The sequence below is a fragment of the Dactylosporangium sucinum genome (assembly GCF_014647515.1).
Taxonomy (GTDB): Bacteria; Actinomycetota; Actinomycetes; order Mycobacteriales; family Micromonosporaceae; genus Dactylosporangium; species Dactylosporangium sucinum.
On the sequence record NZ_BMPI01000024.1, the window covers coordinates 54335 to 109137 of the forward strand.

General features: G+C 72.6%; 55 protein-coding genes (2 of these 55 running past the window's edge). 20 read left to right on the forward strand and 35 right to left on the reverse strand.

Annotated features, from left to right (window positions below; genetic code table 11):
* The 11 genes from IEZ31_RS24210 to IEZ31_RS24260 form a co-directional block, all read right to left on the reverse strand.
* Positions 1-1099, reverse strand: partial view of a ricin-type beta-trefoil lectin domain protein gene (locus IEZ31_RS24210; protein WP_190252242.1) — the 5' portion only. Its footprint begins 374 nt before the window's first position; 1099 of the gene's 1473 nt are visible here — the first part of the coding sequence; it begins with the start codon at positions 1097-1099; the stop codon falls past the left edge of the window.
* Positions 1096-1704, reverse strand: a complete 609-nt coding sequence (locus IEZ31_RS24215; protein ID WP_190252243.1) for a pilus assembly FimT family protein — start codon at positions 1702-1704, stop codon at positions 1096-1098. The genes IEZ31_RS24210 and IEZ31_RS24215 overlap by 4 nt, the downstream gene beginning before the upstream one ends.
* Entirely contained in the window at positions 1701-3443 is a 1743-nt protein-coding gene (locus IEZ31_RS24220; protein ID WP_190252244.1) for a putative Ig domain-containing protein, read from the reverse strand. Before IEZ31_RS24220 ends, IEZ31_RS24215 begins: the two co-directional genes overlap by 4 nt.
* 2 nt (positions 3444-3445) lie before the next feature.
* On the reverse strand, positions 3446-3994 hold the full coding sequence (locus IEZ31_RS24225; protein WP_190252245.1) for a type 4a pilus biogenesis protein PilO: 549 nt from the start codon (positions 3992-3994) through the stop codon (positions 3446-3448).
* A complete protein-coding gene (locus IEZ31_RS24230) occupies positions 3994-5355 on the reverse strand; it encodes a PilN domain-containing protein (protein WP_190252246.1) in 1362 nt (453 codons plus the stop codon). The genes IEZ31_RS24225 and IEZ31_RS24230 overlap by 1 nt, the downstream gene beginning before the upstream one ends.
* Positions 5352-6377 carry a type IV pilus assembly protein PilM gene (gene pilM / locus IEZ31_RS24235; protein ID WP_190252247.1) on the reverse strand — a complete coding sequence of 342 codons (1026 nt, stop codon included), beginning with the start codon at positions 6375-6377 and terminating at the stop codon, positions 5352-5354. The genes IEZ31_RS24230 and pilM overlap by 4 nt, the downstream gene beginning before the upstream one ends.
* Positions 6378-6404: 27 nt before the next feature.
* Positions 6405-7187 (reverse strand): prepilin peptidase, encoded by a 783-nt coding sequence (locus tag IEZ31_RS24240; protein ID WP_190252248.1) that lies wholly within the window; start codon positions 7185-7187, stop codon positions 6405-6407.
* A 76-nt stretch (positions 7188-7263) separates the two neighbouring features.
* Positions 7264-7782, reverse strand: coding sequence for a prepilin-type N-terminal cleavage/methylation domain-containing protein (locus IEZ31_RS24245; protein WP_229835797.1), 519 nt, complete (start codon positions 7780-7782; stop codon positions 7264-7266).
* Positions 7783-7944: 162 nt separating this feature from the next.
* Entirely contained in the window at positions 7945-9177 is a 1233-nt protein-coding gene (locus IEZ31_RS24250) for a type II secretion system F family protein (protein ID WP_190252250.1), read from the reverse strand.
* Positions 9178-9193: 16 nt separating this feature from the next.
* Entirely contained in the window at positions 9194-10282 is a 1089-nt protein-coding gene (locus IEZ31_RS24255; protein ID WP_229835798.1) for a type IV pilus twitching motility protein PilT, read from the reverse strand.
* Between the two features lie 38 nt (positions 10283-10320).
* Entirely contained in the window at positions 10321-11991 is a 1671-nt protein-coding gene (locus IEZ31_RS24260; protein ID WP_190252251.1) for a GspE/PulE family protein, read from the reverse strand.
* 199 nt (positions 11992-12190) lie between these two features.
* On the opposite strand from IEZ31_RS24260, the gene IEZ31_RS24265 reads away from it, so the two are divergent.
* A complete protein-coding gene (locus IEZ31_RS24265; protein ID WP_190252252.1) occupies positions 12191-13375 on the forward strand; it encodes a M48 family metalloprotease in 1185 nt (394 codons plus the stop codon).
* Here IEZ31_RS24265 and IEZ31_RS24270 read toward each other — a convergent pair.
* The 6 genes from IEZ31_RS24270 to IEZ31_RS24290 all read right to left on the reverse strand — a co-directional run bounded on the left by IEZ31_RS24270 (position 13368) and on the right by IEZ31_RS24290 (position 18170).
* Positions 13368-14225 carry an NAD-dependent epimerase/dehydratase family protein gene (locus tag IEZ31_RS24270; RefSeq protein WP_190252253.1) on the reverse strand — a complete coding sequence of 286 codons (858 nt, stop codon included), beginning with the start codon at positions 14223-14225 and terminating at the stop codon, positions 13368-13370. The two genes, IEZ31_RS24265 and IEZ31_RS24270, sit on opposite strands and share 8 nt — an antisense overlap.
* Positions 14226-14339: 114 nt before the next feature.
* Entirely contained in the window at positions 14340-15500 is a 1161-nt protein-coding gene (locus IEZ31_RS24275) for an LCP family protein (RefSeq protein ID WP_190252254.1), read from the reverse strand.
* A 52-nt stretch (positions 15501-15552) separates the two neighbouring features.
* Complete coding sequence (locus tag IEZ31_RS58225) at positions 15553-15681, reverse strand: hypothetical protein (RefSeq protein ID WP_268241687.1); 129 nt, start codon at positions 15679-15681, stop codon at positions 15553-15555.
* 208 nt (positions 15682-15889) lie between these two features.
* Complete coding sequence (locus IEZ31_RS24280; protein WP_190252255.1) at positions 15890-16873, reverse strand: isopenicillin N synthase family dioxygenase; 984 nt, start codon at positions 16871-16873, stop codon at positions 15890-15892.
* The gene (locus IEZ31_RS24285) at positions 16873-17559 is read right to left on the reverse strand and encodes a hypothetical protein (RefSeq protein ID WP_190252256.1); all 687 of its coding nucleotides are present in this window, start codon (positions 17557-17559) and stop codon (positions 16873-16875) included. Before IEZ31_RS24285 ends, IEZ31_RS24280 begins: the two co-directional genes overlap by 1 nt.
* Positions 17556-18170 carry an ATP-binding cassette domain-containing protein gene (locus IEZ31_RS24290; RefSeq protein WP_190252257.1) on the reverse strand — a complete coding sequence of 205 codons (615 nt, stop codon included), beginning with the start codon at positions 18168-18170 and terminating at the stop codon, positions 17556-17558. The genes IEZ31_RS24285 and IEZ31_RS24290 overlap by 4 nt, the downstream gene beginning before the upstream one ends.
* A gap of 82 nt (positions 18171-18252) precedes the next feature.
* On the opposite strand from IEZ31_RS24290, the gene IEZ31_RS24295 reads away from it, so the two are divergent.
* The 3 genes from IEZ31_RS24295 to IEZ31_RS24305 are packed head-to-tail and all read left to right on the forward strand — an operon-like array spanning position 18253 to position 20083.
* Positions 18253-18486, forward strand: a complete 234-nt coding sequence (locus IEZ31_RS24295; RefSeq protein WP_190252258.1) for a helix-turn-helix domain-containing protein — start codon at positions 18253-18255, stop codon at positions 18484-18486.
* Positions 18486-19037, forward strand: coding sequence for a Clp protease N-terminal domain-containing protein (locus IEZ31_RS24300; protein WP_190252259.1), 552 nt, complete (start codon positions 18486-18488; stop codon positions 19035-19037). The genes IEZ31_RS24295 and IEZ31_RS24300 overlap by 1 nt, the downstream gene beginning before the upstream one ends.
* A gap of 14 nt (positions 19038-19051) precedes the next feature.
* Positions 19052-20083: a winged helix DNA-binding domain-containing protein gene (locus tag IEZ31_RS24305; protein WP_190252260.1), complete on the forward strand. Its 1032-nt coding sequence runs from the start codon at positions 19052-19054 to the stop codon at positions 20081-20083.
* On the opposite strand, the gene IEZ31_RS24310 is transcribed toward IEZ31_RS24305, so the two are convergent.
* Positions 20074-21174, reverse strand: a complete 1101-nt coding sequence (locus IEZ31_RS24310; RefSeq protein WP_190252261.1) for an FAD-dependent oxidoreductase — start codon at positions 21172-21174, stop codon at positions 20074-20076. The two genes, IEZ31_RS24305 and IEZ31_RS24310, sit on opposite strands and share 10 nt — an antisense overlap.
* A 96-nt stretch (positions 21175-21270) precedes the next feature.
* Between IEZ31_RS24310 and IEZ31_RS24315 the strand changes: the two genes are divergently transcribed.
* Complete coding sequence (locus tag IEZ31_RS24315; RefSeq protein WP_190252262.1) at positions 21271-21864, forward strand: TetR/AcrR family transcriptional regulator; 594 nt, start codon at positions 21271-21273, stop codon at positions 21862-21864.
* 112 nt (positions 21865-21976) lie between these two features.
* Here IEZ31_RS24315 and IEZ31_RS24320 read toward each other — a convergent pair whose 3' ends face one another.
* On the reverse strand, positions 21977-22618 hold the full coding sequence (locus IEZ31_RS24320; RefSeq protein ID WP_190252263.1) for a hypothetical protein: 642 nt from the start codon (positions 22616-22618) through the stop codon (positions 21977-21979).
* 60 nt (positions 22619-22678) lie between these two features.
* Here IEZ31_RS24320 and IEZ31_RS24325 point away from each other — a divergent pair, with 60 nt between their 5' ends.
* From IEZ31_RS24325 to IEZ31_RS24335, 3 genes are all read left to right on the forward strand, one after another.
* A complete protein-coding gene (locus tag IEZ31_RS24325; RefSeq protein ID WP_190252264.1) occupies positions 22679-23476 on the forward strand; it encodes a phosphatase in 798 nt (265 codons plus the stop codon).
* Between the two features lie 112 nt (positions 23477-23588).
* Positions 23589-24629 (forward strand): S1 family peptidase, encoded by a 1041-nt coding sequence (locus IEZ31_RS24330; RefSeq protein WP_190252265.1) that lies wholly within the window; start codon positions 23589-23591, stop codon positions 24627-24629.
* Positions 24630-24714: 85 nt separating this feature from the next.
* Positions 24715-27807, forward strand: coding sequence for an AfsR/SARP family transcriptional regulator (locus IEZ31_RS24335; protein ID WP_190252266.1), 3093 nt, complete (start codon positions 24715-24717; stop codon positions 27805-27807).
* Between the two features lie 58 nt (positions 27808-27865).
* On the opposite strand, the gene IEZ31_RS24340 is transcribed toward IEZ31_RS24335, so the two are convergent.
* Positions 27866-28663 (reverse strand): ABC transporter permease, encoded by a 798-nt coding sequence (locus IEZ31_RS24340; RefSeq protein WP_190252267.1) that lies wholly within the window; start codon positions 28661-28663, stop codon positions 27866-27868.
* Positions 28660-29619 (reverse strand): ATP-binding cassette domain-containing protein, encoded by a 960-nt coding sequence (locus IEZ31_RS24345; protein WP_190252268.1) that lies wholly within the window; start codon positions 29617-29619, stop codon positions 28660-28662. The genes IEZ31_RS24340 and IEZ31_RS24345 overlap by 4 nt, the downstream gene beginning before the upstream one ends.
* 271 nt (positions 29620-29890) lie before the next feature.
* Here IEZ31_RS24345 and IEZ31_RS24350 point away from each other — a divergent pair, with 271 nt between their 5' ends.
* The 3 genes from IEZ31_RS24350 to IEZ31_RS24360 are packed head-to-tail and all read left to right on the forward strand — an operon-like array spanning position 29891 to position 31010.
* The gene (locus IEZ31_RS24350; protein WP_190252269.1) at positions 29891-30346 is read left to right on the forward strand and encodes a cysteine dioxygenase; all 456 of its coding nucleotides are present in this window, start codon (positions 29891-29893) and stop codon (positions 30344-30346) included.
* Positions 30343-30735: a rhodanese-like domain-containing protein gene (locus IEZ31_RS24355; protein WP_229835799.1), complete on the forward strand. Its 393-nt coding sequence runs from the start codon at positions 30343-30345 to the stop codon at positions 30733-30735. The genes IEZ31_RS24350 and IEZ31_RS24355 overlap by 4 nt, the downstream gene beginning before the upstream one ends.
* A complete protein-coding gene (locus tag IEZ31_RS24360) occupies positions 30732-31010 on the forward strand; it encodes a Smr/MutS family protein (protein ID WP_190252270.1) in 279 nt (92 codons plus the stop codon). The genes IEZ31_RS24355 and IEZ31_RS24360 overlap by 4 nt, the downstream gene beginning before the upstream one ends.
* Here IEZ31_RS24360 and IEZ31_RS24365 read toward each other — a convergent pair.
* Together IEZ31_RS24365 and IEZ31_RS24370 are read right to left on the reverse strand one after the other, a co-directional pair.
* Positions 31007-31663: an AMIN-like domain-containing (lipo)protein gene (locus tag IEZ31_RS24365; protein ID WP_190252271.1), complete on the reverse strand. Its 657-nt coding sequence runs from the start codon at positions 31661-31663 to the stop codon at positions 31007-31009. The two genes, IEZ31_RS24360 and IEZ31_RS24365, sit on opposite strands and share 4 nt — an antisense overlap.
* A gap of 65 nt (positions 31664-31728) precedes the next feature.
* Positions 31729-32109, reverse strand: a complete 381-nt coding sequence (locus IEZ31_RS24370; protein ID WP_229835800.1) for a DUF6401 family natural product biosynthesis protein — start codon at positions 32107-32109, stop codon at positions 31729-31731.
* A gap of 142 nt (positions 32110-32251) precedes the next feature.
* On the opposite strand from IEZ31_RS24370, the gene IEZ31_RS24375 reads away from it, so the two are divergent.
* The 3 genes from IEZ31_RS24375 to IEZ31_RS24385 all read left to right on the forward strand — a co-directional run bounded on the left by IEZ31_RS24375 (position 32252) and on the right by IEZ31_RS24385 (position 36092).
* Positions 32252-34591 carry a M28 family peptidase gene (locus tag IEZ31_RS24375; RefSeq protein WP_190252272.1) on the forward strand — a complete coding sequence of 780 codons (2340 nt, stop codon included), beginning with the start codon at positions 32252-32254 and terminating at the stop codon, positions 34589-34591.
* Between the two features lie 538 nt (positions 34592-35129).
* The gene (locus IEZ31_RS24380; RefSeq protein WP_190252273.1) at positions 35130-35438 is read left to right on the forward strand and encodes a hypothetical protein; all 309 of its coding nucleotides are present in this window, start codon (positions 35130-35132) and stop codon (positions 35436-35438) included.
* A 45-nt stretch (positions 35439-35483) separates the two neighbouring features.
* Positions 35484-36092 carry a hypothetical protein gene (locus IEZ31_RS24385; protein WP_190252274.1) on the forward strand — a complete coding sequence of 203 codons (609 nt, stop codon included), beginning with the start codon at positions 35484-35486 and terminating at the stop codon, positions 36090-36092.
* On the opposite strand, the gene IEZ31_RS24390 is transcribed toward IEZ31_RS24385, so the two are convergent.
* Complete coding sequence (locus tag IEZ31_RS24390) at positions 36089-38545, reverse strand: SpoIIE family protein phosphatase (protein WP_190252275.1); 2457 nt, start codon at positions 38543-38545, stop codon at positions 36089-36091. The two genes, IEZ31_RS24385 and IEZ31_RS24390, sit on opposite strands and share 4 nt — an antisense overlap.
* 146 nt (positions 38546-38691) lie before the next feature.
* Here IEZ31_RS24390 and IEZ31_RS24395 point away from each other — a divergent pair, with 146 nt between their 5' ends.
* Positions 38692-39945, forward strand: coding sequence for a glycosyltransferase (locus tag IEZ31_RS24395; protein WP_190252276.1), 1254 nt, complete (start codon positions 38692-38694; stop codon positions 39943-39945).
* A 66-nt stretch (positions 39946-40011) separates the two neighbouring features.
* Here the strand turns inward: IEZ31_RS24395 and IEZ31_RS24400 are convergent, their stop codons facing one another.
* Complete coding sequence (locus tag IEZ31_RS24400; RefSeq protein WP_190252277.1) at positions 40012-40164, reverse strand: hypothetical protein; 153 nt, start codon at positions 40162-40164, stop codon at positions 40012-40014.
* Between IEZ31_RS24400 and IEZ31_RS24405 the strand changes: the two genes are divergently transcribed.
* The gene (locus tag IEZ31_RS24405) at positions 40163-41017 is read left to right on the forward strand and encodes an RNA polymerase sigma factor SigF (protein ID WP_190252278.1); all 855 of its coding nucleotides are present in this window, start codon (positions 40163-40165) and stop codon (positions 41015-41017) included. The two genes, IEZ31_RS24400 and IEZ31_RS24405, sit on opposite strands and share 2 nt — an antisense overlap.
* A 180-nt stretch (positions 41018-41197) precedes the next feature.
* Here IEZ31_RS24405 and IEZ31_RS24410 read toward each other — a convergent pair whose 3' ends face one another.
* Genes IEZ31_RS24410 through IEZ31_RS24425 form a run of 4 tightly spaced genes read right to left on the reverse strand, consistent with a single transcriptional unit; the run spans position 41198 to position 43196 of the window.
* The gene (locus tag IEZ31_RS24410; RefSeq protein WP_190252279.1) at positions 41198-41938 is read right to left on the reverse strand and encodes a metallophosphoesterase family protein; all 741 of its coding nucleotides are present in this window, start codon (positions 41936-41938) and stop codon (positions 41198-41200) included.
* Positions 41935-42183 carry a hypothetical protein gene (locus tag IEZ31_RS24415; RefSeq protein WP_190252280.1) on the reverse strand — a complete coding sequence of 83 codons (249 nt, stop codon included), beginning with the start codon at positions 42181-42183 and terminating at the stop codon, positions 41935-41937. The genes IEZ31_RS24410 and IEZ31_RS24415 overlap by 4 nt, the downstream gene beginning before the upstream one ends.
* An 11-nt stretch (positions 42184-42194) precedes the next feature.
* Positions 42195-42794 carry a nucleotidyltransferase family protein gene (locus IEZ31_RS24420; protein ID WP_190252281.1) on the reverse strand — a complete coding sequence of 200 codons (600 nt, stop codon included), beginning with the start codon at positions 42792-42794 and terminating at the stop codon, positions 42195-42197.
* Between the two features lie 45 nt (positions 42795-42839).
* Complete coding sequence (locus IEZ31_RS24425) at positions 42840-43196, reverse strand: hemerythrin domain-containing protein (protein ID WP_190252282.1); 357 nt, start codon at positions 43194-43196, stop codon at positions 42840-42842.
* Between the two features lie 126 nt (positions 43197-43322).
* On the opposite strand from IEZ31_RS24425, the gene IEZ31_RS24430 reads away from it, so the two are divergent.
* The 3 genes from IEZ31_RS24430 (at position 43323) to rocD (ending at position 45739) form a co-directional block, all read left to right on the forward strand.
* Positions 43323-43538: a hypothetical protein gene (locus IEZ31_RS24430; protein ID WP_190252283.1), complete on the forward strand. Its 216-nt coding sequence runs from the start codon at positions 43323-43325 to the stop codon at positions 43536-43538.
* Between the two features lie 102 nt (positions 43539-43640).
* Positions 43641-44432 carry a dimethylargininase gene (ddaH, locus tag IEZ31_RS24435; RefSeq protein WP_190252284.1) on the forward strand — a complete coding sequence of 264 codons (792 nt, stop codon included), beginning with the start codon at positions 43641-43643 and terminating at the stop codon, positions 44430-44432.
* Positions 44433-44512: 80 nt separating this feature from the next.
* Positions 44513-45739, forward strand: coding sequence for an ornithine--oxo-acid transaminase (rocD, locus tag IEZ31_RS24440; RefSeq protein ID WP_190252285.1), 1227 nt, complete (start codon positions 44513-44515; stop codon positions 45737-45739).
* Here rocD and IEZ31_RS24445 read toward each other — a convergent pair.
* The 5 genes from IEZ31_RS24445 to IEZ31_RS24465 all read right to left on the reverse strand — a co-directional run bounded on the left by IEZ31_RS24445 (position 45720) and on the right by IEZ31_RS24465 (position 52098).
* Positions 45720-46976: a nitric oxide synthase oxygenase gene (locus tag IEZ31_RS24445; RefSeq protein ID WP_229835801.1), complete on the reverse strand. Its 1257-nt coding sequence runs from the start codon at positions 46974-46976 to the stop codon at positions 45720-45722. The two genes, rocD and IEZ31_RS24445, sit on opposite strands and share 20 nt — an antisense overlap.
* Before the next feature lie 487 nt (positions 46977-47463).
* Positions 47464-48471, reverse strand: a complete 1008-nt coding sequence (locus IEZ31_RS24450) for an ABC transporter permease (RefSeq protein WP_190252287.1) — start codon at positions 48469-48471, stop codon at positions 47464-47466.
* Entirely contained in the window at positions 48468-49427 is a 960-nt protein-coding gene (locus IEZ31_RS24455; protein WP_190252288.1) for an ABC transporter permease, read from the reverse strand. Before IEZ31_RS24455 ends, IEZ31_RS24450 begins: the two co-directional genes overlap by 4 nt.
* The gene (locus IEZ31_RS24460; RefSeq protein WP_190252289.1) at positions 49424-50944 is read right to left on the reverse strand and encodes a sugar ABC transporter ATP-binding protein; all 1521 of its coding nucleotides are present in this window, start codon (positions 50942-50944) and stop codon (positions 49424-49426) included. The genes IEZ31_RS24455 and IEZ31_RS24460 overlap by 4 nt, the downstream gene beginning before the upstream one ends.
* 68 nt (positions 50945-51012) lie before the next feature.
* Positions 51013-52098, reverse strand: a complete 1086-nt coding sequence (locus IEZ31_RS24465; RefSeq protein ID WP_229835802.1) for an ABC transporter substrate-binding protein — start codon at positions 52096-52098, stop codon at positions 51013-51015.
* 243 nt (positions 52099-52341) lie between these two features.
* Here IEZ31_RS24465 and IEZ31_RS24470 point away from each other — a divergent pair, with 243 nt between their 5' ends.
* Positions 52342-54438, forward strand: a complete 2097-nt coding sequence (locus IEZ31_RS24470) for an NPCBM/NEW2 domain-containing protein (RefSeq protein ID WP_190252290.1) — start codon at positions 52342-52344, stop codon at positions 54436-54438.
* On the opposite strand, the gene galK is transcribed toward IEZ31_RS24470, so the two are convergent.
* Positions 54428-54803, reverse strand: partial view of a galactokinase gene (galK, locus tag IEZ31_RS24475; protein ID WP_190252291.1) — the 3' end only. It continues 749 nt past the right edge of the window; only the last 376 of its 1125 coding nucleotides appear in the window; its start codon lies beyond the right edge, outside the window; it ends in the stop codon at positions 54428-54430. The genes IEZ31_RS24470 and galK overlap by 11 nt on opposite strands.

Sequence of the window (54803 nt, forward strand, 5' to 3'; positions counted from 1 at the left end):
CGGTCTTCCCGTCGGCCGTCGCCGGGATCGTGAAGCGTTGGTTCCAGCCGACGTTGGCCTGGTTCGGCGCCTGCTTGCACGGCCACACGATGAGGAAGTTCAGCGTGACGTCGAAGTTCGTCACGTCGACGCACCGGCCGAACTGCTTGAAGTTCACCAACTGGGCCGGCGGTCCGGCCGCCCCGGCGCCCACCGACGCCTCTGGGGCGAACGTGCGGGTGTTGTCCGAGCCGCCGCAGTTGACCAGCTCGACGAACGCGCCGCTGGTGCTGGCCTGCTTGGCGTGGAAGCACAGCGAGCCGAGCTTCAGCCCGCTGCTGTCGGTGCTCTGGAAGCTGGAGCCGTCGTTGAGGTTCCACTGCTGGTGGTACGGCACGGTCGGGGAGCCGCACGGGCGGAACTGGATGAGCGTGCCCGCGACCGGGCCGGCGCCGGAGTCGAGGCACATGGGCGTCTTCGACGAGACCAGTTGCAGGGTGAGGTACTTCGTGTAGGTGAACGTCTGCCGCGAGCTGCCCGTGCTGCACGGTTGGGTGGTGACGTTGGTGCCGACGGCGGGCGAGCTGGAGCCCGCGTCGAGGCAGTAGGCGCCCCCAAGGAACTTCACCAGCCCGCCCTCGACGTTCGCGTTGGTGAACCGGAACTTGTAGGTCGCCCTCAGCTTGCGCGCCAGCGGGTCGGGGACGTCCATGACCCGCTCGCCAGGCAGGACGTTGGTTCCCTTCGACTTGATCAGCGCGGACGTCGGGGCTTTGGATCGGCAGTCGGCGACCGGAGCGCCCTCGTTGAGCAACTCGACCGTTACCCAATATCGGCCTATCCCGTCGGCGACCGCGCCCTCGAAGTCGAGCGGAATGTCGCACAGCTTGTTCCGGTTGCCGTCGGTGCTGCGGATGATGCCGACAACTACGTCGATCCCGGCCTGCGCGGCGTGCAGGGCCTGGGCCCGCCGAACCGTCGAGGCGGTGTCCCGCACCTGCTGGATGACCACCGGCACCATGAGCGTGCTCAGCGAGGTGCCGACCAGGGTCAGCAGCATGGCCAGCGGCAGCGAACCGTCGTCGCGCCGGCGCAGCCGCCCGAGGATGTCCTGGATCACGGCGTCGACCTCGCTTCCTTGCAGACGTCGTCGGGATCGGTACCGCTCGTGGTGTTGAGCGCGGTGAAGGTGATGCTCGACGTCGCCGTGCGCTGGCCGCTGCCCGGCGCGGTCTTCACCACCAGCTTGATCTGCAGCCGCTGGAAGCCGGCCGCCTCGCCGGGCTCCAGCAGCTTGAACCAGCTGTCGTCGACGTTGATCTCGTTCGCCAGCACTGCCCAGCGGCCGGTAGGACCGTCGTCCTGCCACACCTGGCGGCGCAGGGTCCGGGTGGCCGCGTTGAGGTTCAACTGGGCGCACTCGTCGTCGCCGCTGCTTGTCTCGGTGCTGACGAACTCGACGTACCAGTCCTTGCCCGACGGCCGGGGGCTGCTGATCCCGCGGGCGTAGCGCAGCTCCCGGTCGAGCCGGATGAATGCGGTGTTCAGCTGGGACTGCGTGACCGCCACCGTCGTGTTCTCGTTGCTGGCCCGGTACAGCTGCACGATCGCGGTGGTGAAGATCGTCATGACCACCGACAGGATGCCGGTCGTGACGACCATCTCGGCGAGCGTGACGCCCCGGTCGTCCCCGGCCCGGCGCCGGATGCGCTGGATGAGGCTCATGTGATTGTCCACTGGAACGAGAACTCCGACTTGGTCTTCGCGGCGTCGGTCACCGTGAGCTTCACGGTGAAGGTTCCGGTCGCCGACGGCGTGCCTTTGAACGTGGCCTTCTCCGCGTTGAACGTGACCGAGACGCCGTTCGGCAGACCGGACGGCGTCCACGTGTACGTGCCGGTGCCGCCGGCCGCCGTCGCCGTCCACTCGGTCAGCTGCGTGCCCTTGGGATTGGCCCGCTCCGCGGGGCCCGTCGGCAGCGTGATCCGCAGGTCGGCCCCCGACGCCGCCACGTTGACCCACACGGCCTTCGAGTTGGTGACGCCGTTGCTGTCCCGCACGGTGATCGTCGCGAGGAACCGCGAGGTCGCCGTGGCCGTCCCGCTGATCGTGCCGTCGCTGGCGATGCTGAGGCCGGCCGGAAGGTTGCTCGCCGTGTACGTGTTGACGCCGGTGCCGCCGCCCGCTTCGATCCGGGCCGAGTACGCCGCGCCCTTCGTCGGGGTCAGCACCGCCGGGCCGACCACCTGAACCTTGGTGTTCCACACGAACGACGCCGTCGACGCCTGGTTGTAGGAGTCGACCACCCGCACATTCACGGTCGCCCCCGCGGCGGCGCCGCTCACCATGGAGGCCCCGCTCACCACGCCCGTGTTCGGGTCGAGTGACAGGCCCGCCGGGAGCCCGGTCGCCGACCAGGTGAACGGTGGCGCGCCCCCGGTCACCGGCAACGTATATGACACCGCTGCGCCAGCGTCCCAGGTCTGGTTCTTCGGCACCGCGGCCGGCAGCTCGTTCACCGTCCAGTTGAACGATGCGTCGTTGCTGCTGCTCTGGTCCTGCACGATTACCCGCACGACGTAGACGCCCTTCTGACTCGGGGTGCCGCGGATGACGCCGTCGCTGGTCAGTCCCAGGCCGGGCGGGAGGTTGTCGGCGGTCCAGCCGTAGGGTGGGGAGGACGACGACGCCGTGAGCCGGACCTCGCGGATCGGGATCCCGACGTCGCTGAACTGGTTGCCGGGGTTGTCGGGCAGCGGCGGGATCACCGTGACGCTGGGGTTGAACACCGGATCGCTCGTCGCCTGCGTCACCAGGGTCTGCGTCGAGTACGTGCAGACTGCGTTGGTGCAGGCTCGGGAATCCTGCCAGACGACCACAACGACGACTTTCCAGAACTTCAGCGGATCGTTCTGTCCCTTCACGCACGGGGTCTCGTGGGGCTTCTTTTCGTCCTCGCGGCGCAGCTTCGGCATCGGCATCGAGCAGGCACCGACGAACCAGTACCGCTGCAGCGCGACGTTGTTGGTGGGCGCCTCCGGTGTCTCCGGCACGGTGGCCAGCGTGTTGTTGTCGACGTTGTCCTCGTCCTCGGGGACCGTGGTGTCGATGGCGGCGGAGATGTCCATCGTCTCGATGACGCCTTGCAGCTCACGCTGCAGTGCCTTCGCTACGCGGTCGTTCTCGTCCGTCGGCTGCAGCAGCGCCTTCTGCTTCTCCACCTCGCGCCTGCTGCGGCCGGCGATGATGCTGCCCGGCGGCAGCGCGCGGACCATCTCGACGCCGTCGTGGGCGTAGCGCACCGCCATCTGCAGGCCGCGCTCCTTGTTCAGCGTGTTGTTCGCCGACACGAAGAACGTGGTCAGCGCCGTCATCACCACGCCCATGACGGCGATCGCGGTGAGCGTCTCGACCAGGCTGAACCCGGCGTCGCCGGGCGGTGCCTCGCGGCAGCGGCGGGGCACGGCTACTCCGGCACGGCGTAGAACGCCTGGAGGTTGATCGTCACGTTCGTCTTGTCGCCGGCCGCCGTGGCCACGTTGACGCTCGTGATGAGCACGGCGCGCGGCTGTACCTTCTGGAGCTGGTCGAGGAACGGGTTGATCTTGGCGGTCGGGCCCACGACGGTGAGCCCGACCGGCAGTGACTGGACCGTCCCCTTGCCGGTCGCCACGTCCACGGCGGTGCCCACGCTCACGCCGCTGACCGACACCCCGGTCAGCTCGCCGGCGGTCTGCAGCTCCCGCAGCAGCGCCGACACCGAGTCGCTCTCCGGCAGCGCCGCCCGGTTCGCCTCCAGCGTCGCCTTGAACTCGGCCAGCCGCTCGTCGTCCTTGCGCATCTGGTTGAGCCGCTGCCGCTGCACGACGACCTGCTGGCCGACCGAGTCGGCGCTGTCGCGCAGGCTCTCGCTCTCGTCGTACCGGTCGCTGATGACGAAGAACCAGCCGACGGCCAGGATCGCGGCCGACAGCGCGATCCCGCCGACCAGCCAGAGACGGTCGGCCCGCAGCATCACTTGCCTCCGGACGCGCTCGGGGTCGCCGACGGCGGGCTGAACCGCCCGCCCAGCGCGGCCTTGGTGATGTCCATGCGGATCGTGAACGTCACGCCCTCGTCGTCCTGGTTGGCGTCGGTGAGGAACGGGTCGGCGATGCCGCCGACGGCGCCGAGAGTGTCCACATAGGTGGCGATGACCGCCTTGCTCGGCGCGACGCCCGTGAGCGTGATGAGGCCGATCCGGTCGGGGCTCGCGCCCGCCCCGGCCGGCGCGTCGGCGTCCAGCGACCCGGTGACGCCGGTGAGCCGCACGCCCTTCGGCGCGGCCGACTGCAACGAGGTGAGCAGCGCCGACCACGAGAGGTCCTGGGCCATCACGGCGCGCAGCTGGGCGGAGATCTCGTCGGCGCGGCGGCGCACGTCGCGCTGCTCCTTGTAGTCGTTCTGCTGGCTGTTCACCTTGCGCAGCGCGAGCTGGGCGTCGGCGAGCCCGTCCTGGGCCTGCCGGACGTCGCCGGCCGCCATCACGTACCACCCGACGACCAGCGCCACGACCGCCGCGACCCCGATGACGACCAGGCGGCGCACGCGGCGCACGTGCCTGGTCGCGGAGATCTCGGTGGGGAGGAGGTCGGCGGCGATCGGCAGGATGCGGAACGTGCGCGCGGTCGCCTCGGGGAAGGCCGGGTGCGGCGCGCTCTGCCACGGCCCGCCCCGCCGCGGCCCGTCTGCGGGGGCCGGGGACGGGGTCCGGTCCGCGACCGGTTCGCCGGCCGGCGCTTCGGTGCCGGGTGCGTCGGCCGGCCGCGGCGCCCACGTTGCAGCGACCGGGACCGCGGGCCGGCCCGCGGTCGGCACGTCGGGGAGTGCCACGTGCGGTGCCTGGGCCGACGGTGGTGTGGCCCGTGCCGGCGCGGCCGGCGGTCGCGGGATCGGGGGTGGCGCGGACGGCAGTGATGCGGGCCGGGGTGGTGTGGCCGGTGGCGGCGCGGCCGGCAGGTCCAGGGTCGCGGCCGGCAGGTCCAGCGTCGGGGTCCGGTCGGCGACCGCGGTCGGCAGCGCGGACGGCGCCTCCGTGAACGGCTCCGGCGGTGCGGCGGGTGCCGTCGCTGCGGGCAGGACGAGCTCGCCGTGGATGAACCGGGGGAACTCCCGCTTGACCGGCGCGGCCGCCGCCGGCTCCTGGGGCTCGGGCGGCGGCCAGGCCGGCGGCGGCCCGGACGGGACCACGCGCACCGGGCGGGCGTCCGCCTCCGCCTCCGCCGGGGGCTCGTCGTCGAACGAGGGCAGCACGATGCCCGTCAGGCGCCCGTCCACCGGGGGCGGCGGCTCCGGGCCGTCGTGCGGGTCGCCGGGCGGATCGAGCGGGGAGGTCATGCGGTCGCTCCCAGGGTCAGGCCGACCGACACGGCGGCCGACGCCCGGACGTGTTCGAGGCTGCCGTGCCGCACGCGGCGCAGGCCGCGCAGGCGCATCACCGGGTCCACCGCGAGCACCTCGACGCCGAGCTGCTGGTGCAGCGCGTCGAGCAGGCCGGGCAGCAGGGAGCCGCCGCCGGACAGGGCCAGGCGGCTGACGCGGGCCTGGCGGCCGGCGGCGGTGAGGTACGCGAACGAGTTGCCGATCTCGTTGACGAGCGGCCGCACGGCGTCCTTGAGCGCGGCCACGCTGGCGGGGTCGGCGTCGGTACGCAGGCCGAGCCGGCACTTGAGCTCCTCCGCCTGGTCGAGGGGGATGTCCAGCCGGTCGGCGACGGTCTTGGTGATCTCGTTGCCGCCGCGGGGGATGGTGCGCACGATGAGCGGCTCCCCGTCGTGGTGCACGACGACGCTCGTCGCGTGGGCGCCGATGTCGATGATCGCCTCGACCTGCTCGTCGAGCCGGGACGCGGCCCGCAGCAGCGCGAACGACGCCAGGTCGACGCGCACGACGCTGAGCTTGGCGGCCTCGATGGCCCGGATCGCGGCCAGCACCGGCTCCTTCGGCGCGGCGATGAGCAGCCCGCGGACCGTCCCGGCCGAGCCGGGGTCCTCGAGCGGGTAGAAGTCGATGAGCGACCGCTCGGGCGGCAGCGGCAGCGCGTCGCGGACCTGGAACGGCAGGGCCTGGCGCATCTCCTTGGCCGGCAGGTTGGCGACCGTGCTCTCGCGGACCACGACCTGCTGGTGGGTGACGCCGAGCGCCACCTTGCGGGTGCGGAACCTGAACGTGCGCCACAGCTGCCTGAGCGCGACGGTGACGGCGCGCTCGTCCTGCACGGCGCCGTTCTGGACGACCCCCGGGGGCAGCAGCACGTGCCCGAAGTTGCTGATGATCGGCCCGTCCTTGCTGGACCTGGTCTCCGCGGCGCGGATGGACACCGTGCCGATGTCGAGACCGATCGGGTTGACGGCGGCCATCGTGCTCCTTCCGGGCGGGAAATGGTGTTACGCGGGCAGCAGCAGGGACGTGTACCAGCTGGTGATCGGGGCGGCGGCGAAGAGCGCGACGAGCGCGCCGGCGAGCATCGCGGGGCCGAAGGGCAGCGCCGTGCGGCGGCCGGCGCGGCCGGTGACCAGCAGCGCCAGCCCGGCGACGCCGCCGATGGCGAAGGCGACGAGGGTGCCGACGGCGACCGAGGACCAGCCGAGCCAGCCGAGGTAGAGGCCGAGGACGCCGGCCAGCTTGACGTCGCCGAAGCCCATGCCCCCGGGGTACACGAGGGACAACACGAGGTAGAACGTCCACAGCACGGCCATCGCGAGCAGCCCGCGCAGGCCCGCGCCCCAGTCCCGCTCGACGACGACGGCGGGCAGCAGCAGGAGCGGTGCCACGAGGTACGACGGGAGGACGATCGCGTTGGGCAGGCGCAGCGCGTCGAGGTCGATGAGGGCGAGGGCCACGGCGATGGCGGCCAGGTAAAGCCAGGCGGGCAGGCTCGCGGAGAGGCCGAAGCGGGCGGCGACGGCGACGAAGAGCGCGGCGGTGCCGAGCTCGACGAGGGGGTAGCGGGCGCTGATCGGGGCCGCGCAGTCGGCGCAGCGGCCGCGCAGCAGGAGCCAGCCGAGCACGGGCACGTTGTGCCAGGGGCGGATCGGGGAGGTGCACTGTGGACAGTGCGACGGCGGGCGCAGCAGCGACTCGCCGCGGGGGACGCGGTGGATGACGACGTTGAGGAACGACCCGACGGCGAGCCCGAGCACGCCGACGACGACGAGTGCGAACGTCATGTCGTTGCTCTCCCTGGCAACTCAGGCGGGTGCGGCGGCCCGCAGTCGCGAGCCGCCACGTCCGCCGTGCGAAGCGTCACTTGCCGTCGGTGACGCACTTCGTGATGTCCTTGCCATCGGCGGCCTTCTTGACCGAGCCGCCCTGGGCACTGTTGTAGACGTAGACCTGGCCACCGTCGGCGTTGACGCCGCAGATCCAGTACGAGTCCTTGGTGTCGCCCTTCATCTTGTACTGCAGCTGGTTGCCCGGGGACAGAGTGGCCTTCTGGATGGAGCCGCCGGAGGCCGCCGAGGTCGAGGCGCTGCCGCCGCCGGTGGCGGTCGTGCCGAAGTCGAGGCTGGTGATCGGGGTGGTGCCGTCGGAGTAGGTCGCCCCGCCGTCCTTCGGGTAGGTGTTGCTGTTCTCGGTGTAGAACTGCTCGACGGCGCTGACCGCGGCGCGCACGTCGGACTCGGCCGACTTGTTGGCGGCGCCCTTGCGGTAGTTGAGGTACATCGGCACCGCGATCGCGACCAGCACGCCGATGATCACGACGACGACGAGCAGCTCGACGAGCGTGAAGCCGCTGTCTCCGGCGGCACGCTTCTTCGGCATCCTGCGCAGCGTTTCCTGCATGGGTGAGCCTCCTGCTCCTGCCTGGGGTGGTGTGGCGGCGAGGCTCCGCTGCCTGGCGCCAGACTGTGGGGGTGGGTGTTCGGTGCTGTACATCAGTAACGGCGGTGTTCGGTGCGGCCCCGGTGGGCGGCCCGGTGCGGTTCAGTTGCTCTGGATGTTCTGGTAGATCGAGAACATCGGCAGGTAGAGGCAGACGATCATCCCGCCGACCACGCCGCCCATGACGAGCACCATGATCGGTTCGATGGACGCCGTGAGCGCCTCGGCCGCGCTGTCGACCTCCCGGTCGTAGAAATCGGCAACCTTTTCGAGCATCTGACTGATTTGGCCGCTTTCTTCGCCGACCTCGATCATCTGCACGACCATCGACGGGAAGATCTTGTGCTGGCTCAGCTGCGAGGACATGGGCCGTCCCTCGCGCACGGCCTGCTGCAGGTCGGTCATGGCCGCCGTGATGACGCTGTTGCCGGTGGTGGCGCCGACGACGTCGAGCGCCTGCAGTACCGGAACGCCGACCCCCAGCAGCGTGCCCAGGTTGCGGGAGAACCGGCTCAGCGCGATCTTCGTGAACAGCGGGCCGAACACGGGCAGCTTCAGCTTCACCTTGTCGAGCCACAGGCGGGCCGCCGGATTGCTCGCCTTGAGCTGCCGGACGGCGATCGAGCCGACGACGACCAGCCCGACGATGAGCGGCCCCAGCCAGAAGAGCGTGTGGCTGGCGTTGACGATGATCCGGGTCGGCAGCGGCAGCTCGCCACCGAGCTGCTGGAACATCTTCTCGAAGATCGGCACGATGAAGATGAGCACCGCGCTGATCATCACGACCGTGAAGACGAGCACGATGACCGGATACGTGAGCGCGCTCTTGATCTTCCCGCGGAGGGTCGCGTCCTTCTCGAAGTTCGTGGCGATGCGGTCCAGCGCGCTGTCGAGGAAACCGCCGGTCTCGCCGGCCCGGATCATCGCCACCATGAGGGCCGGGAACACCTTGGGGTGCTTGCCGAGCGCGCCCGACAGCGACATGCCGCCCTCGATGTCCGCCCGGACCTCGGCGAGCGCCTTCTTGAGCGACGGCTTCGGCGCCTGCTCCTCCAGCACGGCGAGGGACCGCAGCAGCGACATGCCCGACTGGGTCATCGTCGCGAACTGCCGGGCGAAGACGGCGAGGTCCCTGAGCGTGGTGCGGTCGCCGAGCCCCGGGATGTGCAGTTCCCGCCGCATGAGCGTGCCGGCGTCGGTGATCGCGAGCGGGGTCAGGCCCTGCTGGCGCAGCAGCTGCGCGGCGGCCAGCTCGTTGGCCGCCTCGATCTGGCCCTTGACGCGCTTCCCGTCGTGGTCGAGCGTCTGGTAGTCGAAGGTCTTCGTGGCAGGCATGTCGTCACATCACAGGTCAGGTACGGCCGGCGAGGCGGCGGAACTCCTCGGCGGAGTGGCACAGCTCGAGCGCGGCCTCGTAGGAGATGAGCTGCTGGCGCACGCGCTCGGCCAGGTGCTGGTCGAACGAGAGCATCCCGTCGTTGCCGCTGGACTGCATGAACGACGGGATCTGGTGGTTCTTGCCCTCCCGGATGAGGTTCCGGATGGCCGGCGTGGCGAACATGATCTCGGAGACGATCGTGCGGCCCTGGCCGTCGGCACGGGGCGCCAGCGCCTGGGTCACCACGCCCTGCAGCGCGTTCGACAGCTGCGCGCGGATCTGCTGCTGCTGGTGCGGCGGGAAGATGTCGATGACCCGGTCGACGGTCTGCGCCGCGCTCTGCGTGTGCAGCGTGGCCAGGACCAGGTGCCCCGTCTCGGCGGCGGTCAGCGCGGTCGACGTCGTCTCCAGGTCGCGCAGCTCGCCGACCAGGATGATGTCCGGGTCCTGGCGCAGCGCGTGCTTGAGGGCCATGGCGAACGACGTCGTGTCGGCGCCGACCTCGCGCTGGTTCACGAGGCACCGCTTGTGCTCGTGGAGGAACTCGATCGGGTCCTCGATGGTGACGATGTGGGACGAGCGGGTCCGGTTCGCCAGGTCGAGGATCGCCGCCAGGGTCGTGGTCTTGCCGGAGCCGGTCGGCCCGGTGACCAGCACCAGGCCCCGGTGCAGGTGGGCGAAGCGGGCCACCTGGTCGGGCACGCCGAGCTGTTCGAGCGGCTTGATGTTGTGCGGGATGGCCCGGAAGGCGGCGCCGTACGAGCCCCGCTGCGAGTAGAGGTTGACCCGGAAGCGCGACACGCCCTCGATCGCGTAGGCGAAGTCGAGCTCCTGGACCTGCTCGAACTGCTTCCAATGGCCCTCGTTGAGCACCGCCGCCCGCACCAGCATCCCGGTGTCCTCGGGCGTGAGGTCGTCGTAGCCGGGCAGGTACCGCAGCCCGCCGTTGATCCGGACCGTGGGCGGCGCGCCGACGGTGATGTGCAGGTCGGAGCCGCCGGCCCGGACGAGGGACACCAGCATGGCGTCGAGCGACGCGCGCTCGTCGGAGGTGACCGTCACATCGGTGCCATCGGCACGACCGGCGGCGATGTGAGGGTTTACACGGCGACGCGCACGACCTCCGCGATCGAGGTCTGCCCCTCCGCGGCCTTGGCGAGGCCGTCGATGCGCAGGTCGCGCAGGCCCTCGCGGTAGGCGACCGCCTGGATCTCGTGCGCGGACGCCCGGTTGACCGCGAGCTTCTCGATCTCGGGCGACACCGGCATGACCTCGTGCAGCGCGATCCGGCCGCGGTACCCGGTGTTCGCGCACGACCGGCAGCCGACCGGCCGCCACAGCGTCGCCGGCACGCCGAAGTCCTCGAACGGCCAGCGGGCGCCGACGAGCTCGGCCTCCGTCGGCGCGTACTCGGTGCGGCACCAGTCGCACAGCCGCCGCGCGAGCCGCTGGGCGAGCACGCAGTCGACCGACGAGCCGACCAGGAACGGCTCGATGCCCATCTCGACCAGCCGCGTGACGGCGCTCGGGGCGTCGTTGGTGTGCAGCGTCGAGAGCACCAGGTGGCCGGTGAGCGCGGCCTCGACGGCGAGCTGCGCGGTGGTCCGGTCGCGGATCTCGCCGATGAGCACCACGTCGGGGTCGGAGCGCAGGATGGCCGGCAGCACGGCCGCGAACGTCAGGCCGGCCTTGTGGTCGACCTGCACCTGGTTGACGCCCGGCAGGCGGTACTCCACCGGGTCCTCGACGGTGATGATGTTGACGGTGGGCTTGCTGATCTCGGCGAGCGTCGCGTACAGCGTGGTCGACTTGCCCGAGCCCGTCGGCCCGGTGACCAGCAGCATCCCGTGCGGCTTGCTGAAGCTCGTCGCGAAGCGGTCGTAGTTGCCCTGGCTGAAGCCGAGCTTGCCCAGCTTGAGGTCCATGCCGCTGGTGTCGAGCACGCGCAGCACGATCTTCTCGCCCCAGACCGTCGGCAGCGTGGCGGTGCGCAGGTCGACCACCCGCTGGTTGATCTCGACGGTGATGCGGCCGTTCTGCGGCACCCGCCGCTCCGTGATGTCGACGTTCGACATGATCTTCAGCCGGGAGATGAGCGCCGACTGGACGTGCTTCGGCACCGTGTCGACCTCGTGCAGGACGCCGTCGATGCGGTACCGCACGCGCATGCTGTGCTCGCCCGGCTCCAGGTGCAGGTCCGAGGCGCGGTTCACGATCGCCTGCTCGAGCAGCGAGTTCACGTAGCGGACGATCGGCGCGTCCTCGTTGACCGCGGACAGGCTCGACACGGCGGGCGCCGCCTCGGCGCGCAGGCTCTCGGCGACCTCGCCGAGGTCGTTCTCCTCGCGCTTGAGCCGGTCGATGATCTTGCGCAGCTCCGACCGGGCGACCACCACCGGGCGCACGGTGAGGCCGGTCGCCGCCCGCACGTCGTCGAGCGCGAGCACGTCGCCGGGGTCGGTGATCCCGACGGTGATCTCGGTGTCGTTGAGCGCGATGCCGAGCACGCGGTGCTTGAGGACCAGCGCCATCGGGATCTTGGTGACCGCCGCGGGGTCGATCGGGTAGCCGACCAGGTCGAGCGTCGCGATGCCGAACGCGTCGGCCGACGCCTCGGTGAGCTGCTCCTCGGTGACGACGTGGTCGTTGATCAGGACGGCCCGGATCGACCGGCCGGTCCGCTCGGCCTCTTCCGCGGCCCGGTCCACGGCCTCCGGGTCGGCGCCGCGTTGCTTCAGTGCGTCCAGCAGTGGCCTGAACGTCTGGTACATCTCACCCCCGTGTCCCCGCCTGCACAGATCGGCGGCTGTCCGGGTGACTTTCGGGTTTCACCCCGGGCACGTGGACCGTGTTCGTTGACCTTGCGCCGTGTCGTCGTGAGGATCCTTCGCTGTGTCGGTTGCCGTAGTGGACGAACCCAGAAACGGATTGCCCGGCAATATCAGCGTCTGGCGGGCGCGGTGGCTCTTGATGCGGTACGGGAAGCCACCGGGGCCCCCGCCGCCCGGCGTCGAGGCGACCACCCAGGTCGAGCTGCTGACGCTGATCACCGAGGTCGCGGCGCGGGTCGGCGTGGCGCCGCCGGACGTGGTGCTGCTCAGCGGGCACGGCGTCGTGCGGGGCTGGGCCAGCCGGCGCCGGCGCATCCTGCTGGTCGGGGTTCCCGTGCTGTACTGCCTCGCCGTCGACGAGGTACGCGCGCTCGTCGCCCACGAGCTCGCCGTCATCGACCACCGCCGCGCGCACCTCGTGGTGCGGCTGCGCGAACTGCACGACGACGCCGTCGAGCCGGGCCTGGCGCGGGGGCGCTCGCTGACCGTGCTGCGCGCGACCCAGCACTTCGCCGACGCCCTGGAGCGCCGGGCCGACCAGGCCGCGAGCAGCGCCTCCGGGCTGCACACCGCCGCGCGGGCGGTGGTGAAGGCCGACATCGCCGAGTTCGAGTTCGCGGACCTGGCCTTCGACGTCGAGGAGCAGGTCTGGCAGCGCACCGGCGCCGCCGTCCAGGACCTGCACGCCGGCTGGCAGGCCGCGGCCCGGGCCGGCGCGGTCGTCTCCGAGCTCGACGAGGACACCCGCGCGACCCTGATGGGCCGCCACCCCGGCCTGGCCGGGGCGATCGGCTCGCTCACCGACCCGCACGTCTCGCTGCGCGCGTGCGACGTGGTACCGCTGGCGCCCCTCGCCCCGTCCACCGAGCGTGCCCTGGCCGGGCACGTGCTCAGGCGGCAGGGCTCCGAGTGGGTGACGTTCGCGTCGCTCCCCGAGGCCGAGTGGCCCGGCTGGCTGACCCGTCAGGCCCGCTCGGTGACCGAGCAGGTGGCGACGCTGCTGCGCCGGCCGCCCATCGGCCCGGCCGAGGTCGTCGAGGTGCTGCTCACCCGGCTCGACGAGCTGGTGGCCGCGAACTGGCCGGCCGCCCAGCCCGAGCCGCCGGCCGAGCCGGCCGAGCTGGACGGCACCCCGTCGGTGGTGGTGGTCGCGGAGGCGGCGCTCACCGAGCGCGGCTGGCGGCGCGTCCACCCGGCCGCCGCGGGGGTGCTGGTCGGCCCGGACGGCGAGCAGCACAACCTGACGCTGCTCGCGCGCGCGGCGCACGACTCGCCGGCCGCGCTGGCGGTCCTGCTGGAGCTGCTGTCCCGGCCGGTTACCTGACGTGGTCGCGCCACGAGTACTGCGGCTCGTAGCCCAGGACGTCGCGGGCGCGGTCGATCGACAGCAGGGTCTCGAACTCGCCGATCTCCCTGTTCAGCGGTACCGCTGGGAAAACCTCGGCGAGCAGGTCCTTCGACGGCCGGTTCATGATGGTGTCGGCGGCGGCGACGATGAACTCGTTCGCCCCGCGCAGCGCCGATCCCTCGGCGGCCTGCACCGCGAGCCGGCAGGCGGCGGCGACGTCGCGGGCGTCGACGTATCCCCAGAGGTTCCACTTGCGCGCGTGCGCGTCCGCCCAGTAGCCCGGGACGTTGGCGTAGTCCTCCGGCGTGTGCACGTTGGACAGCCGCAGCGCGACGAACGGGATGCCGCTCCACCCCGCGATCTCCCGGGCGAGCGTCTCCCCGAGCACCTTGGACAGCGCATACGTGGTCGTCGGGAAGGGGAAGTGTCCCTCGTCGACGGGCGCATACCTCGGCGGCGTGTCGAACGGCAGCCCGAGCGTGGTCTCGCTCGACGCCCACACCACGCCGCGCAGCCCGTGCGCCTGCGCGGCGAGGAACACGTTGGCGTTCATCGCGCAGTTACGGTTGAGCGTCACGGCGGGCGGGTACATCCCCGGCGCCGGGATGTTGGCGAGGTGCACGACGCTGTCGGCGCCCTGGAGCACCTCGACCGCCTGCCCGTAGTCGGTGAGGTCGGCGATCAGCAGCGGCGTGCCGAGGTCGCTGAGGTGCCCTGGCCGGCCGACCGCATCGGTGGCGACGACGTGGTGGCCGTGCGCGAGCAGATCGGCGACGACGACCCGCCCGGTCTTCCCGCTCGCTCCGGTGACGACGATGCGCGACATGGCCCGATCTTCGCACGCCCGCCCCGGACGCTCCCCGCCCGTCGGCCGGGTCCGCCGTGCGCACGGGCCAGGACAGCCTCCCTCCGACCGGCGACCCGGTCGACGCCGGTGGGCCTAGCTGTTGCTCACCAGGCCGACGTTCGACGTCATGAAGGACTCGACCTCGTTCGTGCGGACGGCCTCCAGCAGCGCGAGCGTCGTGGCGTCGAGCGACTCCGCGCCCGGCTGCTCCGGCGAGGCGTGGAAGGTGCCGTTGTTCGTCTTCACCGTCAGCAGGTTGTCGCCGCTGACGCCCTTCATCGAGAAGATCCAGTCATCGAGGCCGATGCCGCCCGTGTCGATCGTCATCGACTCCCCGACGACGTCGAGGATCTTCTTGAGCTTGGCCGGGTCGGTGAGCACCTCGCGGCTGGCGATCTTGCGGAACAGGGCCTTGATGAACTGCTGCTGGTGCCGCTGCCGGTCGTAGTCGCTGCGGGGCAGCGTGTCGCGCTGGCGGACGTAGTCGAGCGCCTGCCAGGGGGCCAGGTGCTGGTAGCCGACGTGGTAGGTCTGTGGCGTCACGCCCGGCACGGGGATCAGGTCGGTGCCGCCGGCCTCGTTGAACCGCTGGATGTAGGGCACCTTCGTGTTGCCCTTGGCGTCGTGGCCGATGTGGACCGACCGCGTCTCCTGGTCGACGTACATGTCGACGCCGCCCAGGACGGTCACCACGCGCGTGAAGCCGGCGAAGTCGACGATCGCGGCCGCGTCGAAGGTGATGCCCCAGTTCTCCTCGATCGTGTCGGCCAGCAGCGTCATCCCGTACCGCCGCTGGTCCTTCCCCGTCGTGCGCAGCCCGCCCTCGGCGAAGGCCGCGTTGATCTTGTCGTGACCGCCGTGGTAGCGGGCCTTGCCGTTGTTGAACGGCGGGATCTCGACCCAGGTGTCCCGCGGGATCGAGATCAGGTACGCCGAGTCGTGGCTCGCGGGGATGTGCACGATGATGATCGAGTCGGAGCGGATCGCCTCCGACGGGTCCTGGTCGGGCCGGGGATCGATGCCGACCAGGAGGATGTTCTTCGCGCCGCTGATGCTGACGTGCCGGCCCTGCTGCTCCGCGGCCGGGACGATGAGCTCCTCCTGCCGCACGCTGCTCGTGGCGTAGCCGACGACGACGTCCTTGGCGACGAACGCGCTGCCCGCCAGCATCATCATGAGTGCGCCCGTCACGACCAGCGTGCGGGCCCATTTCGGGTCGCGGCGCGACCTGCGCAGCTTTCCGAGTTGCGACACGTCTCAGGCTCCCTGTCCGGGGCGGCGTCGCGCCCCGGGGGAGCCCGGAACATCACCCGCCGACGACGATCACGCCGATCACGCTGATCAGGACGATCACCGCCAGGAGCACGAGCATGCCCTGCTCGCTGTCGAGGTTGGTGAGCTTGCGAGTGGTCGTGGGGGTCGTGGGGGTGGACATCGTAGCCTCCGGTCGCGGTGTGGTGACTCAAACGTTAGGTACACCGCGAACTGGTTTGCTCCCGTCATCGTGCCACGAGCCCGACCTGCGTGAACGGCTCTGCGAACCCTTTCGTGGGTTCTACGAGCCGCACCGCCGGCCGGTGACGGGGATGTCGCCGTTCGTTGCGATTTCGGCCGATTCCGGCACCCACCGCCCGAACCTCGTGTCAGGCTGCCCCGACGTCCGCGCTGAGACCTGGAAAGACCTTGCCCACCTTGGCGACAAGATAATCACCATAGGTACCGTTAAATACGCGAAGGTCCTGTCCGTCCCAGCGGCGCTCGCCGCCGGCTCCCGTGGCCGCCCGGCCCGGCAGCGGCGGGACCTCCGCGGCGAAGTCCGGGTCGAAGAAGAAGGGGAACGACAGGCGCTCGTTGCCGCTGCGGTTGCGCACCCGGTGCGGGGTCGAGCGATACCACCCGCCGGTCATCCGGTCGAGCATGTCCCCGATGTTGCACACGAACGTGCCGGGCACCGGCGGCGCGTCGATCCACCCGGACGGGGTGCGCACCTGCAGGCCGCCGTTGCCGTCCTGCAGCAGCAGGGTCAGCAGGCCGTAGTCGGTGTGCTCGCCGACGCCCCACGCGTCGGTGTCCGGCTCGGCCGGCGGGTAGTGGAAGATGCGGAAGAGCACGGTCGGGTCGGCCGTGTACCCCGCGGCGAAGTAGTCCGGGGCGAGCCCGAGGCTCTGCGCCACCCCGCGCAGCACGGCCTGCGCCGTCGCGGTCAGCGCGGCGAGATACTCCAGCACCGCCGCGCGCAGCTCGGGGACCTGGCGGGGGAAGAGGTTCGCGCCGTGCAGCGGCAGCCCGGCGCGCACCCGCGGGTCGTCCGGGCCGAGCTCGGTGCCGAAGTAGAGGCCCTCCTTGGCGTCGGGCCGCCCCGAGGTCAGCTCGGCGCCGACCGGGAAGAACCCGCGCCACGCGCGGCCGCCGCGGGCCATCGCGATCTCCAGCTTGCCGGCCTCCGGCAGCGCGAAGAACGCCCGGGCGTGCCGGTCGAGCCGCTCGACGAGCTCCGCGGGCACGCCGTGGCCGGTCACGTAGAAGAACCCGCTGGCGCGGCACGCGGCCTCGATCCCGGCGGCGGCCACGGGGTCGGCGCCGTCGCGGACGAGCCGCGAGACGTCGACGATCGGCAGCTCGAGCATCAGCCCGCCAGCCGCAGGTGCCCCCGCCGGCGCAGCCGGACCGCCGAGGCGGTCCCCACCGCGGCCAGCAGCACGGCCAGCATGACGGCGGCGTGCACCAGCCCGCGCGCGAGGTAGTCGGCGCCGGTCTGGTCCACCGCGTAGGTGCCGATCTCGCGGCTGAACCAGAACGGCAGCAGCCGCGACGCCTCGCCGGCCGGGTCCATCATCATCTGTAACCCGACGACCAGCAGCAGGACCAGCGTGCCCTCCAGCTCGCGCGGGAGCACCGCGGCCAGCAGCAGGCCGAAGAGCGGGGCGACCAGCGTCAGCAGGACCATGACCAGGGCGATCGGTCCGTACCGCACGTCGTGCTGGTCGAACCGGATGAGCAGGAAATACGGCACGCTGAGGGCGCCGCCGAGGGCCCACAGCGCGCCGAGCCGGCCGAGCACCAACTGCCAGGTCTGGTAGCCGCCCAGCCGCAGCCGCGGCTCCATGCCCCGGGCCGCGTTCGCCGCGAACAGCGCCGCGGTGCTCAGCGCCCAGCTCAGCCCGAGGAACACGAAGCGGATCGACTGGCCGAGGTGCTCCTCGCGGCGGGTCAGGTAGAACGCGAGCGGCAGGAGCAGGATGATCGCCAGCACGCTGCGCCGGCGGGCGATCTCGCGCAGGGCCATCTCGGCCACGGTGAGCGTCTTCCTCATGCGCGCACCCCCGCCGGGGTGAGGTCGAGGACCGTGTCGACGCCGTCGAGCTGGGTCAGCAGATGGGTGACGACCACGATGGCCTTCCCTTCGTCGCGCCAGCGGTACAGCTGCTGCCAGAAATCCAGGTAGGTCCCCCGGTCGAAGCCCTGATACGGCTCGTCGAGCAGCAGCACGTCCGGCGCGCCGATGCCGGCCATCACCAGGTTGAGCTTCTGGCGGGTGCCGCCGGACAGCCGGCGCGCCTGCACGCGCGGGTCGGGCTCCCAGTCCAGCGCCCGGGCCCCGGCCCGGCCGGCGGCCCGGGACGCGCCGCGGGACAGGCCGCGACCGGCGCCGACGAGCAGGAAGTGCTCGTCGGGGACCAGGAAGTCGACCGTCCCGCCGTCCTGCGGGCAGTAGCCGAGGGTGCCGTGGATCTGGACCGTGCCGCGGTCGGGGCTGGCGAACCCGGCGCAGATGCGCAGCAGGGTGCTCTTGCCGCAGCCGTTGGCGCCGACGACGGCCGCGATCTGGCCGGCGCCGACCGCGAGATGGACGTTGTCGAGCACGGTCCGCCGTCCGTACCGCTTCGTGATGCCGCGCGCGTAGAGCTTCACGTCCTGGTGCACGCTCGGAGCCTAGCCCAGGGTTGTCATCCAGGGGCGTCAACTGAGGTTGACGGTGACCCACCTCGTCAACTATGGTTGACGCATGACGGAGGCGAACGACCTCGCCGCGGCGGCGGCCAGTCCCGATCCGCGCGTCGGCCTGCGGGCCGCCGTGGCGCTGCGGCGGCTCGCCGACGCGCTCGAGGTCCTCCAGGTCGACAACGCCCGCCTGCAGGGCTGGTCCTGGCAGGAGATCGCCGACGCGCTCGACGTGACGAAACAGGCGGTCCACAAGAAGCACGCCGGCCGCACGCCGGCCGAACCAAAGGGGGAGTGATGTTCGAGCGGTTCACGGAGGAGGCCCGCACGACCGTGCGGACCGCGTGGAGCGAGGCCGAGTCGCTCGGCCACCGCGCGATCGGCACCGAGCACCTGGTGCTCGCCATGCTCGCCGCGGACGGCGGCGTCGGGCGCACGGTGCTGCTGGCGTGCGGGGTCGAATACGGGGAGTGGCGGGCGGCGCTCGCCGCCGGCGACGACGCCGCGGCGCTGCGCTCGATCGGCATCGACCTCGACGCGGTGCGCTCCAGCGTCGAGGAGACGTTCGGCCCGGGCGCCCTGGACCGCGCCCAGCCGGCCGAGCGCGGCGGCTTCCTGTTCCGCCGCAGCACGCTGCCCAAGCGGTTCAACAACGGCGCCAAGAAGGCCCTGGAGCTGTCGCTGCGGGTCGCGATCTCGCTGAAGCACACCTCGATCGGCACCGAGCACCTCCTGCTCGGCGTGCTCAAGGAGGAGCGCGGGCTCGGCGCGCGGCTGCTGCGCGAGCACGGGATGAGCTACGACCGCACCGTCGAGCTGGTGCGCACCGCGCTGCGCGAGGCGGCCTGAACTACGGTGCTCCCATGGAGCAGACCCTCACCTGGCGCGCGCTGAACCGGGCGCTGCTGGCCCGCCAGCTGCTGTTGGAGCGGGCGCCGCTCGCCGTCCCCGAGGCGCTGGAGCGGATGGGCGGGCTCCAGGCGCAGTATGCGCCGTCGATGTACATCGGGCTCTGGACGCGCCTCGCCGGCCTCGACCGCGAGGAGCTCACCCGCCTGCTCGAACGCCGCGAGGTGGTCCAGGCGACGCTGCTGCGCTCCACCATCCACCTCGTGTCGCGGGCCGACTTCTGGCCGTTCGCGGAGGCCGTGCGCGCGGCACGCCGGGAGTGGTATCTGCGGGCCGTGCGCGACCAGCACGACCCGGCGGCGATGGACGCGGCGGTGGCCGAGCTGCGGGAGCTGCTGCGCGACGGGCCGCTGCGCCGCGCGGAGCTGGACAAGCGCTTCGGCGCTGCGATCCGCAACGGGATCGGCATGTACCTCGACCTGGTGCGCGTCCCGCCGTCCGGCACCTGGGCGCGGCGCCGGGCCGACCTCTTCGGTGCCGCCGAGGACTGGGTCGGCGCGTCGGACGCGTCCGAGCGCGACGGGCAGGAGCTGCTCGTCCGGCGGTATCTCGGCGCGTTCGGCCCGGCCCACCGCACCGAGATCGCCGACTGGGCCGGGCTGCCCGTCACCGCCGTCGCAGGGGTGCTCGGCCGCATGGAACTGCAGGCGTACCGCGACGAGTCCGGCCGCGAGCTGGTCGACCTGCCGGGGGCGCCGCTGCCCGACCCGGACACCCCGGCGCCGGTGCGCTTCCTGCCGACCTGGGACGCCGCCCTGCTCGCCCACGCGCGGCGGACCCGCATCCTGCCGGAGGAGCACCGCTCGAAGGTGTTCCACGTCCGGATGCCGCAGTCCGTCGGCACGTTCCTCGTGGACGGGCAGGTCGCCGGCACGTGGAAGTACAGCGGCGACGGGGTCGCGTGGGAGCCCTTCGCCACCCTGCCGGCCCGGGTCCGCCAGCAGGTGGCCGCGGAGGCGGACCGGCTGGCGGCCTTTCACGCCTGAGCCGGGGTCGTCCAGTCGACGTCGTAGTCGTACATCCACGCGCTGCCCCTCGCCGCGAATCGGCGGAAGAAGAACGGCATCATCACGTCGCGGACCCGCGCGGCGAGCGGCCCGGCCACCTTGGCGTCGACGGTGGCGCCGGCGGTCCTGAGCATCCGCGCCGTGCGCGGCGCCCGGAGCGCGGCGAACGCCTCCAGGGCCTGGTCCACGGCCGCCGCGTCGCGGACGCACTTGGCCAGCACCACGGCGTCCTCGATGGCCAGCGAGGCGCCCTGGCCGGCGCCGATCGGGTGGGCCGCGTCACCGACGAGGACCATGCCGTCGCGGTGGACGGCCGGCGTGGACGGCAGCCGCCGCATGACCGTGAACGGGTGCCACTGCTCGGTCCGCTCGATCACCCGCGTGGCCGGGCTCCGGTCGCCGGCGAAGAGCGCCGCCACGTCCTCGGCCGCCGGCCCGGGCCGGCCGGCCGGCACCTGCGCGGTCCACAGCGTGCCGTGCGCGGTCGCCGCGTGGACGAACGTCGCCCTCGCGCCGAACGTGAGGTTGAACGCGCCCGGCTCGACCGGGTGCGTGGACCGGCCGCCGATCGTCCACAGCCCGGCGTAGACCGGCGTCGCTGCCCGCGGATCGACGATCGTGCGCATCCGGGAGTGGATGCCGTCCGCCCCGACGACGAGGTCGGCGCGGTCCCGGGTGCCGTCGTCGAAGACGGCGCTCCGGCCGCGCACGTCGATCAGCCGGCGGCCCGTCACCACCTCGGCGCCGGCCCCGGCCGCCAGGTCGCGCAGCGTCTCGACCAGGTGGCCGCGCATGAGCGTGACGCGCTCGCGGGCCGTCTCGCCGAGCAGCCGGCCGCGGCCGCTCCACAGGCGCAGCAGCGGGATCGCCGTACCGCGGGCGGTGACGGCCGCCGCCGCCCCGATCGCGTCGAGCGCCCGCAGTCCGTTGGCGCCCAGGCTGACGAACGACCCGACGTCGCCGGCCGGGTCGGCGTACGCCTCGTACACCGTGACGTCCCAGCCGACCCGCCGCAGGGCGAGCGCCGCGACCGGCCCCGCCACGCCGCCACCGATGACCATCGCCCGCATCTCGCGCTCCTTAGCTGAATCGCAATTCACCGAACTGGAATTCAGTTTTGTCGGGGCGGGCATCTCCGGTCAAGGGGGCTGGGCGAGGATGGTGCGATGGCGACGCGGAAGGAGAAGGCGGCCCAGACGCAGGCGGCGCTGAAGGACGCGGCCCGCACGCTGTTCGCCGAGCGCGGCTACCTCAACACGAAGATCAGCGACATCACCGCCGCGGCGGGGCGGGCGGTCGGGTCGTTCTACGACCACTTCGCGAGCAAGGACGAGCTGCTCCGGGTGCTGCTCGCGGACATGGAGGCGACCGCCGAGGGCGAGCTGCCGGACCACGATCCCACGCACGACCTCGCCGACGAGGACCAGCTGCGGGCACACGTCGCGGCGGCCTGGACGACGTTCCGCGAGCACCTGCCGGTGATGGTGGCGCTGTTCCAGGCGTCGCTGGCCGAGGAGCCGTACAGTGGCGCGGCCCGCGAGCGCCTGCACGAGGACACGGCGACGCTGCGCGAGCACCTGGAGCACATGGCGTCGCTGGGCCGCCCGCTGCCGGGCCGCCCGGAAGTGGTGGCGGGCGCGATGGGCGCGATGCTGGCGTTCTTCGGCTACATCCACCTGACCGCGCCCGAGCCGCGCCTGACGGACGAGGAGGCGGTCGAGACCCTGACCCGCCTCCTCCTGCGCGGCCTCGCCGGCTAGGCCGGCCCGCCCAAACCAGCGTCGATCTTGCAGTTGTGGTTGCCGGTTTGCCCGTATATTTCCGGCATATCGGAACCACAACTGCAAGATCGACGGGGCGGGGCGGGGCTGATTACTCGGTGCGGTCCTGCATCTCCCAGAGGTGGTCCAGGATGTGCCAGGTGAAGCGGCGGGCGGCGTAGCGGGCGGTCCAGCCGTTGTCCGTCAGCGGTCCGCCGTCGTTCGGGGCCGACAGGGCCACCAGCACCGCGTCGCGCAGGGCCGCGACCGCGTCCGCGTCGTCGACGGCCGGGGGCTTGTGCTTGACGCCGACCTTGCGGGCGTACGCGGCCTCCGACTCCAGGACGTGGCCGATCATCTTGTCCCGGTCGCGGCCACCGCCGCGCGGGCCCTTGCGCAGCGACTCGGGGGCCGTCGCGGCGTAGCCGGCGAACGCGGCCCAGGCGGCGCTCAGCAGCCTGGTGTGCCGGTCGGCGACCGCCTTCGTGACCGGCTCGGCGTCGGAGGCCGGCTGGCCGTCGGGGGCGCCGAACTCGGTGGTCGCGGTGCCGGGCACCCGCTCCGCCACGGTGAACCGGGGCGCGGCCGGGAACTTGTAGCCGGCCGCGGTCGCGATCGGCGCGTAGCGCTCGCCGTAGGCGGCGAGGGCCTCCAGCGCCTCCTCCTCGGTCTTGCCGAAGCGGCCCCAGCCCGGCCAGTCGAGACTGCCCGCGAAGATCTTCTTCCTGCCCACCTCGAGGTACACGTCCGCCATGTCTGTGACCTTAAGCCGCATGCCTCGGCGGTGGGGTGGCGTGTCCCTACCATTGGTCATATGCCGGATCTTGTGAGTTATCTTCGCGACGCGAAGCTTGCCGGAGATGTCGAGACCACCCGTTCCTCCAATCACGGCAACGCGACCGCCTTCGCCGAGGGGCACGAGGGCTACCGCTTCGGACTGGTCCCGTTGAAGACCTGGACCCTGCCGCAGGTGCTGTCCGTGATGGCCGAGCGGGTCGGCATCGACCCCGATCCCGCGCGGGCCACCGGTACCGACGTGATCGATCCGCACAAGACCGTCCGCGCGCTGGAGCGCATGCGGGACCGGCTGCGGCTGGCCGCGCAGCGGCGCGAGCGCGTGCTGGTGGCGACCGGTCACCCGGCGGGGATGATCGAGGTGCATCTCGCGGTCGCGGCCGCGCTGCGGGCCGCCGGCTGCGAGCTGCTGCGGCCGGCGCCGGGCGCGGTGTTCGCCTCTCCCGGGCGGTACGGCGGGCGCGAGTATCAGCTCGCGGTGCGCTATGTCGGCGGGGTCGCCGTCGCGGCCGAGCGAGGCATCGCGCTGTGGCACACCCACTCGCCGGACGGCATGCGGATCATGCTGGCCGAGCTGGAGCGGCAGGGCGAGCCGCTGCCCGACCTGGTCGTCGCCGACCACGGGTTCGCCGGCGCGGCCGCCGCGGCCGGGCTCGACGTGGTGGCGTTCGCCGACAGCAACGACCCCGCCCTGTTCGTCGCCGAGGCCGAGGGCCGCGTGTCGGTGACCGTCCCGATCGACGACAACGTGCAGCCCCACCTGTACGGGCCGGTGAGCGAGTTCCTGCTGGACGGGGTGGGGATCAGTACCTTGTGATATGACGCGGGTGCTATGGACCAATTTGACAGTGATTCTTGTGTGCCTTCCTTTCCGATGAAAGCATCGGTCGCGGCCGATATTCATCGGCTCCGATATTGGGGAGGCTCACGTGAGACTCACAAGGTCCTCGCTCCGGCGGGCCGCGGTCATCGCCGCGGGTGCCGGTCTCGTCGCCGGTTCGATCCTCGCACCGTCCGTCGCCGCCGCGGCGACGGAAGCCCAGGCGGCCTCGGCCGAGGCGCTCGTGGCACAGCTCGGCACCCGGACCGCCGGCTCGTACCTCGACGCCCAGGGCAACCTCGTCGTCAACGTCACCGACGCCGCGACCGCCAAGAGCGTCGAGGCGACCGGCGCCAAGACCCGCAAGGTCCAGCGCAGCGGCGCCGAGCTGGCCCGCATCACCGCGACGCTCGACGCCAAGGCCGCGATCCCGGGCACGGCGTGGGCCGTCGACCCGGTCAGCAACCAGGTCGTCGTGTCGATCGACAGCACGGTGCCGGCCGAGCACGTCAAGACCATCGAGGCCACCGTCGCGAGCTTCGGCGGCGGCGCGCGCATCGAGCGGCTCTCCGGCGAGCTGCGCCCGACGATCTCCGGCGGCCAGGCCATCTACGCCGGCGGCTCCCGCTGCTCGCTCGGCTTCAACGTGGTCAGCGGCAGCACGTACTACTTCCTGACGGCCGGCCACTGCACCAACATCGGGTCGACGTGGACGACGAGCAGCGGCTCGGTCCTCGGCACCCGCGCCGGCACGAGCTTCCCGGGCAACGACTACGGCATCGTGCGCTACGCGGCCGGCGTCGCCCACCCCGGCAACGTGTACCTCTACAACGGCAGCTACCAGGAGATCACCTCCGCCGGGAACGCCACCGTCGGCCAGTCGGTCCGCCGCAGCGGCTCGACCACCGGCGTGCGCAGCGGCAGCGTCACCCAGACCGGCGCCACCGTGACGTACTCCCAGGGCCAGGTCAGCGGCCTGATCCGCACCACGGTCTGCGCCGAGCCCGGCGACAGCGGCGGCTCGCTCTTCGCCGGCACGACGGCCCTCGGCCTGACCTCGGGCGGCAGCGGCAACTGCACCTCCGGCGGCGTGACCTACTTCCAGCCGGTCACCGAGCCGCTCAGCGTCTACGGCGTGAGCATCTACTGATCCTGCTTGATCCCTGGTGGAAGGGGCCGCGGGCCGGACGCCGTCCGGTCCGCGGCATCCGCGTGGACGGTGGCAGAGTTGACGCATGCGCGTCGGGCTGCTCGGACCACTCACCGTCGAGGCCGGTGGACGCTCCGTCGAGGTCGGCGGGGCCCGCCTGCGCACGCTGCTCGTCCGGCTGGCCGTCGAGGCGGGCCGCCCGGTGCCGGTCGACCAGTTGGCCGACGCGCTGTGGCCGGGGGAGCCGCCGGCCGACCCGGCCAACGCGGTCCAGTCGCTCGTGTCCCGGCTGCGCAAGTCCCTCGGCGACCCGGTCGCGCTGGTCTCCGGCCCGGGTGCGTACCGGCTGGACGCCGACGAGCTCGACACCGTCCGGTTCGAGCGGCTCACCGCCGAGGGCCGCCGGGCACTGCGGGCCGGCGACCACGCGGCCGCGGTACACCTGCTGCGAGAGGCGCTCGCCCTGTGGCGGGGTCCGGCGCTGGCCGACGTCGCCGGCGCCCCGTTCGCCGAGGCGCTCGCCGCGCGGTGGGAGGAGCTGCGCCTGGCCGCGACCGAGGACCTCGCGGAGGCCGGCGACGACGACGTGGCGCGGCTCCAGGAGCTGGTGGCCGCGCACCCGCTGCGCGAGCGGCTCGTCGCGCTGCTCATCCGGGCGCTGCACGCCGCCGGGCGGCCGGCCGAGGCGCTCGCCGCCTTCGAGGACTGCCGCCGGCGCCTCGCCGGCGAGCTGGGCGTCGACCCGTCGCCGGCGCTGCGCGAGGCGCACGTGGCGGTGCTGCGCGCCGACCGGCCGGCCCGCGGCGGCAACCTGCGCGCGGCCCTGACCAGCTTCGTCGGCCGCGACGGCGACGTCGAGCGGCTCGCCGCGCAGATCGTCGACAGCCGGCTGGTCACCCTGGTCGGCCCGGGCGGGGCGGGCAAGACCCGGCTGGCCACGACCGTCGCGGCGGCGGCCGGCGGGGCGTGGCTGGTCGAGCTGGCGCCGGTGACCGAGGCGGGCGAGGTTCCGGCCACGGTACTGCGGACGCTCGTCGCCGGCGGCCTCGTCCCCGGCGAAGCGCCGCACCTGCCCCGCCGCCACGACACCGTCGACCAGCTGGCCGAGGCGCTGACCGTCCCCGGCGTCCTGCTGCTGCTCGACAACTGCGAGCACGTCGTGGACGCCGCCGCCCGGCTGAGCGAGGAGCTGCTCGGCCGCTGCCCGAAGCTGCACATCCTGGCCACCAGCCGCGAGCCGCTCGGCATCCTCGGCGAGCAGCTGTTCCCGGTCGGCCCGCTGGCCCACCCCGGCGCCGCTGTCCCGGCCGCCGTGGCGCGCGCCAGCCCGGCCGTGCAGCTGCTGGCCGACCGGGCGGCCGCCGTGCGCCCGGGCTTCGCGGTCACCGACGACAACGTCGACGCCGTGGTCGAGATCTGCCGGCGCCTCGACGGGCTGCCGCTCGCCGTCGAGCTGGCCGCGGCCCGGCTGCGGTCGTTCACCGCCGAGCAGGTCGCGGCCCGGCTCGACGACCGGTTCCGGCTGCTCACCGGCGGCAGCCGCACCGCCCTGCCGCGGCACCGGACGCTGCACGCCGTCGTCGCCTGGAGCTGGGAGCTGCTCGGCGCGCCGGAGCGCCGGTTCGCCGAGGCGGTCGCCGTGTTCCCCGGCGGGTTCGACGCGCCGGCGGCCGCGGCCGTGGCCGGGGTGCCCGACGCCGAGGAGCACCTCGACGCCCTCGTCGACCGCTCGCTGTTGCAGGTGGTGAGCGTCAACGGCGGCGTGCGGTACCGCATGCTCGAGACGATCCGCGAGTTCGCCCTGGAGGAGCTGGCCCGGCGCGGGGGAGTGGCCCGGGCCCGGGCCGCGCACGCCGCGCACTTCCTCGCCCTGCTGGAGCAGGCCGAGCCGCACCTGCGCACCGCCGCGCAGGTCGAGTGGCTGGAGCGGCTGCGGCCCGAGCGGGACAACGTCCACGCCGCCGTCGCGCACTTCTGCGAGTCCGGCGAGGCGATCGGCGCGTACCGGATCGGGGCGGCCGCCGGGTGGCTGTGGACGTTCGAGGACACCCACGCCGAGGCAGCGGCCTCGCTCGACCGCATCCGCCGCGTGCCGGGCGACGTGCCGGCCGGCCTGCGCGTCGTCGTGCTGGCCGTGCACCTGGTCAACAGCGGGTTCGCCGGCGACTTCGTCTTCGCCGGCGACGAGCTGGACGAGCTGGTGGCGCTCGCGGCCACGGTGCCGCCGGCCGGCGCGCACCCCTTCGTGAGCCTCATCGAGCCGGTGGTGGCGATGTTCCGCGACGACAGCGAGGCCGGCGCCGCCGCCGTCGCCGAGCGGCTCGCCCAGCCGATCGACGCGTGGTCGCGGGCGATGCTGCTGTCCATCCTCGGCCACATGCGGGAGAACGACGGCGACATCGCCGGCATGCGGGCGGCGCTGGAGGCGTCGGCCGCCGAGTTCCGCGAGGTCGGCGAGCGGTGGGGGCTGTCGATGACGGTCTCGTCGCTCGCCGACGCGCACGCGCGCCGCGGCGACCTCGCCGCCGCCGTGGCGGGCCTGGAGGAGTCGGTCCGGCTGCACCGGGAGCTCGGCATCTCGGGCGGCGAGGGGTACCAGCGGATCCGCATCGCCGCGCTGAGGGCGCGCATCGCCGGCCCGGAGGTCGCGCGGGCCGAGCTGCGCGCGTTCGTCGAGGACCCGGCCGCCGCGCCCCGCGACGTGTCGCACGCGATGCTGGAGCTCGGGCACCTGGCCCGCGCCGAGGGCGACCTCGACGACGCCGGCCGCCGCTACGCCGAGGCCTGGCGGCTGCAGCAGTCGGTGCCGCTGGTGGCGCCGCAGTACCGCGCGGTCCTGCACCTCTCGCACGCCCACGTCCACATCGAGCGCGGCGAGTTCGGCGCCGCCCGGGGCCGGCTGGACGACGCGCTGGGCCTGGCCCTGCCGGTGCGTGACATGCCGGTCGTGGCGCGGATCGCGGTCGGCCACGCGGCGCTGGCCCTGGCCGAGCGGCGGGCGGAGCGCGGCGCCGAGCTCCTCGGCGCGGCCGAGCAGCTGGCCGGCGGGGCCGACCACTCGGATCCGGACTGGCTGCGCACGACGGCACGGCTGCGGGAGGCCCTCGGCGCCGCCTTCGACGCGGCGCACGCCCGCGGCCTGACGATGCCGCGGGCGGACGCGTTGTCGCTGCCGTAGGTGCACTACGCCGTGCGGCGATGCCGCGGGCGGACGCGTTGTCGCTGCCGTAGGTGCACTACGCCTTGCGGCGGTAGGCGCGGACGGCGAGCGGCGCGAAGACCGCGAGGATCGCCACCGACCACACCAGCGTCTTGATCACCGGCCCGGCGACCGGCCCGGTGCCGACCATGAGTGCCCGGGCCGCCTGCATGGCGTCGGCGACCGGGTTGACCTTCACCCAGGCCTGCAGCCAGCCGGGCAGGGTGTTGGTCGGCACCAGCACGTTGGTGCCGAACGTGAGCGGGAACATGATGACGAAGCCGAGGCCCTGCACCGCGCCCGGCTCGCGGACGACCATGCCGAGCAGCACGAACATCCAGCTGAAGCAGAACGCCATGAACATCACCAGCAGGCAGGCGGCCAGCACCGACAGGACGTCGGTCTGCAGCCGGAAGCCCACGATGTAGCCGAAGCCGATCATCACCACGATCGACACCACGAACCGGATCATGTCGCCGAGCACGCCGCCGATGAGCGGCGCGGAGCGGCCGATCGGCAGGCTGCGGAACCGGTCGAAGACGCCGGTCTTGATGTCGGTGTTGAGGCTGACGCCGGTCGGTGCCGAGGCGAACAGCACGTTCTGCACCAGCAGGGCCGGCAGCAGGAACTGCAGGTAGTCGTGGCGCGAACCGGCGATGGCGCCGCCCAGGAGGTACACGAACAGCACGATGAAGATGATCGGCTGGAGCGTGACGTCCAGGAGCTGCTCCGGCGTGCGCATGGTCTTGATGAGGCTGCGGCGGGCCATCACCAGGCTGTGCCGCACGAGCCCGAACGGCCTTGCCGGAACGGCCGCGATGATCTGCGTGGTCATGCCGTCACCTCCTCCTTGCGGGCTTCCTCGCCGCCGCGGGTCAGGGTGAAGAACACCTCGTCGAGGCTGGGCAGGTGCAGCGACAGCTCGATGACGCCGATCCCGGCCTCGTCGAGCCGGCGGACGACGGCCGTCATCGCGCGGTCGTCGCTGACCGGCACCGACAGCACGCCCCGGCCGCGGGACTCGACCTGGTTGCCGGACACCGAGGCGAGGATCGTCTCGACGGTCGCCAGGTGGGCCGGGTCGGTCGGCCGGACGCTGATCGTCTGGCCGCCGACGATGTGCTTGAGCTGGGCCGGCGTGCCGTGCGCGATGACCTTCCCGTAGTTGATCACCGAGATGTTGTCGGCGAGCGCGTCGGCTTCTTCGAGGTACTGCGTGGTCAGCAGCACCGTCGTGCCCTCCTGGACCTGCGCGCGGACCATGTTCCAGACGTCCTCGCGCTTGGCCGGGTCGAGGCCGGTGGTGGGCTCGTCGAGGTACACCACGGCCGGCCGCCCGACCAGGCTCGCGGCCAGGTCGAGCCGGCGGCGCATGCCGCCCGAGTACGTCTTGGCCGGGCGGTTCGCGGCCTCGGTGAGGTCGAACTCGGCGAGCAGCTGCGCGGCCCGCGCCTTCGCCTCCTTGGCCCGCAGGTCGAGCAGCTGGCCGATGAGCACGAGGTTCTCGGTGCCGGTGAGGTCCTCGTCGACCGACGCGAACTGGCCGGTCAGCCCGCTGATGCGGCGCACCTCGGCCGGCTGGCGCACGACGTCGTAGCCGCCGACGACCGCCCGGCCCGCGTCGGGGCGCAGCAGCGTGGCGAGGATGCGCACGGCGGTGGTCTTGCCGGCGCCGTTGGGGCCGAGGACCCCGAGCACTGTGCCCGGCTCGGCGGCGAGGTCCACCCCGTCCAGCGCGATGGTCTTGCCGAAGCGCTTGACCAGACCGGTGGCCTGGAAAGCGAAACTCATGGCGTTGTTCCCCCTGTGGATGGTTCTTGACGCTCTCAGGGTGGCGGACGCTGCTGTCAAACCGCGCACAAAGTCCTGACACGGGCTGACAGGGTTTGGCGTCCCACATCGTGGGCGCTGGTAGCATCCATGCCGTGGCGCTGCTTACCCGACGACTGGTGGTCGACCTCGCTCGACACGCCAGCGCGCGCTGTCCCCGCTAGAGCCGTCGCTCGCGGTCTTTTTTTATGCTTTAATTCCTATCTAGTACGTGCGAATACTGGAGTTTCCCGTGACGCTCTCGCTTGCCCTCGACCACCTGGAAGTCGCCCGGTCGTACGCCTCGGCACCCGACGACTGGCCGTTCGCACCCCGCTTCGACCCGGCCTCGCGCTGGTACGGCCGGCTCGCCGCCGCCGACGACCACGAGGTCTGGTTGCTCACCTGGCTGCCCGGCCAGGCGACCGACCTGCACGACCACGGCGGCTCCGCCGGCGCCTTCACCGTCGTCTCCGGCGAGGTCGTCGAGCAGACCGTCGGCGGCGGCCAGCTGGTGAACACCGTGCTGCCGGCCGGGCAGGGGCGGCGCTTCGGCGCGCACCACGTGCACCGGGTCGTCAACGCGGGCACCCGGCCGGCGGTCACCGTGCACGTGTACGGGCCGGCGCTGACGGCCATGACGCGGTACCGGCTGCACGACGGCCGCCTGACCGTCGAGTCCGTCACGAAGGCCGGAGCGGACTGGTGAGCGGCCGCGGCATCGACGAGATCCTCGCCGAGGCGCGCGGCCGCCTGGCCCGGCTCGACGCCGACCAGGCCCGGCTCGCCTTCGCCGAGGGGGCCGTCCTGGTGGACATCCGCCCGGCGGCGCAGCGGGCACACGAGGGCGAGATCCCGGGCGCGCTGATCGTCGAGCGCAACGTCCTGGAGTGGCGGTTCGACCCGCGCAGCGCCGCCCGGCTGCCGATCGCCGACCGCTACGACCTGCCCGTGGTCGTGTTCTGCTCCGAGGGGTACACGTCGTCGCTGGCCGCCGCCGCGCTGCAGGACCTGGGGCTGCACCGGGCGACCGACCTGGCCGGCGGCTTCCAGGCGTGGAAGGCGGCCGGCCACCCGGTGACTACGCTGGTGGGGTGAAGCTCAAGCTCGACCTCCACGACATCTTCAACCGCAGCGGCGACATCGACCGCGCGCTGCGCGGGATCATCGACGAGGCGGTCGCCAAGCGCGCCAGCCTCGTCGAGATCATCCCCGGCAAGGGGTCGGGTCAGCTGAAGAAGCGGGTGATCCGCTTCCTCGACCAGCGCGAGATCAAGGCGCTGTACCACCGGGTGGAGAAGGACTCCGACAACTGGGGGCGCCTTTTCGTGCACTTCCGGTGGAACGAGTCGTCCGGCCGTCGCGGCCGCTAGCTAGCCTGGGCCCTGCTGACGTCGACGGCGACGACGTAGGTCCCGTCGGGGCGTTTGCGCTCGCCGACGCGGATCTGCGGGCGGCTCGCCGCGAAGCCGAACCCGTAGGTCACGTAGGCCTCGTAGTCCCCGGCCAGCTGGTAGCCGCTGATCTGCCGGAAGCCGGGGCGTTGCAGGCCCCGGGGCACGGTGGCCCGGCCGGCGTCGTCGTGCGCGTGGGCGGGGTTGAAGACGATCTGGAGGTATCCACGGCCGGGGAGCTGGACCGGGTCCCCGCTGCCGTCCTGCACGACCTGCTGGACATAGCGGAAGCGGTACCCCGGGAAGTTCGCGGCCCGGAAGGCGAAGGTCACGCGTTCATAGCCGTCCGCCGTGTGGTCGCCGGCCTTGACCTCGACCAGGATCGGCACCGGGGGGACGCTGACCCTGTCTTCTACGGTGACTTCTTCGGTCGGCACTCCCCAGTTGTACTGAATGGTGAGTCCTGGGTCGTCTGCCGGCGTCTCGGCGGGTTTGTCGGTTGTTGCTGCTGTGGTGCTGGTCGGCGCGGTGCTGTTGTGCGCGGTGCTTGCCGGCGGCGCTGCCGGCGCGTCAGCGTTCGCGCAGGCCGCGAGCAGGGCGGTCGCGGCTACCAAGGTGAGCAGGCGCTGCATCGGGAACCCCTTCGCTGGTGGGTTCCTCATCGACGCGCGTGCCCCCGGGTCGGTTTACCTGGTGCTCAGAACGCGTCCGCGGCGTCGGCCAGGTGGCAGACGGCGACGAGCCGCAGGACGGTCCAGTCGGCGGCGGACCAGTCGACGCTGTCCGGCGTCGGCAGCGGCCGGCCGTGGCGCTGGTGCACCGCGATGACCGACCTGGCGTACCCGGCGAGCGAGATCGAGCCGACCCGCTTCCCGGCCGCCGTCAGGCTCTCCCGGACGGCCGCGGCGTGCTGGTCGACCTTGGCGAGCAGGAACGGCTGGGCCAGCGCCTCGACCAGGCCGTCGACGCCGACCATGGCCATGACCTGGTCGAGGTAGTGGCGGGCGTCGAGGTCGGCGGTCGCGAGGTAGGCGGCGTCGAAGTTGGCGTCCATGGCCGGCGTGCGTTCGTTGTTCATGGACGATGACGCTAGGCGGCTCCGGGCCGTCCGGGGCCGCCAACAACCGAGCGGCACCCGTACCTGACCTGGCGTACTCCTGTCGGAAAACTGTCGGTGGGGGCGTGCAGAATGTGCTCACCCCCACCTGGAGGACGGAACCTTGTCCGACCGCAGTTTCGCCGCACCGCCGCGGCGACCGCTCGTCGCCGCCGCCGCGGTGGCGGTGCTCGCGCTGCTCGCCTTCCTCGGCATCGCCGACGTCCAGCCCCCGTCGCCCCGCGCGGCGTCGGCGCCGGCCGACGACTTCTCCGCCGGCCGGGCGTTCACCCACGTCCAGCGGATCGGCCAGGAGGTCCACGTCACCGGCAGCCCCGCCAACGACCGCGTCCGCGAGTATCTGGTGGACACCCTCACCGGGCTGGGGCTGCAGCCGGAGGTCCAGGACGCCGTCGGGGTCAACGCCGGCAAGTTCGGCGACGGCGGCATGGCCCACGTCCGCAACGTGGTCGCCGTGCTGCCCGGCAGCGCCTCGACCGGCCAGGTCGTCCTCATGGCGCACTACGACTCGGTCCAGGTGAGCTTCGGCGCCAACGACGACGGCGCGGGCACCAGCACCCTGCTGGAGGTGGCCCGCGCGCTCACGACCGGCGAGCGGCCGCGCAACGACGTCGTCTTCCTCTTCACCGACGCCGAGGAGGCCTGCCTGTGCGGGGCCGAGGCGTTCGTGAGCCGCCACCCGCTCGGGCAGAAGCCGTCGGTGGTGCTCAACTTCGAGGCGCGCGGCAGCAGCGGCCCGGCCGTCATGTTCCAGACCTCGGTGGGCAACGCCGAGCTCATCGACGTCTACGCGCGCACCCCGCACCCGGTCGGCACCAGCCTGGCCGTCGAGGTCTACCGGCTGCTGTCCAACGACACCGACTTCACGCCGTTCCTGGGCCAGCGCCGGTTCACGGGCCTCAACACGGCGTATATCGACGGCTCCAGCGTCTACCACAGCCCGTTCGACCGGCCCTCGACGATGAACCGGGCCAGCCTGCAGCACCACGGCGACAACGCGCTCGCGCTCGCCCGCGCGTTCGGCGGGGCCGACCTGCCGCCGCTCATGAAGCCGGCGTCGGGCGACGCGGTGTATTTCCCGTTCGCCGGGTTCCTGCTGCGCTACCCGTCGGCGCTCACCTGGCCGATCGCGGCCCTCGCCCTGGTCGCCGTGGCCGCCCTGGTGTTCCTGGCCCGCCGCCGCGGCCTGACCTCGGTGCCGCGCACGCTGGCGGGGCTCGGCCTGGCCCTCGTGCCGGTCGTGGTGGTCGCCGTCGCCGCCCAGCTCCTCTGGACGCTGCTGGTGGCGATCCGCCCCGGCTACGGCGAGCTGCTCGACCCGGCCCGCCCGACCTGGTTCCGCTTCGGCGTGGTCGCGCTGACCGCGAGCGTGCTGCTGGCGTGGTATGCGCTGAGCCGCCGCCGGCTGGGCCCCGTCCCCCTGGCGACCGGCGCGCTGACCCTGCTGGCCCTGCTGGGCCTGGTGTTCGCGGCCGTCATCCCCGGCGGTTCCTACCTGGTGGCGATCCCGGCCCTGACCGGCGCCCTGGCCGGCATCGCCGCCCTCTACGTCCCGCACCACGTGCTCAAGGTCGCGGTCCTGACCGCCGGCGCGGGCGTCGCCACCCTGATCCTGGCCCCGACGGTGGCGCTGTTCTTCCCGGCGCTGGGCCTGGCCACGGGCGCGGCCCCGGCCCTGTTCGCGATGCTGCTGGGCCTGGCGGTCCTGCCGGTGCTGGAGCCGCTGTTCCGCCCGGCCGGCGCCGAGCGCCACCGCCTGCTCGGCTCGGCCCCGGCCGCCGCGGCCCTGGTCGTGGCCCTGGCCTGCACGACGGTCGGCATGGTGGTCGACCGCTGGGACGCGGGCCACCCGGAGCCGACCCACCTCATGTACGCACTCGATCGCGACACCGGCACGGCCGAGTGGGTCAGCCTGGAGCAGTCCCCGGGCGACTGGACCTCGGCCTACGTCCGCAACCACCAGGCGCTCAACCGCCAGTTCCCGGTCCTGCCGGAGGGCATGCTCTCGGTCGGCCCGGCCCAGGCGGCCGACCTGCCGGCGCCGGTGGTGACCCCGATCCCGGACAGCTCCGGCGCGGGCTCGTCCTCCGGCGGCCAGCGCACGGTCCGCTTCCGCATCGAGTCGAAGCGCGCGGTCCGCTTCATCTCCTTCTACGGCGAGGTGGGCGACCACCGCGTCGTGCGGGCCACGGTGGAGGGCCGCGACGCCGTCACGTACCTGGACGAGCAGGACCGCTTCGGCGTCGTCTTCCACGCCCCACCGCCGGACGGCATCGAGGTCACCCTGGTCCTGGCCGACTCCTCCCCGTTCACGCTGCGCGTGGTGGACGGCAGCGACGGCCTGACCGGCCTGCCGGGCTTCACGCCCCGCCCCCCGACGGTGGGCGTCTTCGGCAGCCACTCGAGCGAACTGGTAGCGGTAGCCAAAACCACCCATCTGTAGCCCCGCCGCCCGCCCGCGCTACCGCCCACCCGCCGTCCGCAGGCGCGGGCTGCCGCCGCTCGCGCTACCGCCGCTCGCTTCCGCGCTGCCGCCGCCCCCGTGCGGTCGTCCGCGGGTGCGGACTGCCGCCCGTCCGCGCTGCCGCCTGCTCGCGCTGCCGTCTGTGGGCGCGGGCTGGCGCCGCCCGTCCTCGCCGCCTCTCTCGCCGCCCTTCCACCGCGATCTTGGAGTTGTGGTCCTGCTTATGTCCGGCTTTGTCCGACAAATCCGGGACCACAACTCCAAGATCGCGACGGAAGGGGCGGGGTGTCGCACCGGCTTGAGGGGGTGTTGCTTGCGGAGGTTTCTCGATCATCCGCGGCCCTCGCGACGCAAAGAGGTGGTCGGTGTTACGTGGTAGGGAAACTGGGGTTCTGGCGCCAGTTTTGCTACCGCGTAATCGGGTGCGTGGCCGGTCGGCCGGGATCGGGGTGGGGAGTTGTCCACAGGGGGAGGGTCGTGCTGGCGTTCGGTGTGGTGGGGTACTTACCGTCAAGGTATGACGATCGACGCGGCTTCGGCGGGGGCGTGCACGGTCGACGACGTCTGGCGGGTGCCGGCCGTTGCCGGTGGGACCGGCGAAGTGCGGGCCGCCCTGCGGAGTGCCCAGGCCACGCTCACCGCGATCCTCGAGCGGGTCGAGGTGCCCGTTGTCTGGCGGGACGACGGGCGGCTGACCTTCTTTCCGCACGACGCTGCCGAGCTGGCCGCCGTCAGGGCTGCCGTCGATGCCGCTCGGGCCGTCCACGCGCACCTGGTCGGGGTGCTTCGCCACCTGTCGGTTGCGGATGACGAAGCGTCACGATAACGGCCCAGCGGTGGGTGCCGGCGCGGACCCGGCATCATGGTGCGGGTGTACGAGCTGGACGTCGTGACGCCCGAGAGTTTGGCCCGTTTCGTCCACCGTTGGTACGGTCTGCCCGATCGCCCGCCGGTCGACCTGCCGCTCGCGGGCGTGCCGGAGCCGCTCGCGGGGTGGTATCGCATCGCCGCGCGCTACACGCTCCCGCTCAGCCGCGACCACGTCATGCACCCCTGGGACGAGCTGCGGCAGCGGCGGGGGCTGGTGCGGTTCTGGGAAGGCGCGACCGACTGGTACTCCTACGCGTCCGACGGCGGCGCGGAGCCCGAGGTCTACGAGAACGACGAGTCCCCGACCGGGCTCTCGCTGAGCCGGTTCCTCGTCTACGTCGCCGTCTACGAGGCCACGTACGCGCCGCTGCACGGGCTGGTGCGCATGGAGCCCGGGGCGGAGGAGCTGCGCGCGGTCAAGATCCGGCTGCGGGAGCTCGACGACGCCCTCTGGGCGTGGCCGGACCCTGGCACGCGGTACTTCGGCGACGACGACCTGCTCGGGCACCTCGGCCCCGACCGGATCGTGCTCGCGGCCCGGCACCGCGACGCGCTGGGCCGCTTCGACGGCCTCGGCATCCCCTGGGACTGGGACACCCGCGCCGGCTAGCGCACGTGGACCAGCATCGCACAGACGTCCTCGTCGTCGGCCACGTTGAGCGCGCCGACGAGGTGCTGCACCACCGCGTCGAAGTCGCCGAGGTCGATGTGCTCGCCCGCGCGCCGCACCAGGTCGAGCCCGCCGCCGCGGCGCCGGTCGACGCGGGCCTTCCCGCCGGTGTACAGCAGCACGCGGTCGCCGGGTTCGAGGGTCACGGTCGTCTCGGTGTACCGCATCTCGTCCACCTCGCCGAGCGGCAGCCCCAGCGGCCCCGACAGCACCGAGCCCTGCCCGCCGGCCGCATACCGGATCGGCGCCACCTGGCCGGCCGCCGCCCACCGCAGCTCCCGGGTCGCGGGCGAGAACCGGGCCACCACCAGGCACGCGGTGTGCTCGACCTCCATCGCGCAGAGCATGCCGTTGACGGCGGTCAGGATGTCCGCCGGCGGCATGTCCAGCATCGCGTACGCCCGTACCGCGTACCGCAGCCGCGCCGCCGTCGTCATCGACGACAGCCCCCGGTCGTCGACGTCGCCGAGCACCAGGACCGTTGCGCCGCCGGGCAGCGAGGCGGCGTCGTACCAGTCGCCGTCGACCGTCCCGACCCGCTCGGGTGAGCGGCACCGCCCGCAGATCTCGACGCCCTCGGTGTGGCCGAGCTCCGGGTCGGTGGGCAGCAGCGCCTTCTGCAACGCCTCGGCGGCCCGCCGCTCGTCGGCCAGCCGGTGCCGCTGCGCGGCCAGCGCCTCCTCGGCGCGGCGCAGCCGGGCCTCGATCGCCCGCTCCTCGGTGACGTCCTGCACGGTGCCGCGGACGGCGGTCACGTTGCCGGTCTCGTCGAAGATCGGCTCGGCGGTGAGCCGCAGCCGCCGGCCGTTGACCCGCCCCGCCCCGCGGACTTCGGCGAGCAGGTGCTTGCCCTCGACGAGCGTGCGCCGGACCGCGTCCTGCACGGCCAGCAGGTCGTCGGGGTGGACGCTGGAGGTCAGCTCGTCGACCGGCACCCGGGTCGCGTCGCGCCCGCCGTGGATGAGCCGGATGAGCTCGGGGGAGCAGCGCGGCTCGGGGTCGCGCAGCTCCCAGCAGAAGGAGCCGACGCCGGCGATCCGCTCGGCCTGCAGCAGCTGGTCGTAGAGCAGGTCGGCCTCGGTCGCGACCCGCCAGACGGCGAACACCCGGTCCCACAGCCGCACCGCGTGGACGGCCAGCGTCTGCGGCCCGGGGACCCCGTCGGTGCGCGGGTCGGCCCGCAGCCCATCCAGGCGGCGCGGCTGGCCGTCCTGGAGCAGCCGGGCGAACTCGGGCAGCAGCGTCGCGCTGCCCAGCGCCGGGTACGCCGCCAGGAGCGTCGCCTCGTCGGGGTCGACGCGGGCGCCGGAGAAGATCTGCCGGGCCAGGACGTTCGCGTACTCCACCCGGAAGTCGACGACCTGCCCGTCCTCGACCACCGGGGACAGCAGCGCCGCCGGGTCGTGCAGCGCGTCGACGACCGTCGGCAGCCAGACCTGGGCGGGGGCCGCCAGCGCGGTCTCCTCGCCCTCGACGTGGAACCAGGCGCTCGCGATCTCGTCGCCGATGAGCCCGTCGACCTGCCGGGCCACCGGCTCGAGCAGCGCCGTGACGTACCGCCGCAGCTCCTCGGAGTCGGGCAGCGCCTCGTCCCAGGTCATCAGGATCCCGCCGACGATCCGCTCGCCCGCGATGAGCGGCGAGGTCAGGACCGTCGCCCCGCTGAACGGCGCCTGCCCCATGACCGGGAACCGCGCGTCGTTCGCCCCGAGCCAGATCGTCTCGACGTCCTGCACGGCGACGACCAGCGGCAGCGCCGGGTCGGGCGGGATGCGCGACCAGCGGCTGCGCACCTCGCCGGGGACGCCGAACGCGCCGACCCCGCGCTGCGCGCCGTCCGGGTCGAGCAGCGTGAGCCACACCGTCGCCGGGGCCGGCCACGCGGTCGGCGCGGTGCCGAGCACCTCGCTGATCTCGTCGTAGCTGCGCGCGGCGGCGATCCGCGCGCCGAGCAGCTGGTGCTGGGACTGCAGCGCCTCGACCTCGGGGCTGCGGCTGGCCCGCCGGCGGGCCGGGGCCGGCGTGGGCGCGGCCGGTCGCTTGGCGGCCGCCGCCTGCTCGCGGCGCCGGGCGACGTGCTGGCGCAGCTCGTCGTCGATGAGGTTCACCACGTCGGGCGCGTTCGGGTCCGGCGAGGTGGTCCCGACGATCGCCGCGGCGACCTCGATGAGCTTGATGTTGGTGCGCTGGGACAGCCGCACGAGCTGGTCGAAGCCCTGGTCGGGGGTGATGCCCAGGCGCTCCACGAGCACACCCTTGGCCTGCTCGATGACGGCCCGGTTCCGCATGGCAGTGCGCACCCCGGTCAGCTCGGCGCGCAGCTTGGCCACCAGCGCCGCGAGCGCCTCGGCCGGCTCGGCGCTGCCGCCCTCGGCGGGTGGCTTGTCCGCCATTGCACGTTCTCCGTTCACTCGGTACCGACTCGCCCGTTGATGTTTACCACCAACCGGCTCGGGTAGGGGCGTTGGCAGGTCAGCCGGGTCGGCCACGTGGAGGTGCGCAAGGTGCAACAGGCATCTTCGTCGTCGGCAGGTGAGCGTTGAGGATCGCCCTGGTCTCGGCCCAAGCGAGTCCGCTCGCCCTCGGCGGGCCGGGGACCGGAGGCCAGCACACGCACGTGGCCGCGCTGGCGGGGGCGCTGGGGCGGCTGGGGCACGACGTGCGCGTGTACACCCGGCGCGAGGATCCCGACACCCCCGGCGAGGCGCCGTTCGCCGAGCGGGTGATCATCGAGCACGTCACCGCCGGGCCGCCGGAGCCGCTGCCGGTCGACGAGCTGCTGCCCCTCATGGGTGACTTTGGCCGCGCGCTGGCCTCCCGCTGGCAGCACCGCGACGGCCCCGACGTGGTCCACGCCCACTTCTGGCTCAGCGGCCTGGCCGCCCTGACCGCCACCGCCGAGCACCGCCGGCCGGTCATCGAGACGTACCACGGGCTCGGCGCCGTCCGCCGCCGCCACCTCAAGGAGCGCGACACCAGCCCCGAGCCGCGCGTCGGCCTCGAACGCACCCTCGGCACGCTCGTCGACCGGGTCGTCGCCCAGTGCGAGGACGAAGTCACCGAGCTCGGCCGGATGGGCATCCGCCGGGCCGACACCGTGATCGTCCCGTCGGGCGTCGACGGCGAACGGTTCACGCCGGGCGGCCCGGCCGCCGACCGGCCGCGGCCCGGCATGCGGCGCATCCTCAGCGTCGGCCCGCTGGTCGAGCGCAAGGGCTTCGCGGACCTGATCGAGGCGCTGCGCCGGGTGCCCGGCGCGGAGCTGGTCGTGGTCGGCGGGCCGGACCCGGCGGGCCTCGACCGGGACCCGGAGGCCCGTCGCCTCACGGAGTTCGCGGACCGCTGCGGCGTGGGGGACCGGGTGCGGCTCATCGGTGCGGTACCGCTGGATGACCTGCCCGGCTGGTACCGCTCGGCCGACGTGCTGGCGTGCGCCCCGTGGTACGAGCCGTTCGGCCTGACCCCGCTGGAGGGGATGTCCTGCGGCGTGCCCGTGGTCGCGTACGAGGTGGGCGGGATCGCCGAGAGCGTCATCGACAACGTCACCGGCGTGCTGGTCCCGCCCCGCGACACCAACGCCCTCGCGGCGGCCGTCCGCGGGCTGCTCGGCGACGAGGTCCGCCGGATGAGCTACGCCAGCGCGGCGATCGACCGGGTGCGCAGCCGGTACACCTGGGAGCGCACCGCCACCGACCTGGAGCGCGTGTACGCGGCCGTCACGGGCGGCGCCGCGGGATCGGCGGACGAGGACGTCGACGAGGACGACGAGGCACTCAGCGAGGTCTCCTCGTAGGTGGCCACGCCTTGCCCCGGCCGCGACGGAAGCGGTACGTTTAGCTAACCCGCATCAGCCGAACGGCTAGTGGTCACTCCACCGGTCGGCGACGGCGGGCAGGTGCCAGGCGCTCGAGACCACGGGTGCCAGCAGGCGCACTCCGTCCCCGGCCGGAGCCGGCGTGGACACCTCGCCGCTCGTGCCCGGCCGTGGCAGCAGGCAGGGGGATCCCCTCATGACCGTCACCGCCCACCGTTCCGTCCCGAAGCTCACCGGTTCGTCGAGGTCCGTCGGCTCGTTGCGGCCCACCGGTTCGTCGCGGCCCACCGGCAAGGACACCGAGTCCGCCGCGCAGGCGCTGCTCACGCTCCTCGGCGACCTGCCGGCGGACAGCCCCGACCGGGCCCGCGTCCGCGGCCGGCTGATCGAGCTGTACCTGCCGCTCGCCGAGTACCTGGCCCGCCGCTTCCGCAACCGCGGCGAGCCGCAGGACGACCTCAACCAGGTCGCCAACCTCGGCCTGATCAAGTCCGTCGACGGCTACGACCCCGCGCGGGGCGCCGCCTTCGCCAGCTACGCGATCCCGATGATCGTGGGCGAGCTCAAGCGGCACTTCCGGGACAAGGGCTGGGACGTCCGCGTCCCGCGGCGGCTGCAGGAGCTGCGCCTGGAGATCGGCCGGATCTCCGGCGACCTCGCCCAGGAACTGGGCCGCTCGCCGACGGTCGCCGACCTCGCCGGGCGCCTGGGCGTGTCCGAGGAGGAGGTCATCGAGGGCCTGGAGTCCGGCCACGCGTACCGCGCGCTGTCGATCAACGCCCCCGCGGGCGGCGAGGAGCGCGGCGCCGAGCTGGCCGACCTGCTCGGCGGCGTGGACCGCGACCTGGAGGCGGTCGACGACCGCGAGTCGCTGCGGCCGCTGATCGCCCGTCTCCCGGCCCGGGAGCAGCACATCCTGGCCATGCGCTTCTTCGGCAACCTGACCCAGACCCAGATCGCCCAGCAGCTCGGCATCTCCCAGATGCACGTGTCGCGCCTGCTGGCCCACGCCCTGACCCAGCTACGCACCGACCTGGTCCACCCGCTCTAACCCCACACCCACCACCCGCCCCCCCGCCCCGCCCCCTACCTTGCGTCGATCTTGCAGTTGTGGTGCCTGCCAAACCGGGACATTCGCGGCGTGTCCTGGCACCACAAGTGCAAGATCGACGCGAGAGGGGGCGCGGGGCGGACGGGGCGGAGGGGGCGCGGGGCGGAGGGGGTGGGGAGGTCAGACCGGGGCTAGGACCGAGGGGAGCTGGTAGACGTTGTAGGCCTGCTTGATCACCGGGTGGGCCACGTTGCGGACCGGCACGCCGCCCGGCGTTGTGCCGCGCTCCGAGCCCGCGTGGGCGTGGCCGTGCACCGCCAGGCCCACGCCGGGGGCGCCGTCGATCGCCTGGGCCAGCTGGTACGAGCCCAGGAACGGGTAGATCTCCAGCGGCTCGCCCAGCAGCGTCTCCGGTACCGGCGCATAGTGGGTGAGCGAGATCCGCACCTCGCAGTCCAGCGCGGCCAGCGCGTGCCCGAACCGCTCGGCCAACTCGCGGCCGTGGCTGGTGAACGCCTTCATCTCCGGCTCGCCGAACTCGCTCGCGCACGCTCCGGCGAAGCCGCCGCCGAAGCCCTTCGTGCCGGCCACGCCGACGCGCAGGCCGTTGCAGGAGAGCACGGTGCCGGAGCACTCCAGGACGATCAGGCCGGCGTCCTCCAGGATCTTCGCCACCTCGTCCTGCTGGTCGCTGTGGTAGTCGTGGTTGCCGAGGATCGCGATCACCGGTACCGCCAGATCCCCGAACTCCCGGGCCACGCAGTGCGCCTCGTCGGGGGTGCCGTGCCGGGTCAGGTCGCCGGCCAGCAGCAGCATGTCGGCCTTGTCGCCGAGGTGCTCCAGGGCGGGCCGGTAGCGGCCGAGGACGTCGGCGTCGAGGTGGACGTCGCCCACCGCCGCCACGCGGACGAAGTCGCTCACAGCTCCTCGACCTCCTCCGGCTCGTGCACCCGCGTGACCCCGATGTTGCAGCGCACCGGCAGCTCGGGGAACGCCTCGCTGACCACCCGGCAGATCGTGTCCCGGCGCTCGGCGCTCTCCACCTCGCCGACCAGGCTGATCCCGCCGCCCTCGGTGCGGACGAACCGGATGCCCTGCTCGGTGATGCGCTCGTCCTCGGCGAGCAGGTGCTGCAGCTCGCTCTCGACGTACTGGTCGACGGTCATCGTGGAGCCCCCTAAACGGCTGCCGACAGGGCGCTGGCCTCTGCGAGCGACATCACGCCGAGCCGGTCGATCAGGAACAGGAAAGCATGCGCGTACGGCGAGTGGGCCGTTTCCCGGTAGACCCGGGGCCAGTCGATCTGCTCGCGCAGCGACCGGGCGACCGGCAGCCCGCGGGCGAAGTCGCAGTAGTGCGCCGACCAGGTCAGCACCTTGTGGATCATCAGTTCGGTCGCCGAGAGCACCGGCATGTGGCAGGCGTTGACCGCGATGACATCGGTGTCCGCGAGGGTCTGGTCGGTCACCGGGCGCTGGACCGGGCAGAAGATGATGTCGATGAGCAGGTCGCCGGCGTCGGTCTGGTCCCAGGCCTTCACCAGCCAGCCCTCGGGCGGCACCTCGCCGCGGAACCCGACCTCGCTCAGCGCGGTCAGCACCCGCTCGGCGTCCTCCTCCTTGATGAGGAAGTCGATGTCGTGGTCGACCGACTCGCCGCCGCGGGCGTAGACCGCGAAGCTGCCCGCGAGGCAGAAGGGGATGCCCGACTCCTTGAGATGGAAGGCGGCCTTCTTGAGCGTGGCGATGAGCGGTTGCCTGTCTTCCGGAACTGCCATGAATAGTGGCTTACCCGGCCACCCAATCCGTCACACCCGCCGATTTCACCCGAGCAGGCGGGGGAACAGCTCGGTCTCCTCCTCCTGCATGTGCTGCCGGGCGGTGTCCAGCAGGGCCGCCAGCAGCTCGGCGAAGGCCGGGTCGACGTCGTTGAGCTCGGCCAGGCGGGCCACCAGCTCGTCGACCCGGGCGTGCTCGGCCGCCTCGTAGGCGGCGATCTCGGCGCCGAGCAGCGGGTGCAGGCGCTCCTCCTCGGCGCGCGTGTGGCCGGCCAGCAGCGCGGTCGCCGCGTCGAGGGCCGACCGCCGGGCGGCCGGGTCGGTGGCCGTCTCGATCTCGGCGAAGAGCTCCTCCAGCCGGCGGTGGTCGGCCACGAGTCTCTCGACGAGGTCGGACGACATTGCGGCACCTCCAGGAGCGAAACGGCACAAACGGCGTACCCGAGCCGGGGGTGGGCTAACCGTTCTGATCAATATGGGCGGGCCGGGCTTCCGCCGGTGTTGGCACGTGTGTTCGAATACGCGGCTATGGAGCGCAGAAAGCACTGGTGGAACGGCGCCTGGGGGCGGCTCGCCCGCCGCGACGTGTACCTGTTCGAGGACGCCGGCATCTGGTGGGTGGAGTCCCGCGAAGGTGGTGCCGACGGGCGGGCCCGCCGCTACGAGTTCACGGACGAGGACGAGGCGATGAACTGCGTGTCCGGGCTGCTGGCCCAGCCGGGGAGCTGGCGCGAGCTGAAGTAGGCAACGAATCGCCGGTTTCCCGCCGTATCAGACAATGAAGATGCGCCAACAAGCAGCGGATTGCAATGGTTCGCCGCCCGGGACGGCCGTAGATTTTTCATCATGAGCCGTCGCTACCTGATGTGCCGCCCCACGTACTTCACGGTCAACTATGCGATCAACCCGTGGATGGACCCGACCGCGCCGGTCGACACCGAGCGGGCGGTCGCGCAGTGGACCACGCTGTACGAGTTGTACCTGTCGCTCGGCCACACCGTCGACCTCATCGACCCGGTGCCCGGCCTGCCCGACATGGTGTTCGCGGCCAACGGCGCGACCGTCGTCGACGGCAGGGTCTACGGGGCGCAGTTCCGCCACCCGGAGCGGGCCGACGAGGGGCCGGCCTACCTGTCCTGGTTCGCGCGCAACGGCTTCGACGTCCACGCCGCCAAGAACGTCAACGAGGGCGAGGGCGACCTCCTGCTGGCCGGCGAGGTCATCCTCGCCGGCACCGGGCTGCGCACCGAGCACGCGGCGCACCTGGAGGCGCAGGAGCTCTTCGGCCGGCCGGTGATCGGCCTGCAGCTGGTCGACCCGCGCTACTACCACCTCGACACCGCGCTCACCGTCCTGTCGGCGACGAACGTCGCGTACTACCCGGGCGCGTTCTCGCCGGGCAGCCGGGAGGTGCTGCGCCGCCTGTACCCCGACGCGGTCGTCGCGACCGCCGAGGACGCCGCCGTGCTGGGGCTCAACGCCGTCAGCGACGGTCACCGGGTCGTCCTGCCGGCCGCCGCCACCCGCCTCGCCGCGGCGCTAGCGTCGAAGGGGTTCCAGCCGGTGCCGGTCGACGTGTCCGAACTGCACAAGGCCGGTGGCGGACCGAAGTGCTGCACGCTGGAGGTGCGCTCATGACTGGTCCGGAGCGAAGCGGAGGGGCCGGTCGTCATGGGCTCAGTTTTGAAGGCATGTGGCCGGAGCGAAGCGGAGGACGCATGACCGCCGCTGTCACGAACCGGACCGCCCCCGCGGTCGCCGAGGCGGAGCGCTGGACGGCGCACAACTACCACCCGCTGCCGGTCGTGATCGCCGAGGCCGAGGGCGCCTGGGTCACCGACGTCGACGGCCGTCGCTACCTCGACTGCCTGGCCGGCTACTCGGCGCTGAACTTCGGTCACCGCCACCCGGCGCTCGTCGCCGCGGCCCGCGAGCAGCTCGACCGGGTCACGCTCACCAGCCGGGCGTTCCTGCACGACCAGTTCGGCCCGTTCTGCCACGAGCTGGCGCAGCTGTGCGGCAAGGACCTGGTCCTGCCGATGAACACCGGCGCCGAGGCCGTCGAGACCGCGATCAAGGTGTCCCGCAAGTGGGGGTACAAGGTCAAGGGCGTGCCCGACGGCCGGGCGACGATCGTGGTCGCCGACGGCAACTTCCACGGCCGCACCACGACGATCGTGAGCTTCTCGACCGACCCGGAGGCGCGGGCCGACTTCGGGCCGTACACGCCGGGCTTCCGCGTCGTCCCCTACGGCGACCTCGACGCCATGGCCGCCGCGATCGACGACACGACGGTGGCGGTACTGCTGGAGCCGATCCAGGGCGAGGCCGGCGTCCTCGTCCCGCCCGCGGGGTACCTCACCGGCGTCCGCGCCCTGTGCACCGAGCGCGGCGTGCTGTTCGTCGCCGACGAGATCCAGTCCGGCCTCGGCCGCACCGGCGACACGTTCGCCTGCGACCACGAGGGCGTCGTCCCCGACATGTACGTGCTCGGCAAGGCGCTCGGCGGGGGCATCGTCCCCGTGTCCGCGGTCGCGGCCGGCAGCGACGTCCTCGGCGTGCTCCGCCCGGGCGAGCACGGCTCCACGTTCGGCGGCAACCCGCTCGCGTGCGCGGTCGCCCGCGCCGTGATCGCGCTGCTGAACACCGGCGAGCCGCAGGCGCGCGCCAAGGAGGTCGGCGCGCACCTGCATTCCCGCCTCGCCGACCTGGTCGGCCACGGGTTGACCGCGGTCCGCGGCCGCGGCCTGTGGGCCGGCGTCGACATCGACCCGGCCCTCATGACCGGCCGCGCGGCGAGCGAGCGCCTGATGGCCCGCGGCGTCCTGGCGAAGGACACGCACGGCTCGACGCTCCGCCTCGCCCCGCCGCTGGTGGTCACCGTGGACGAGATCGACGCCGCCGCGGACGCGATCACCGAGGTGCTCAAGAACTCCGGCGCATGAACCAGCGGCTCAGCCAGGAGCGGTGGGCGGGCGACGGCTCGTCCACCGCGACCGGCGGCTCCGCCGCCGCCACCGGTGAGCGGCCGCGCCGGCCCAGCTCCCGGGCCTCCGGGTCGAGGTAGAACCCCGGCCGCTGGTCGGCCTCGGTGTAGTACCGGTGGAACACCCCCGTGGTCGCCGGGCTCATCGGCGGCACGATCCACGACCAGTCGGCCGGGGTCGCCCGGCCCGAGCGCTCCTCGCTGGTCATGTGGGCCAGGAACCGCTCCGACTCGGTGTGGTGGTCGCTGATGCGCGCGCCCGCCCGGTCGAACGACCACAGCACGGCCCGGTTCAGCTCGACCAGCGCCCGGTCCTTCCACAGTGACCGCTCGGTGCTCGTGTCCAGCCCGAGCCGCTGCGCGACGACCGGCAGCAGGTCGTACCGGTCGGGGTCGGCCAGGTTGCGGGCGCCGATCTCGGTGCCCAGGTACCAGCCGTTGAACGGCGCCAGCGGATAGTCGACGCCGCCGATCGTCAGCCGCATGTTGGAGATCGCCGGGATGGCGTGCCAGCGCAGGCCCAGCTCGGCGAACCACCGGTGCTCCGGGTGCCCGATCGGCACCTCCCACACCGCGTGCTCCGGCAGCTCGTAGAGGCTGACCTCGCCGCCCGGCCCCTCGATGACCAGCGGCAGCACGTCGAAGGCGTTGTCGGGCTTGCCCCGCCAGCCGTACTGCTGCAGGGTCTCCGTGAACGCGACGTACCGCGGGTCGCCGACGATGGTCCCGTCGGCGTGCCGGTGCCCGGCGTAGCGGATCAGCTGCTCGTTCCACAGCCGCGTGCCCGGCTGCCCCGGCACGTTCGGCGCGAAGACGGAGATCACCGGCCGGATCACGTTGCGCTCGCGCTGCCCGGCGAGGCGCAGGTGCCGCACCAGCTCCTCGTAGATCTCGTCCGGCGCGCTCACCTTGCGCAGGTCGCGCACCACCAGGCTGCGCCAGTAGAGCCGGCCGATGCACCGGCTCGCGTTGCGCCAGGCGACCCGGGCGCCGAAGACCAGCTCGGTGTAGGTGTGGGTGTAGGTTCCGGTCGCCTCGATCTCGTCCCGCACCTCGGCGAGGCGGGCGCGGGGGTTGCCGTGCTGCGGGTTCTCCTTGTGGTAGAGGTCGAGGAACTCCTCGGCCTCGGCGGGATCCACCGGCGAGTGGGGATCCCATTGTGGTCCCGGCGTGTCTCGGTATCCAGGCACGCTCACGCGCAATCCTCCCAACGCTGGCAGGGGCTCCCAGGGGACGTGAGAAACCCATGTTGGGGCGACCGTGCGCGCCGAGGTCGCACATCGTGTGCGGTTCGCGGCGGAGCGTGGAGGATTGCAACCTGCAGAAAGCAAGCCGCGCGGCGCTGTGCGTGCGCAGCGGTGTGCGTGCACGGGGCTGTGCTTGCGCGGGCTGTGTCCGTGCGGTGCCGTGCCCGCCCCGCCCCGCGTCCCCGCGCCGTTCTCCATGATCGCGAAGGATTCTTGTACGCGGGAGTGCCCAAGTCGTCGCGATCACGGAGCAGGCGTCGGTCGTGCGGGTGTTCTCGTGGCCGGGCCCAGGCGCCCGCAGCGTCGGGGCCGCGGGTGCCGGGCCGGCGAGCCGGGCGTCGACGTTGGTCGATCCACCCTCATGTTGATCTCGAATTGTGAGGGTAGATCGACCAACGTCACAGCGCGACGAGGCGGTGCCGGCCAGCCGGCGGAGTTAGCCGGAGGCGACCCGGCGGAGGCGGGTCAGGTACGTCTGCGCCACCACGACCAGCGCGATGAACGAACCGCTGATCACCGTCTGCCAGGCCGACGTGACCGTGCCGACCTGGTTGATCAGATTCTGGATCACCTGCAGCAGCAGGACGCCGGCGATCGTGCCGCCGAGCGTGCCCGCGCCCCCGGTGAGCAGCGTCCCGCCGATGACGACCGCCGCGATCGCGTCCAGTTCCATGCCCGTGCCCAGCACCGTCACGCCCGAGCCCAGGCGGGCCGCGTTGATCGCCCCCGCCAGGCCGGCCAGCACGCCCGACAGGACGTAGACGCGGATCTGCGTCGCCCGGATGCGCACGCCCATGAGGCGGGCCGCGTCCTCGCTGCCGCCGATGGCGTAGACGGACTGGCCGAGGCGCGTGCGGTACAGCAGGAGCATGCCGAGCGCGAACAGCCCGGCGACGAGGTAGACCGGGTACCCGATGCCGAGGAGCTCGCCGGTGCCGAAGTGCTTGAACGGGTCGGCCTGCACCAGGTACGTCTCGCGGCCCTCGCCCGACAGCGCCAGCATGAGCCCCCGCGCGCCGAGCAGCCCGGCGAGCGTGACGATGAACGGCGCCAGCCGGGCGTAGGCGATGACCAGGCCCTGCACCAGCCCGAACAGCCCGCAGGCGGCGAGGGGCAGCGCGAACGCGGCCACGACACCGTACTGCGAGGCCCAGGCGGCCAGGACCCCGCCGAGCACGTAGAGGGAGCCGACGGACAGGTCGATGCCGCCGCTGACGATCACGAACGTCATGCCGAGCGCGATGAGGGCCGGCGGCGCGGCCGAGATGAGGACCGTGCCGACGTTGTCGTAGGTGCGGAAGCTGTCGAAGGCCACCGCCCCGACCACGACGACGATCGCCAGGACCGCGAGGGCGCCCTGGCGCTGGACCAGCTCGACGATCCGCTCGGTGCGCTGCGAGGCCGTCTCGGCCCTGTCGGTTGCCGAATCCGCGACGAGCGTCATCGGGTCCTCCGTTCGCGGGCCGCGTAGACGGCGACCAGGATGATGACCGCCTGGACCATCTGCGCGGTCGAGTCCTTCAGGTTGTTCGCGATCATCGTCGCGGTGAGCAGCTGCATCAGGAACGCGCCGGCGACGGTGCCCAGCACGCGGATCTTGCCGCCGGTCAGCGGCGTGCCCCCGACGACGACCGCGGTGATCGCCGACAGCTCGATGAGCAGGCCGATCCGCGACGCGTCGGCCGAGCCGATGCGCGACACCTGGATGACGCCGGCGACCGCGGCGAGCACCGCGGCGACGACGTAGACGGTCACCAGGACCCGCCGCACCGGCACGCCGGCCAGCTCGGCGGCCGGCCGGTTGTCGCCGATCGCGAGCAGCCGCCGGCCGAAGACCGTGCGGCGCACGACGAACCCGACGACGACGGCGAGGACGGCCGCGACCCAGACCGTGTACGGCACGCCGAGGAACGCGTCGGTGCCGATGGCCAGGAAGTCGGCGTTGCGGATGTCCTTGTACCGCCCGCTGGACAGGACCAGGGCGATGCCCCGGCCGGCGACCAGCATGGCGAGCGTCGCGACGATCGGCTGCAGCCCGACGAACGCGACCAGCCCGCCGTTGACCAGCCCGATCACCAGCCCGCCGAGCAGCGCGAGCAGGATCGCCGGGACCATGCCGTAGCCGAGGTACAGCGGGATCAGCGCGGCGCCGAGGGCCATCACCGACCCGACCGACAGGTCGATGCCCTCGGTGCCGATGACCAGCGCCATCCCGAGCGCCACGATGACGACCGGGGTGACCTGCACGAGCTGGATGCGCAGGTTCTGCCACTGCAGGAAGTTGTCGGTGAAGGCGATGTTGAACAGCACCAGCACGACGATGGCGACGTAGACGCCGTAGGCGGGCAGCCAGCCGCGCAGCCGCTGCGGCAGCGAGGGTGCGGAGACAAGCGTGGTCATGAGGCGGCCACCGCGATCGTGTTCATCAGCTGCTCCGTCGTCACCTGGTCGCCGCGCAGCTCGCCGACGACGGCTCCGTCGCGCAGCACCACCACCCGGTCGGACCCTTCGATCAGCTCCTCGGCGTCGGAGGAGACCAGCACCACCCCGAGGCCTTCCGCGGCCAGCTCGTCGATGAGCGCCTGCACCTCGGCCTTCGCGCCGACGTCGATGCCCCGCGTCGGCTCGTCGAGCAGCAGCACCTTCGGCCCGGTCGCCAGCAGCCGGGCCAGCAGCACCTTCTGCTGGTTGCCGCCGGAGAGGTCGCCGACGCGCTGGTGCGGGCCGGCGGCCTTGATGCGCAGCCGGGTCATGAACGTCTCGACGATCCGGTCGATCTTCTTCTCCGACACCAGGCCCGCCGCCGACAGCCGGGGCAGCACGGCGAGCGCGATGTTCTCGCGCACCGACAGGCCGAGCGCGAGGCCCTCGGCCTTGCGGTCCTCGGGCTGCACGGCGATCCCGGCGCGCAGGGCGTGCACCGGCGTCGGCCGGCGCAGCGGCTTCCCGTCGATCTCGACGGTGCCCGAGTCCAGCGGCAGCGCGCCCGCGACGGCCTTGATGGTCTCGCTGCGGCCGGCGCCGAGCAGCCCGCCGAGCCCGACCACCTCGCCCGGCCGCACCGCGAAGCTGACGCCGGCGAGCCGGTACCGGCTGCTGAGCCCCTCGGCCCGCAGGACCGGCGGCCGGTCGGTGGCGGTGTCGTGCGAGCCGGCGAAGCTGGTGAAGCCCTCGCGGCGGACCTCGGCGACGGGCCGGCCGAGCATGTGCGACACGAGCGCGACCCGGTCGAGGCCGGCGAGCGCGCCGCTGTGCACCAGGCGGCCGTCGCGCAGGACGGTGACGCTGTCGCAGATGCGGTACAGCTCGTCGAGCCGGTGGCTCACGTAGACGATCCCGACGCCCCCCTCGTGCAGCCGGCGGATGACGCCGAAGAGGGTCTCGACCTCGCGCGGCTCCAGCGACGAGGTCGGCTCGTCCATCACCACCACCCGGGCGTCGACCATGACGGCGCGGGCGAGGGCGACCATCTGCTGGGCGCCGAGCGCCATCAGGCCGAGCGGCCGGCGCACGTCGGAGGTGATGCCGTAGCCGGCCAGGATCTCGGCGGCCTCGCGGTGCATCCGGCCGACGTCGACGAGGCCGAGGCGGTTGCGCGGCTCCCGGCCGAGGAAGAGGTTCCGCGCCACGCTCATCAGCGGGACGAGGTTGACCTCCTGGTAGATGGTCGAGATGCCGGCGTGCTGGGCGTCGAGCGGCCCGGCGAAGGCGGCCGGGCGGCCGAGGAAGCGGACCTCGCCGCCGTCGGGGCGGTACACGCCGGTGATGACCTTGATGAGCGTCGACTTCCCGGCGCCGTTCTCGCCGACGAGGGCGTGGACCTCGCCGGGGCGCAGCGTGAACGAGACGTCGTCGAGGGCGCGCACGCCCGGGAACTGCTTGCTGACCCCGACGACCTCGAGCAGGGGTTCGGACATCGGCTCTCCTTGCCGCGTTCGTGCCGCGGGGCCCAGACCGACCGGCCCGGGCCCCCGGTCCGGGAGGGTCAGTACGCGAGGCCGAGGTCGGACTGCGCGTTGCTGGCGTCGTACTCGCGGTCGGAGATGATGATGTTCTCCGGGATCGCCTCGCCGTTGAAGAACTTCTGGGCGGCACCGAAGGCGAGCGGACCGAAGCGCGGGTTCGACTCGATGACCGAGAAGATCCAGCCGTCGACGATGCCCTGGACCGCGCCCTTCGTGCCGTCGATCGTCACGATCTTGACGTCGCCGGCCTTCTTGCTGGCGCCCTTGAGCGCCGTGATCGCGCCGAGTGCCATCTCGTCGTTCTCGGCGTAGATGCCGTTGATGTTCGGCTTCGACTGCAGCAGCTGCTCGGCGACCTTCTGCCCCTCCTCGCGGGAGAACTGGCCGGTCTGCTCGAACTCGATCTTGATGTTCGGGGCGACCTTCGCGATCTGGTCCTTGAAGCCGTTGGTCCGCAGCGTGGTGACGTTGTTGCCCGGGGCGCCGAGGAGGATCGCGACCGTGCCGGCGTTGTTCAGGGCCTTGGCCATCTTGTCGGCGGCGCGCTTGCCCTGCTCGTAGAAGTCCGAGCCGATGAACGTCAGGTAGTCCGTGCAGTGCTTCGCGTTGATCTTGCGGTCGATGGTGACGATCGGGACCTTCTTCTGCGCGGCCTTCTGGAAGACCGAGTCCCACCCGTCGGAGTTGAGCGGCGCGACGATGAGCAGCTGGACGCCCTGGTCGAGGAGCGTGCTGACGTCGGTGATCTGCTTGTCGAACTTCGAGTCGGCGTTGGTCAGCTTGAGGTTCGACGCGGGGATGCCGAGCTTGGCGGCCTCGTCCTTGATCGACTGGGTCTCCGCGATCCGGAACGGGTTGGCCTCCTTCTCCGACTGGGAGAAGCCGACCGTCGCGGTCTTCAGGTCGACCTTCTGGCCGCCGAACTGCTGCAGCGTGCAGGTGGAACCGCCGGCGTCCGCGGACTTCGTCGTCTGCGCGGCGGCGGAGGTGTCGGCCGTGGGCGAGCCGCCGGGCTCGTCCTCGGACTTCGCGCAGCCGGTCATGAGCAGGGCGGCGGCGCTGAGAACGGCGAGAGCGGGCCGCCAACGGCCACGCATTCCGATCATGTCGGTCACTCCCTAGAGCGAGGGGTGGACCGCGGTCCATATTGACGAACCGCGTTGGGGTGTACCGCATTCACTCATCCTCCAACTTTTTCTGTCAAGACTCTGCACTAGCCGAAACAAAATCGAACACCAACTGTCACAGGCTCGGGATGTGTGCGCAGTCGTGTCGAAGCTTGTGCAGAACCAAACAGCGGCGTACAAAAATATCCAACAAGTTCGATCTATTGCACGCAGGGAGCTGCAATGATCCGACGAACCGCCCGCCTGGCCGCCGCTGCCACGGTGGCCATCACATCCATCATTGTCGTTGTCGCCGGACCCGCCGAGGTGTCACAGGCCGCCGCCACCCCGGCCCCGGGACCGATCACCGCCCCGGTCATGGGCTGGAACAGCTGGAACCGGTTCGGCTGCAACATCGACGAGAACCTCATCCGGGCGACCGCCGACGCCATGGTGAGCACCGGCCTGCGCGACTCGGGCTACACGTACGTCAACATCGACGACTGCTGGATGGCGAGCACCCGCGACGCGCAGGGCCGGCTGCGCCCCGACCCGGTCCGGTTCCCGGGCGGCATCGCCGCGCTCGCCGACTACGTCCACGCCCGCGGGCTCAAGCTCGGCATCTACTCGTCGGCCGGCACTGCCACCTGCCAGGGGCTGCCGGCCAGCCTCGACCACGAGACCGTCGACGCCCAGACGTGGGCGTCCTGGGGCGTCGACCTGCTGAAGTACGACAACTGCAACAACCAGGGGCGGCCGGCGCTGCAGCGGTACAAGGCGATGGGCGACGCGCTCAAGGCCACCGGCCGGCATATCGTCTACAGCATCTGCAACTGGGGCGACGACGAGCCGTGGGTCTTCGGGCCGAACGTGGGCGGCAGCTACTGGCGCACCACCGGCGACATCAGCGACAACTGGGGCAGCGTCACCTCCCTGCTCGACCAGCAGGCCGGGCTGGAGCCGTTCGCGCGCAGGGGGTACTACAACGACCCCGACATGCTGGAGGTCGGCAACGGCGGGCTCACCGCCGACGAGAACGTCGCCCACTTCTCGCTCTGGTCGCTGCTGTCCGCTCCGCTGCTGCTCGGCAACGACCTGCGCAGCGTCAGCGCGTCCACGCTCGCGATCCTGCGCAACCCGGACGTCCTCGCGGTCAACCAGGACTGGGCCGGCTCGCAGGGGCGGCGGGTGGCCGACACCGGGGACCAGGAGGTGTGGGCGAAGCCGATGAGCGACGGCTCGGTCGCCGCCGTGCTGTTCAACCGGGGCGGCGCCGCCACCACCGTGTCGACGTCCGCCGCGGCCCTCGGTCTCGGCGGCTCCAGCTCGTACGCCGTGCGCAACCTCTGGACGGCAGGCACCGCCACGACGACGGGCACGATCTCGGCGACCGTGCCCGCGCACGGCGTGGCGATGGTCCGGGTGACCCGGGCCGGCACCCTGGCCGCGCCGCCCGCGTCCGGCACGCTCCAGGTGAGCGACCTGCCGTGGCTCGCGTCGAGCAACGGCTGGGGACCGGTGGAGCGCGACCGCGCCAACGGCGAGCAGGCGGCCGGCGACGGCGGGACGCTGAGCGTCGGCGGCACCACGTTCGCGAAGGGCATCGGCGCGCACGCCGACTCGGCGGTCCACGTGTACCTCGGGCGCGCCTGCAGCACGTTCACCGCGCAGGTCGGCGTCGACGGCGAGGTGGGCGCCAACGGCTCGGTCCGCTTCGCCGTCTACGGCGACGGCCGCCTGCTCGGTTACACCGCCGTGAAGACCGGGGGACAGGCGCCGACCCGGCTCACCGTGTCGACCGGCGGCTACCTGACCCTGGAGCTGCGGGTGGCCGACGCGCGCACGAACGGCATCCAGTACGACCACGCCGACTGGGGCGCGCCGACGCTGGTCTGCGGCACCGCCGGCGCCGGCTCGTTCGTCAGCGACCGCACCTGGGGCACGGCGACCAACGGCTGGGGCCCGGTCGAGCGCGACGCCTCCAACGGCGAGCAGCCGGCCGCCGACGGCAGCGTGCTGACCGTCGGCGGGGTCGCGTATCCGAAGGGTGTCGGCGCCCACGCGGCGAGCGACCTCACCGTCCCGCTCGGCGGCGCGTGCAGCCGGTTCACGGCCGTCGCCGGGCTGGACGCCGAGGTGGGCACGTCGTCGACGGGCGTGACGTTCAGCGTCCTCGGCGACGGCGTGACGCTCTGGACGAGCCCGACGGTCACGGCGGGCGCGCCGGTGGCGGTCGACGTGAGCGTGGCCGGGCGCACGAACCTCCGGCTGGTCGTCGGCGGCGCGGGCAGCATCGACTACGACCACGCCGACTGGGCCGACGCTCGACTCATCTGCTGAGGCTGACCCGGCGCGTCCCCTCCGCGGGTGTGACGACGAAGGTGTCGGGAGGCGCGAAGCCGTTCGCGGCGAACGCCTCCCGCACCGCCGCGGCGACGCTCCCGCAGTCGTCCTCCTCGACCAGGGCGAGCACGCACCCGCCGAAGCCGCCGCCGGTCATCCGGGCCCCGTACGCGCCGTGCTCCAGCGCCACCCGCACGGCCGTGTCGACCTGCGGCACGGTGATCTCGTAGTCGTCGCGCATCGACTCGTGCGACGCCGTCATGAGCGAGCCGACCGCGCGGAGGCTGCCGGACCGCAGGGCCGCCACGGTGTCGAGGACCCGCTGGTCCTCGGTGACCACGTGCCGGACCCGCCGGCGCATC

Bases quoted from the DNA above. Each gene is read 5' to 3' on its own strand.
- IEZ31_RS24450 (WP_190252287.1), bottom strand. From the start codon at position 48,471: ATGACGCTCGTCGCGGATTCGGCAACCGACAGGGCCGAGACGGCCTCG.
- IEZ31_RS24345 (WP_190252268.1), bottom strand. From the start codon at position 29,619: ATGAGTTTCGCTTTCCAGGCCACCGGTCTGGTCAAGCGCTTCGGCAAG.
- IEZ31_RS24310 (WP_190252261.1), bottom strand. From the start codon at position 21,174: ATGCGGGCGATGGTCATCGGTGGCGGCGTGGCGGGGCCGGTCGCGGCG.
- IEZ31_RS24370 (WP_229835800.1), bottom strand. From the start codon at position 32,109: ATGAACAACGAACGCACGCCGGCCATGGACGCCAACTTCGACGCCGCC.
- IEZ31_RS24420 (WP_190252281.1), bottom strand. From the start codon at position 42,794: ATGGCAGTTCCGGAAGACAGGCAACCGCTCATCGCCACGCTCAAGAAG.
- IEZ31_RS24465 (WP_229835802.1), bottom strand. From the start codon at position 52,098: ATGATCGGAATGCGTGGCCGTTGGCGGCCCGCTCTCGCCGTTCTCAGC.
- IEZ31_RS24250 (WP_190252250.1), bottom strand. From the start codon at position 9,177: ATGCCTGCCACGAAGACCTTCGACTACCAGACGCTCGACCACGACGGG.
- ddaH (WP_190252284.1), top strand. From the start codon at position 43,641: ATGAGCCGTCGCTACCTGATGTGCCGCCCCACGTACTTCACGGTCAAC.
- IEZ31_RS24425 (WP_190252282.1), bottom strand. From the start codon at position 43,196: ATGTCGTCCGACCTCGTCGAGAGACTCGTGGCCGACCACCGCCGGCTG.
- IEZ31_RS24215 (WP_190252243.1), bottom strand. From the start codon at position 1,704: ATGAGCCTCATCCAGCGCATCCGGCGCCGGGCCGGGGACGACCGGGGC.
- IEZ31_RS24460 (WP_190252289.1), bottom strand. From the start codon at position 50,944: ATGTCCGAACCCCTGCTCGAGGTCGTCGGGGTCAGCAAGCAGTTCCCG.
- IEZ31_RS24240 (WP_190252248.1), bottom strand. From the start codon at position 7,187: ATGACGTTCGCACTCGTCGTCGTCGGCGTGCTCGGGCTCGCCGTCGGG.
- IEZ31_RS24430 (WP_190252283.1), top strand. From the start codon at position 43,323: ATGGAGCGCAGAAAGCACTGGTGGAACGGCGCCTGGGGGCGGCTCGCC.
- IEZ31_RS24470 (WP_190252290.1), top strand. From the start codon at position 52,342: ATGATCCGACGAACCGCCCGCCTGGCCGCCGCTGCCACGGTGGCCATC.
- IEZ31_RS24285 (WP_190252256.1), bottom strand. From the start codon at position 17,559: ATGAGGAAGACGCTCACCGTGGCCGAGATGGCCCTGCGCGAGATCGCC.
- IEZ31_RS24415 (WP_190252280.1), bottom strand. From the start codon at position 42,183: ATGACCGTCGACCAGTACGTCGAGAGCGAGCTGCAGCACCTGCTCGCC.
- IEZ31_RS24335 (WP_190252266.1), top strand. From the start codon at position 24,715: ATGCGCGTCGGGCTGCTCGGACCACTCACCGTCGAGGCCGGTGGACGC.
- IEZ31_RS24280 (WP_190252255.1), bottom strand. From the start codon at position 16,873: ATGCTCGAGCTGCCGATCGTCGACGTCTCGCGGCTCGTCCGCGACGGC.
- IEZ31_RS58225 (WP_268241687.1), bottom strand. From the start codon at position 15,681: ATGTCCACCCCCACGACCCCCACGACCACTCGCAAGCTCACCAACCTC.
- IEZ31_RS24315 (WP_190252262.1), top strand. From the start codon at position 21,271: ATGGCGACGCGGAAGGAGAAGGCGGCCCAGACGCAGGCGGCGCTGAAG.
- IEZ31_RS24295 (WP_190252258.1), top strand. From the start codon at position 18,253: ATGACGGAGGCGAACGACCTCGCCGCGGCGGCGGCCAGTCCCGATCCG.
- IEZ31_RS24390 (WP_190252275.1), bottom strand. From the start codon at position 38,545: ATGGCGGACAAGCCACCCGCCGAGGGCGGCAGCGCCGAGCCGGCCGAG.
- IEZ31_RS24320 (WP_190252263.1), bottom strand. From the start codon at position 22,618: ATGGCGGACGTGTACCTCGAGGTGGGCAGGAAGAAGATCTTCGCGGGC.
- IEZ31_RS24230 (WP_190252246.1), bottom strand. From the start codon at position 5,355: ATGACCTCCCCGCTCGATCCGCCCGGCGACCCGCACGACGGCCCGGAG.
- IEZ31_RS24300 (WP_190252259.1), top strand. From the start codon at position 18,486: ATGTTCGAGCGGTTCACGGAGGAGGCCCGCACGACCGTGCGGACCGCG.
- IEZ31_RS24265 (WP_190252252.1), top strand. From the start codon at position 12,191: ATGCGGTACGGGAAGCCACCGGGGCCCCCGCCGCCCGGCGTCGAGGCG.
- IEZ31_RS24325 (WP_190252264.1), top strand. From the start codon at position 22,679: ATGCCGGATCTTGTGAGTTATCTTCGCGACGCGAAGCTTGCCGGAGAT.
- IEZ31_RS24405 (WP_190252278.1), top strand. From the start codon at position 40,163: ATGACCGTCACCGCCCACCGTTCCGTCCCGAAGCTCACCGGTTCGTCG.
- IEZ31_RS24245 (WP_229835797.1), bottom strand. From the start codon at position 7,782: ATGCCGAAGAAGCGTGCCGCCGGAGACAGCGGCTTCACGCTCGTCGAG.
- IEZ31_RS24455 (WP_190252288.1), bottom strand. From the start codon at position 49,427: ATGACCACGCTTGTCTCCGCACCCTCGCTGCCGCAGCGGCTGCGCGGC.
- pilM (WP_190252247.1), bottom strand. From the start codon at position 6,377: ATGGCCGCCGTCAACCCGATCGGTCTCGACATCGGCACGGTGTCCATC.
- IEZ31_RS24400 (WP_190252277.1), bottom strand. From the start codon at position 40,164: ATGAGGGGATCCCCCTGCCTGCTGCCACGGCCGGGCACGAGCGGCGAG.
- rocD (WP_190252285.1), top strand. From the start codon at position 44,513: ATGACCGCCGCTGTCACGAACCGGACCGCCCCCGCGGTCGCCGAGGCG.
- IEZ31_RS24380 (WP_190252273.1), top strand. From the start codon at position 35,130: ATGACGATCGACGCGGCTTCGGCGGGGGCGTGCACGGTCGACGACGTC.
- IEZ31_RS24270 (WP_190252253.1), bottom strand. From the start codon at position 14,225: ATGTCGCGCATCGTCGTCACCGGAGCGAGCGGGAAGACCGGGCGGGTC.
- IEZ31_RS24305 (WP_190252260.1), top strand. From the start codon at position 19,052: ATGGAGCAGACCCTCACCTGGCGCGCGCTGAACCGGGCGCTGCTGGCC.
- IEZ31_RS24225 (WP_190252245.1), bottom strand. From the start codon at position 3,994: ATGCTGCGGGCCGACCGTCTCTGGCTGGTCGGCGGGATCGCGCTGTCG.
- IEZ31_RS24340 (WP_190252267.1), bottom strand. From the start codon at position 28,663: ATGACCACGCAGATCATCGCGGCCGTTCCGGCAAGGCCGTTCGGGCTC.
- IEZ31_RS24260 (WP_190252251.1), bottom strand. From the start codon at position 11,991: ATGTACCAGACGTTCAGGCCACTGCTGGACGCACTGAAGCAACGCGGC.
- IEZ31_RS24365 (WP_190252271.1), bottom strand. From the start codon at position 31,663: ATGCAGCGCCTGCTCACCTTGGTAGCCGCGACCGCCCTGCTCGCGGCC.